This is a genomic window from Brevibacillus sp. NPDC003359, assembly GCF_042878995.1.
Lineage (GTDB): Bacteria > Bacillota > Bacilli > Brevibacillales > Brevibacillaceae > Brevibacillus.
Genome location: NZ_JBIAOR010000002.1, coordinates 288,358 through 346,028 on the forward strand (window position 1 = coordinate 288,358; position 57,671 = coordinate 346,028).

Sequence of the window (57,671 nt, forward strand, 5' to 3'; positions counted from 1 at the left end):
TCTTGCGTCTTTTTGCGTCCCTCCCCCGTCTAACCCATGTAAACTTCATGAAGCTACAACAATAAAACAATCAATCATTACGACAATAAGCCATATAAGGGAGAGACATACCACCATGAATAAAAAAACCATCACAGTATTCGCTGCTTCTATTTTGACTTGCTCTGTTTTTGCAGGAGCTCTTGGCACCACTTGGGCTAACCAGGCCGCTACCCCAGTCACCACGCAGCAAGAGACAAAAGCAAATGATTCAGCCAAGCAAAATATGTTTCGCAATATTAAACTGACAGAGCCAGCACTGCTGTACACGCTAAAAGGCGAAGCCAGCGTTTTTGAGGGTACGTACCAATACGCAGTAAAACAAGGCAAGCACGTATTGGCAAAAGGATTCGGAACAGCTTCACAAGGCGGGCCAGAATGGGGAACTTTTGCACAAACGGTGAAAATACCCATAAGTGAGTTGATTGAAAACGAGCCATTGACGCTCGAAATGTTTGAAGTCAATCAAGAGAACGGCGAGATCATCAACAAGCTTTCCATTCCTTTAAATAGCTCCGATAAAGTAAAAAACAACAACGTATTTCGTAACCTGAAGCTTGCCGCACCGTCTGTCGTGTACACAGTATCCGGCGAAGCTAGCGTTTTCGAAGGCACGTATCAATATGCCGTGAAGCAAGGCGAACAAATAGTTGCCAAAGGCTTTGGAACAGCATCGAAAGGCGGCCCGGAATGGGGTGAATTCTCACAGGAGATTGTCATCCCACTGAAAAATCTGTCCCAAAATAAGCCAAGCACCCTCGAACTGTTTGAAATCGATCAAGAAAGCGGCCAAATGAAAAATAAAATGGTGCTTCTATTGAAGTAAGGATAGTAGAATCTACGCTCCCGCAGTGTCTCTAGCGCTGCGGGATTATTTTCGATCAGAAAGGAAGAACCTAACGTAATCAGCAAGGAGGGTGTGCAGCATCGTGAATCAAACTGAACTGGCACAAAGAGCCATTTCCGGTGATGAAGACAGCTTTACGCTTCTGATCCAAGAGAGTAGAGAAAAAATATATCGCATGGCTTTTACATATGTACGAAACAAAGAGGATGCGCTGGAAATCGTGCAGGAGACTGTCTACCGTGCTTTTATCTCCATACACAAATTGAAGCAGCCGCAATATTTCCAAACATGGCTGACCAAAATCGCCGTCAACTGCGCCTTGGATCATATTCGCAAAACCAAAAAAGTCGTTTACATGGATAAAGAGCATGAAGGCAGCTACGAGCAGAAACCGCGGGAAGATGTCATCGACTTGCATGATGCGCTAGATCAACTCGACGAAAAATCCCGAACGGTCATTATGCTGCGATACTTTGAAGACATGCCCATCAAGGACATTGCCGATGTGCTAGATATACCCCTCAGTTCCGTTAAGTCGATCATTTACCGCGGACTGGAGAAATTGAAAGTGAACATTGGGGAGCGTGAATCTCTTGGATAAAAAGCTGGACGATTATAAACAAGCCTATCACGATATTGAAATTCCAGAAGAGTTGGCGGCAGTCACTCAGCAGGCCATCGAACGTGGAAAGCTTCATCGAAAACGTGCAAAAGCAAAAACGCGTTGGTTAAAGCAAGCTGGCGTAAGCGTGGCTGCTGTCTTTGTTCTTTTCACGGTAAGCATAAACACGATGCCTGCCTTTGCAAGTGCTTTGGAAAACGTGCCTGGTCTAGGCAATCTGGTGAAAATTTTGCAGTTCAATAAAGGCAGTGCAGGCGGCGGTACTCCTCAGGATGCCGTAGATGTTAGCTTCATAACGGTGCAGAAGCAAGGAAACCGGGAAAACATCATCTTAAACTTTACCCAAGATAATGAGGTACAGCAGAACGCTAGCTCCTTCCACGTGAGTTTTACGGAATATCCGAATACGATGACGTTTGCTGTTGGTGGTGCGAGAAGATTTTCGGCTGTCAAAGATTTCGAGACATTGAAGCAAAGCCCGTATATTGAAGATGCCTATGAGATCATTTCGTTGGACGATTCGCTTGTGCGGTTTAATGTGACCTTTAAGGAAGCGATTGCTTATGAGGTGAAGGAGTATAAGCAGCCAGCGCAAGTTGTGATTACGATTTCTCCAAAAGAAGTGACGCCAGAAGAGCAGCAGCCTGTTTACTCGGTGCGCACTGCTTCCGTGCCGTATGGGGAGACACTTGGGGCTATGGAGGAATCTCTACTGGTCGCCGACAATATGCGGGTTTTGAAGGATAAACAAGGTGGATACTTTGTCGAGGCCGGGTATTATCGTACGGAAGCTGAGGCTCAGGAGAAAATGAAGCAGTTGAAGGAAGAGTTTGGGATTATCGAGCCGTTGTTTGTGGAGAAGAGAGAGTATTTGGAGGTGCCTGGGGGGATTGTGGCGAGGTAGGGTTCCCCCCTTCTCCTCTATCAATCGTCAGATTATTCTGGGAGGATAGAAAAGCTGTGAACATGGTAGGAAAGTTCCTAGCGACTCTATATAATAAACTCTCAAGAGCGCTCTTTTCATTTTTTTAGTTTGAATCGGGAGGTTTCATGATGAATACCAAAACTGTTGTTTATGAAGCCAGCTATCGTGATCAATTGGTAGATATTTGGTATCATGCTGTTTGCCGTACTCACCATTTTTTGACGAAAGAAGATATTGAGTTTTATAAAAACATGGTAAAAAATGAAGCACTATCTGCCGTTGAGGTATGGATGGAAATAAACGAAAAGAAAGAGCCTGTAGGCTTTATTGGCCTAGATGGAACGAAAATCGAAATGCTGTTTGTTGATCCAGAATACCACGGAAAAGGGATTGGCAGCAGATTACTCGAACATGCAGAACGTAAGTATGGCCCTCATTTGAAAGTAGATGTCAACGAGCAAAACGAAGGAGCTCACGCCTTCTACAAACGGTATGGGTTTGTGCAAACAGGACGCTCTGAACTGGATGGTTCGGGAAAGCCGTTTCCTTTGCTTCATTTAGATTTACAACGTTAATTCTTGGTTTTTCAAAAAACAAGACTGTCTCCGGTAGTAGATTCTCTACTTGCGAGACAGTCTTGCTCTACTTATGTGTCTTGAAAACTACCAAGGGCATTCACACAGAGGGCCATTTCTTATGCATCCTTTTTGGCATCCTGCAAATGCACTTGCTCCGAGCTTTTGGAGTAATTTCTTGAACATGCTTATCACCTCTTATTTTGGTATAAATTGTATTTACAGGGATATAATATAATATTTATACGAGAATTGAAAGCGTTTTCTAAAATTTCAAGAATTCATATTTTTGTCGCTCCTCCTACCATTCTCCTCAGCTGCTTCCATTTTGTTAATGAACGTCCCGACCACCTTTAATACTTGAAACAAGACGACCAAAATCGCGATTACTGTCAACCATAATACCCCAAACCCAATCATCCAGCCTGTAGACATGTTCATCCCTGCCTTTTTCGCATAATATGTTGGAACGTACTGATTTCTCCGCCAATAGCCATGAGCAGTGAGATGCACACACTCGAAAAGACGATAGCAATTACCCAATTGGCGATTTCGAAACTGCCAGACGATAGATAATGGTCAACACTCGCCCAGCCCCCGCTCCACTGCCCCACATAGACGGCCAGACTGATGAATACGAGGTTACGCAAAACAAGCTTCCACGATAAAAAATGGTTTCCCGCCATTCCGCCGCACCCGCAAGATATCTTTCTCCTGCCTTTTATTAGATTGATGCCTATCGCAACTGCGTACATCGCCAGCAACCAAATCGCTAGGCCCAGCCCCAGCGTTGTAAAAAGACCAAGCAGCAAGGAAATCGCTACGGTGGCTTGCAGCCCCAGATCAAGATACGTAAAGCTCTTTGACCATGAATAGGGTATGATCTGATAGGCCCGCACAATGGACAAATGCGTGGCAATATCGCTTATTTTTGAGACAAACGTACTGAGAAATAAAAATGCGAGAATCAGCCGAAACAGCAAACCAAGCTCCTCCATAACACCCCTCCTTCGTTATGCGAACCATTTCGCTTGCATGCCGTACATGCGCGAATATTCGCCATTTGCATCCATTAGCTCATCATGATGCCCCACCTCTATCAGCTGACCCTGCTTCATGACAAAAATCCGATCCGCCATTCTTGCCGCTGCCATCCGATGGGAAATAAAAATCGCCGTCTTGTTCTGTGTGAGAGAATCAAACTGCTGAAATACTTCCAGTTCTGCTTGCGGATCAAGTGCAGCCGTAGGCTCGTCCAGAATAAAAATCTCGCCTCTTCTGTACAAAGCCCGCGCCAACGCGATCTTCTGCCACTGCCCGCCTGACAGGTCTTCGCCATCCTGTAGCGTCCGACCCAAAATCGTATCGTAGCCACTGGGGAGTTTGCGGATAAAGGTATCTGCCCCTGTTTCTACGGCTACTTGCCTCATCTGCGCGGGATTAATTTCCTGCGTCACTCGCCCAATGGTGATATTCTCTCCAGCAGTGAAGTTGTACCGAATGAAGTCTTGGAAAATGACCGTGATATTTCGTTGCAGGTCGGTAATATCGAGCTCATGAATCGACTGATTATCAAACAGGATATTCCCAGAATGGATCGGATAAAGCCCCATCAAGCATTTGATGAGCGTCGTTTTTCCAGAGCCATTATCGCCAACAATCGCAATACGCTCCCCAGGCTTGATCGTAAAGGAAACTTCATGAATGACATTGCGCTCCATTTTGGGATAGCAAAACGAAACCCGCTCAAACGTAATACCAGATTGCAGCTTGGTAGGAAACTCAGCTTTGCCAGTGAGCTGCGGAATCGTCTTATCCTCGTATTCCAGAAAGTCAAACAGATCAGCGATGTACAAGCATCTGTTGACGATATGTGCGAGGTTAAAGGTCATGAGCGAAAGTATCTGTTGTGTATTTTGTACCGCTTGTGCAATCGCTACAAAGTCCCCTACCTTCAGGGCGCTCGCACGAAGCAGCGATACGACCAATCCCAAGCAGCCAATATACATCGAGGAGGTGAAGATTCCCGAGAAAATCAGTGCTTTTTCTCTGCGGTGGAGTAGACGAAGTACCTCTTTCATATTTTTCAAATACAGTCGAGACCATCTACCTAGCAAAAAGTCCTTTAGCTGAAACAGTCGGACCTCTTTGGAGCTGTCGCGCTCATTTAGGATCGAGCTGATATAAGAGGCTTCGCGAATCTCTGGCGTCTGCAACCTTGCGAGAAAGTATTCCGACATCCCAAATTTGATTTGGACGATTAACAGCGGGATCACGGCTAGCAAGCTCATCACTGCCAGTCCCCAGTGAATGCTAAGCAGAAAAACCGCATAGGAAATCAGAGTAATCAGATTTTTACCTAGATCTAATACCCTTTCCACAGGGTCCAGAAAGCGTTCCCCCATTGCCTCTGCCCGGATACGATGATGATGATTGTAAAATTCCGGATCATCGAAATAAGAGAGCGGAACAGATGCTGCTTTCTTTGCTACCATATGCTCCAAATGATATTCCAATCGTTGCTCCGTATGGGCATTGAGAATACGCAAGACCGTTTCCAACGCATTGGTCACCAGCGTCACGGAAAACAATCCCGCCAGCAGCCAAATCAATGGCTGGTAATCATCCGTCTGATCCAGCGCAATGGCCGTAACCTCGTTCACCATTTCTTTCATGATCCAGATCGAAGCCAACGGGGAAAATGCCAGGATGATTCTAAGAGCAATGGAACAAATGAGCCATACCTTGCCATGCTCCCAAATCAAGCGAACCGTTTTTGCAAAATAGGAGCGTATCATGCTCGTTCACCTGCTAGCGCTAGGAGCTTCTTTTTGGTTTCCTCTGCGGTTATTGGTTTGGCACGAATGACGTCCTGCTCATCGATTACGAAAATGCTTGGGAAATGATTGATCTTGTAGGCTTCCAGCATGGGTTCGTTGCCGATCAATACAGGGATGCCGGCAATGTTGTTTTCTTGTAGCCATTTGGAAGTGGAAATCTGTTCGGATTCGGTTGAGATGATAACGGATGCATCTGTTAGTACCCTTCCCTCGGACAATAGTTCGTGTACATGATCGGCACAGTGCCCACAGCCTGTATGGGTGAAGTTTACGATCAGTGGACGGGGGAGATGACTTAGTTGTTGCTCTTGACCGTTTAGTGTAAGGAAAGGTAGTGCTTGTAGTTTGGTGCCGATTGCTGGTCCGGTTTCCGGGATGAATGGGTGGAAGTTGTGGACCTGTCTCTGGGTTTGTTTTAATAGGGTGAGAACTTTTGCCAGTATGAAGGCAAAGATAAGTAGAAAGATCAGGTTTATGGCTATGAGCAAATCTATCGATCCCCTTTCGTGCGACTCGAGATAAGACGAGAGGCGTAACATATTTTTACAGAGAAAATACCATAATATTCTAGTTTTGTCATTGTTTTATGTTTCAAATGAGTTTGTTGGTAGAAAAAAATTGGTGGGCTAATGCTTCTCAGTTATCTACACCCTTAACATTAGATGTATACGTTCGAAAACGTTGTTATTTGTTCAAGTTATGTGACTTAAAACACGCTATTCAAGATCATTTGAACAAATTCGCGTTCTTCACGATACAAAAATCTTCTCTATCTTTTGATATGGTGGGAAGGTCAAAAAAGAACCCCAAACGAGCCTTGATTGCTCGTTGGGGTCCAACAAGAAGAACATAAAGAAAATCTTGAAAAATTAAATCATCTATCCTTGTTCACATGTTTATCAATCATTTCGAAGAATTCATCTTTATTCAAATGAATAGAATCAGTATACTCCCAAAGAAAATATGGACTCAGAGATTCGGCTACTTCGTTCCAAGTTTCCCCCTCATGCCTTGATAGGATTTCATTAATAGTTTCAGTTATCAACTCAAAGTCTAATTTATTTACAATAAAATACCTCATACCCAGAATTATTTTAGTATCACTTTTTAATTTTCTTTCTAAAGATTTTGGAGTAATAATTGCAAAATCAAAATTATCCTCCCCAATAGAATCTTCTGTACCGATACATGCTGTACCCGATAAATGAAAATCATCACCAATGTCTTCCGTTTTTAAAAATTGTAATTTGCCGTAAATCTTAGGGTCTCCAGTAATAATAAGATCTTTCAAAATTGGCTTAACCAAGTTTACCACCTCCACCTCATTGTATCTGATATTATTATCCTTCACTTTATATCAACGTAAAAAGCCTTGATCTATTTCTTTCCTAACTTCAAACAAACCCTGTGCGCGTCGTTCCCCTATAATCTGGATATACTTTATAAAAAATACACCTCTTAAAGTTCATCGGCAAACCACGGGGTTATACCAATACTTACTTTAAGAGGTGCATTTCAGACTGCATGTTTTAATTTATGCCCATTTAATGTGATGCACATTATTCTTTCGTTGCTGCTACTTCTGACGAAGACATTGCTACTCCTCTTTCGTTCACCCATTTCATGTCAAACTTCTCGTTTTCCTCACTAAAATTAATACAATATTGCACTGCTTTTACCGCCGGTATCTGTTGGTCTGTTATATCCCAAGTCTGAACAAGCCTGTAAGCAGATAATGGTTTACCTAAACTTGCATTGTGCTGATAATCATGGGCGGATTCAAAGTTTCTCTCCATGATAAACCTTCTAGCTGCAGAAGGTGACACTTTATTAAATTCCTGCATTTCAATGTATATTTTCTCATTTATAGTCCAAGCGGCATTTATATTTCTGTTTTTATCATACATATCATCTAAATCATGTATAACAAAGTATTGAATGTTAAAGTGTCTCAATACTTTTTGAAAAGATGGGATATTCATTTTAGAGCCACAATTGACAACTAGCGGAACTGATTTAAGTTCCAATTTCCCCTCCTGAACCATTCTATCAAATAACTCTCTGTATATTACTGTTTCAGTATCCCCTTCTACAAGAATAACATGATCAGCAAAAAAGGCTTCGCAAACATAAGGGTTAAAGGAATTAAGCATCTTTATTTTTTCTTTCTCCTCCCCTTCAAACAAATTATATTTCACTTGATGTGCTACAGATTCATTCTGTTGATTCATGTCACAACGGACAATTGTAGTGTGATCTCTTGATAAATCTACTACTACCGGTGAATGTGTCGCAGCCATTATTTGAAATTCAGAATTCTCAGCTAGCCTGTACAATATATCCGAGAACATCCGCACAGACTGAGGATGTAAAAACAATTCTGGTTCTTCGATTAACAACATTTTCGTTTTATTCCGATTATCTAAGTTATCAATAAGACTTTCATCCCTACTTTTTTTCGCCTTAGATAACTCAGAGAACACATCACTCAAAGTTCGCAATGTATTAAATAAAAACTGTCGTCTGATTCCATGACCATTGTTATTCATATCTACATCAAAGTCACTATTCTTATTGGAAACATTTATATCAGTATTTATGAAACCTGCAACCTCTTTTGAGAACTCTTTTTTCTCGCTCCCGAACAATGTTACTTTTAAATCTGGAAACGTATCCTCCATTAATTCTGTTAGTTTACTTTCAATTCTCTTTGTAAAATCATCGTTTATAATATCATGTCGTAAACTCGCTATATCTTTCTCAATTTCTTTGAATCTGGGGAGTTCAGTCACCCTCGAAAGTACTTTCTCTTTAACCATTTTTTGAACATTTTCAAAAATAATGTCAACAGAATCTAATCCTTTTAACCAAACTGGTTCAGGACAAGCATTTTGTAATATTGAATCAAACCCGCCTGCTCCCCCCTCTTCCCAAGCCAATGTTGCGTGGTTGTAAGTTAACTTCTTTGCCTTTTCGCCTTGGACTTTCCACACTTTTCTGAACTTTGCTATTTTGGTGTTAGAGTCCATCGATTTCATCGCCTGATGATTTTCGTCTTCGGCAGTTTCAGCTTTAATCCAGCCTTCAATTACGATCTCTTTAGTAGAAACTTTCTTGTGAAAATCACTAATTTTACTTTCAATATTGCTTGATACGAAGTATTCATACGAAGCTAAGACATTGGATTTACCTACATTGTTTTGACCAACTAAGAACACGATATTTATATCTTCTAAATCAACTACAACCCCTGGCTTGTCCTGATCTCCACCGATAGAGCGAAAATTTGAGATTAACATTTTTACTAATTTCATTGAAAATCATCTCCCTTTTATTGGATAGTAATATTTTACCAAAAAAGGTGATAACCTCCATATTAAGCTTCGATTTATTACAACAAGTTTTTACTTATGAAGATGAAAATACAAGTAAATTGCTCCCAAGCGAGATAACCAAATTCTATCCTCCAATTTAAACCACCCCATCTTCGGATTATAATACCGTGCACCCAGGTATTAATACCCAATCACGAAAGAAACCCCGGACGAGTTCTTGATTTCTCGTTTGGGGTTTCTTTCCTTTTAGCAAAGAGCGTAATATGATTGGCTTATAATTTTAAGCTTCTTCTGTAATTTCCTCTGGTGTTTGCTCCTTCTCGTTCAAAAAAATTAATCACTTATCTTAGGATGAATATGTGAAATATCCTCAAGTAAGTTAATCCTTTCATCCATTTCTCTCTCTGTACCCACTGCTCTAAAAATAAATTCATCCCGTTCTTTTTTACTAAATTCTATATTACGATTCTCATCCCAATAAGCGGGTCGGATTACTTCCATTATCTCCCCTCTTGAGATAAATCTACCAAGACATTACTCCAGAGATGAACGCTTAATATTTGTAAGTTCAGACCATAAACCCCTATATCCAAATTTATTCATAAACGCTTTGAAATTTATGCAATTCTCCTCCTGAAAATCTTGAGTTTGCCACATCATATCACACTCGTCACAAATATAGATATTAATATCATGATTTACTACTTTCGCTTCATAAATTATTCCATTCCCCTCACAAAATGGGCAAATGATCATATAATATCCCTCCAACATTTTTACTACCTTACAGGAAATGCATATACTATATTCGATGTTCCTGGTTCCACTACGATCCTAATTTTTTGTTCGCCATTAGTACCAACAATTCTCCCCATAGGAATGTTATATACTTCTCTTCCATTACTTTGAATAATTAAGGAAATACTTCCTCTCAAGGACCACGCTTCATCTACTAACGATATTATGTTGTCTCTCGAACCATTAAGAAACCCCAGACGAGTAGTTGGTTACTCGAATGGGGTATTAAATTAATCGATGGTGTGTATTGTTATTTCTTCAATAGCCTACGACAAATTACTACTTCATGCTGAAACTGTTGTTATATCTACTATTTTTTTTAGTTTAGGTAAAACATGCTGTAACAAATCCACTTCATTTTTCGCTATTATTACAAGTGCGCTTCCCTCTTCAGTCTCAACACAGCCCAAAGAATAATGATAACTATCAAAATCACTTTCTTCTTTTAATACAATACAATGAAACTCCTGATTCAACCGTAACGCTCGAATTATTTCTTCTTTAGTTCTAGGTCTATACCATATTGTATCCTTCACTTCATTGTTTGGCGCTGTCCAAGGAAGTTCCCACTTGTCGTTAATGAAAACTGTTCTATCATCAATAAACTTTTTGTTTTCAGCGTTCTCCCGCTTTGCTACTTCTTCATCAACTAAAAACGCTGACAAATTTGACAATACTTCTTTCAACTTTTCATCTATTACTTCGTTTTCCAATTGGCTAAAGTCAAGCTCCTTCCATTTACACCCAAATAATAGTTGCATATTTTCTCCGCAAAAGGACATAAGAAATTCAGGAATTACTTTAATTTCCAATTGATCGAAATCGTATAATGTAAAATAGCCTGTTTCTCTTCTAAAAATCATTTTATCCTCCAATTTAAATCAGTCTAAGAACCATAAATGGTGATCTTGATCAGTAGACCCATTTTTATCCTAAAACATTCCTTACCTGCTCTATACAAACTGGCACGTTACCAGATTAATCTTTGAGCCTTATACTATAAATAATCGGGACATCCCCTCATTTTGTTGCGATAAATACTTTTTGACCGTCTCACACCCAATGCATTGTTTTATATAGGGGATAAAAGAAAGGCCTTGAAGGTATTCCCCTAAGGCCTAGAATTGTTGTCTATATTCACTTGCTTAATTGGACAGCAGGATTCCAATTTTCAGGAGGTTTCCTGCCTTCTGAAAACCAAATACAACCATTTCTTATCCAATCATCTCTCCACTTTCGATAGGAATCCTCATTATTGCAAAAACCATCATCATCAAAACCATATTGAAATCCGCAGCAAGGACATATTTCGTCAGATGGTACACCTCTATGGTCATATGGTGCTTCATACAGGTCCTGATAATTACACACTAAACAAATACGCTCCATAAAATCCCCCCATCAATTTCCTGGTTGCCCATTCCAGTAAGCCTGTCTACGAGTCGGTTTATAGAATGTTCTCGTAGTCCCATCAGCGTTAAATGAGCCGAATGTATTAGTTGCCTGATCATACACTCTAATAGTACCATCTGTATCTGTTTTAACTTGATATTGACTTCTATTATTATAAAAGTCGTTAGCCTTCTGTGCATAATCATTCGCATCTGTCGCCCCAAAATCTCTACCATGCCGATTATAATGGTCCCGTAATGTCCTATTATTACCCCAGTTACAAGGTCCAGTATTATGCACCCAAATCCCAAGGTCGCTAACAAAGTAGGTATGGAAGTTATCGACCGTCATGTTATAAACCGTGACATGCTTCTTCACGATTTCGATGCTCTCTACCTTGAGTGTAGTCCCATCGCTCCGAACAAGCAAGTTGCCAACTTCGATGTCTTTTACGAACGTCCAACCTTTTCCATATACCCAGAACGGATGATTGTACGTCGCTTCAATGGTTTGATCGCCCACATGAATCTTGTAAATCTCATCCGTTTCATGATTGAACGTTGCCGTAACCTCTTTGTATGCTACCTCGCCAGTCGTTCCATCCTTTGAAAGAACCTTATCTCCGACTTTAATGTCTTCGATATTCTTCTCCCCTTCGTCTGTTTTAACCTTTGTACCCGTTGTAAAGCAATTGCAATTCGCAATATTAGTTTTTGATTTGATAGGTGTGCTTTTTGTAGTGCTTTTTACAGTAACCTTTGCTAAACGGGCTCCTGCGTATGATCCTCCCACCGCGGAGAAATCTCCTGATTCTCTGGCCCATTTTGCAGCTCCTACCCAACCTACAATTGTTTTAACTTCTGCCTTATATTCCGCTGGGACAACTATGTCTACAGCATCATAGGGAACCATTCCTCCATGAGCATCTGCCCAATTAACTGTTCTTGCTGCCCAATACAACGCGGAATCTTCAAATGAAGAACCTGCAGGAGGACCACCATATGCAAACCCCCCTGTCATTTCCTCTAAGTGTCCACTTGGATCAACATATCTCAAAGGATTATTACTAACATACGTATACCGATTCAACGTCAACGGATTATCCACTTGCCCTTTATACGTATCCTCCGAGATAAACCGCCCGATCTTCGGATCATAATACCGGGCACGCAGGTAGTAAAACCCGCTCTCTTTGTCAAACATCTCCCCCGCATACATAAACGGGTTGGAAATCGTCTCCTTGACCTTATCCGCAATCAGATTACCCCAGATGTCGTAATCATACGTGTTCAGGACGTTGCCGTTCGGGGCTTTGATCTTAACAACATCACCGTGGCTGTTGTAGTAGTAATTGCCTTCAAGATTCGACGCGTAGTCTTTTCGCCAAATCAACTGGTTACCAAACACATTCCGCGCCTTGACCCTACCATCCTGCGTCAGCTCTTCAATGACTTGCCCATTCAAATAGACATAGTGAGTCGTATCCGTCACGCTGCCAGTCTGTTGCTTCGTCGCCCGCAGTCCACCTGGGTAATACGTGTAAGTCGTTGTCGTTGTCCCTTTCTCATCCTTATACTCCTGCAAACGATTAAACAAATCGTGTTTCATTTCATAGGAGCGCAGGATATCTGTCGGAGCGTTTGCATACACTTGGCGGTTGCCGCGCTTATCATAAGCGTATTGCTTGACATTGCCTTCAACCGATTCTTCCTTGATTCGGGAAAGCTTGTCGTATACAAACAATCCATAATTCGTACCGGAGCGCTTTTGACTGGTGATATTGCCAAACAGATCGTAGCCATTTGTCTCGTTCCAGCCGTCTGCGTGATTCAAGGCTGTTTTTTCACCAAATGAGCTGACCGATTGCTGCATCGCTGTCGGTTGTCCCGGATACGAAACAGCATTGGTTTCTCCTGAGTTACTGATATCGTACGTGTACGTGGTCGTTCCGACTCCCGGGATCGCCACCGAATTTAAGCGGTTTGCGTTGTCATAGGTGTATTCGACACTTAGAGATGGGGCTGAACCAGATACCGCTCCCCTTGCTGGGTATACGAGTGTATCTATCGTATCGTCGTTGTCAGAATACAGAAGCTGGTAATCCTTGCCCATCATCGTTTGGCGATTCTTCCGGTGGAATCCATCGTAGCCATAGCTGATGGCGTTTCCGGTGTGATTATTTTCGCTCAATAGCAGACCAGATTGTGGATCGTACACCCGGTCTTCATAGAAAGAAGCTCCGGAAGAAACTTTCTTTAACTCATGGAAAGGCGTGTAGTCGTAGTTGAAAGTGACTCCGTTTTTGTCCTTGTAACTCTTCACGAGACCGCTTTTTTCGTAGGAGTACGTCTCCGCTTTTGTCTCTGGATTCTTCTCCGAGAGCTTCCACGACAAACTATTGTAGGTATACTCTGCCGTAGTCGTGCCATTCTCCAATACACTGGTGAGATTGCCTAGCGTATCGTAGCCATATACGTTTACGTTATTTTCAGGGTCCTGCAAATATACGAGATTGTCGTTATGGTCGAAGCGCATACTCCACGCTTGGGAAGTTTTGCCGTCGGAGATTTCTTTATTGGTTACTTTCCCGAATCGATCCGTCTGGTAGTTCGTCACGCGATGGTGACTGCCGCTTTGGGTCGTCTCCTCTGTGCTCTCCACTTTTCCATACAAATCGCGGTATGTGGTCGCGATAAAGCCATTCGGAGAGAGCGTTTGTTCCGTCAGGCGGGGTAAGTATCTTGTTCCATCCGAGTAGGCATTGTTTCGATGGTTCTTAGTGGTTCCTAAGGAAGTCGTCGTTTGGTACACAAAACCGTCCCAGTCATACAGGTACGAGGTACTTTGCTCCTGCTTCCCGTAAGGAACCGTGCGGCTAATCTCCATGCCATCCGGCGTAAACTCGTTTTCTACCAATGAACGCTTCGCACCTGTCGTGCCCACCTGTTCTTGATAGGCGGGATCTCCATATGGGGTGTAATAAGTGATGAGCTTCGATTGATCCGGGGCAATTTTCTCCACGATGCCCGGTCCCTCTGTACTCGATCCAGAGGCTTCGCCGTCCCGATACACATACGTAATGGTTCGTTTTGCGCCTTGATTGTGAAAAGTCTCCGATAACGGTCGGCCTAACTCATCGTAATCGTATGTAGCTTTGCTTCCGTTCGGATAGGTCTGGCTTTTGATTTGGCCTTTGTCATCGATTTCGTAGGAAAAATTCAATACATCCGATTTGCCGCTTTCTAGCTCAACACCTGCGAGTGCGATTTGTGTTGGCTGAACGCCATATTGATCATAAGCGGTAAAGGTCTGCGTCCGTGTCTTTCCTGCGCCAAAGTTCTCCGTAATCGAATAGAGCTGGTTATTGGTGTACTCATATGTCCGTTCGATCGATTGGCTCTTGTGATTATTGATCAAATTGGCTGGGAACGAGTTGATCTCTGTTTCCTTCCGAAGCAAATATTGATTGTTATACTCGAATGTCGTATTCGAATAATACGGATCGCCCGAAGCGGAGGTTGATTGCGTTCTGGCTGCCTTCAATACGGAGAAGGTCCGGAAGCCCCATGGATTTACACCTTCTGCATCATATGTCCATGTACTCACGATCCCATCCGGTGCAATCTGCTTGATCAGCTGTCCGTAATCGTTATATTCGAAGTACGATTCTTGCGCGTAATTGTTGATCTTGGCCGCATACCGTGAGCGATTGGAAAGATTCGGGTCTTTCAAGTAGGAATTGTAAACATCCAGATCGCTCACTGCCGATGTCGGTTCCAGGAAAACGTATTGATACGTCGGCTTTGTATTTCGGCCGGAATAGGCAAAGGTTGTGTACGTAGTTGGATTGTACTCGACCCGATACTTCGCGCCAGATACATTCGTTCCGCCTTTGCTCACGCCTGTTGTCTTCTCGCTTCGCAGCAATGTATTTCCGTCTTGATTGACCTTGTAGATTGCATTCTTCGTGTAACGGGATGCCTCAGATTCTGTGACTTGGATGGTATCCCCATGGCGTTCCGCAAAATTCTTTAATCTGGGCAGTTGTTCCTTTGGTACCTTCCATATCTCGCGGAGGTTGTCGTTATTGGCATAGTTCTTTTCCAGCTTATACGTATTGGTTCCTTTTGGCGTTTTCTGCGTATAGCTGTACGATACTTTATTAACAGGATGATAGGCTACATAGCTTAGTGCATACTTGTCTTGAAAAATCCGTACGAGACCGTCATTGAACGTATTTTGACCTAGTTGATAGGGACGATATTCGTAGTTGATTTTTAATCCTTGCAACGGATAGGAAACTTCTTGCATGAGCAAGTAATCGATTTCCTTACGCTTCTTTGTATCCGATTCCCAATACTTTGCTGAATCTTGAAGAGTTTGATCAGTTGGGATCTTTTCCAGCGTGTATTCTTTGTTTAAATTGAAATAAGCAATGCCCTTGGTAGTAGGATTATGATAGGAATAATTTGCTACTGTATAAGGACCGCTTCCACTGCCTGCTGTCGGCAGGACTTCTACTCGAACAAGCTGAAAGTAACCGCTCAATGCTAGCTTTCTCTCAAAATGGTAGCGAATGTGCTTGAGCACGGTAGTCTCGGTTTTATCTTTATAAACAATCAAGTCTTGCGTGGTGTCGTTTTGCTTTCGTTTTAGCACCACATAGCGGCCGACACTGTCTTCAATGCTGACCGGCTCTCCGTCACTATTCAGGTTGTACTTGATCGTATCCCCATAAATATTGGATTTGACGACCGTTCCTAGCTTTACATCAAATTCATACTTCAGATTACGGTAATGCAGCGTGTACTTCCGATTCACGTCGTCCGTGATGAACATGATGTCTTTATATGGATAATTCACGAACTTGTTGAATCGATATTCTAAAGATGTCCCGTCCTCTAAGCTAATGTAATAACGATTCGCCGTTGGACTCTTGTCTACGTTGGTGGAGTAGATTTGCTGGCCCGGATTTTTAGGGTCGTCCCTTACTATTGCCGCCTGCTCCCGCGTGACGATATCCAATCTCGGCATATTGAAATCCCAGCCGGTTGCAAATTTCTCATTGGCCTTTAGGGCTTCATTCTTGTCTAGATCATCATCCCAGCTTGGTGCACTGATTTTACTGCTCAGGGAGTGGTATCTGCGTTTTATATCCAGATCCAGTCCATGCTTTCCTGGCAAGTAGAGATCTTGCTCCACTAGGTTGGCAGCGCGATATACATCATCTACGGATTGCTCTGTTTTTGAACGAGCAAAGCGAAACTCCTGATCCTTTTCCGAGTAGAGAACTTCTGGAGGAGTTGTATTCACTGCTTGAATGTCGAACGTTTCTTCCAGACTCTTGATTTCATTTACTTTCGATGCTACGAGGGGTGTAAGGCGATTTAAGAGGTCCTTATTTTCCTGAGTGAAACGATCGAATTGAGAAATGAGCTGGTCACTGGAAAAAGATTTGACTTCTGCTTGTTCGGCAGTTGAAAGCAGCTGCAATAGATCTGGGTAGAAATAGGCAGCGTACTTTAGTAAGGATCGGTCGAATGTTTGGTGGATTTCGATTGCTGTGTCAGCATCCAGCTGGGTCCATGTTAGTGAAGCGATGTCCTCTGCGTTATATGATGCGGGATTTTTTGCTTCTGTTTTTTCTGGTAGAGGGGTGAGATTTTGCTCTAAGATGGATTGCTGGATTTCATCTATTGTCTGGTTTGGAGTTGATGATTCTATATTTTGAGTGTTTGATAAGTCTCGGGTTGACGGTTCATTTGCCAGGGTACTCACTGGTGGTATCATCGTCGTTAATAGTGAAAGACATAATATAAAAATCAGGGTTGATTTTGTCGACAGGAGTTTCATAGTGCCTCCAAAAGAAATGTTGTCCCCCTTGGTTAGAAGGGGGATTTACTAGTAAATATTATGGTGTAATTTTGACTTTTACAGGTTTGTTACTGTCTTTAGTTGTTCCATCTCCTAGTTGACCTCGATTGTTTCTTCCCCATGCATATACTGTGCCGTCTCTCTTTAAAGCTAAACTATGAAACGCAGAGGATCCACTTGCAATTTCGTCAATTTCTATTAATTCTTGTATCTTCACAGGAACTGCTTGTATTGAATTAGAATTACCATCACCAAGTTGTCCATAGCCCCCATTCCCCCACGCATACACATTCCCATTTATATCAAGAGCCAAGTTATGATAGTATCCTGCAGCAACAGAAACAATATTAGAAAGTTCATATATTTTAGTTGGAGATTGAGTCCCTGTTGTATTGTTAATACCTAATTGACCATTAGAGTTGTCCCCCCATCCCCATACTGTTCCGTCTTTTTTAACAGCAAGACTGTGATGGCCCCCAGCAGCAATCGACCTTACGTCTGCAAGACGCTCTACTTTGTATGGTGTATTTGTTTCGCTAGAATACGTATCTCCCCACATCCACACCGTACCATCTTTCTTGAGGGCCATTCCATAAAATCGTCCAGCAGCAATCTCAATGACATCTGTAAGGCCTACTGCTTGTACTGGTGTGGCACTATGTGTATTTGTGCTGTCACCTAATTGACCGTTACTATTAGACCCCCAACTCCACACTGTACCATCAGCTTTTAAAGCTACGCTATGGTACGCTCCCACAGCTATACGCGAAATGTTTGTAATACCTTTTACTTGAACAGGAACATCTTTTTGAACTTTTGTACCATCTCCCAATTGACCGTAATAATTATCACCCCATGCCCAAACTGTACCATCACTCTTCAGGATGAGAGAGTGCCCAAAACCTGCTGCACTACTTACTGCATTAGCCGCTGCAAAAGCCGTCTCTTTTGATAGAAAAAGAACTGCAAGCATTATCAGTAAAATATTGCTTATTAATTTTGACCTCATTAGATTTTTTTCCACTTAGGCTCACTCCGTTTTATTGTCGTTCGTTACTACTGGAACTGTGCTATTTTGTAGACTATTATTTCCTAGCTGCCCCATATCATTTTGACCCCACGCCCAGACACTTCCGTCTTCCTTCACCATTAACGTATGTGCTCCACCTGCGGACAAGCGATTGACTTTCACTTCTTTTTCCCTAACTTCCACAGGAACCGTAATCGTTTTGTTATAGTAGCGCACTGTGATGTTCGCTTTTCCTATCGATACCGCTTTAATCAGACCTGCCGCATCTACCGATGCTACCGCTGGGTCACTGCTTTCATACGTCGACTGCGTCGTGACATCTTGGGTACTGTTATTGGCATAAGTTGCCGTGATTCGCAATGGCTTGCTGTGCGAAATTGACAGCAACACCGTACTTGGACTCGCTACTAGTTGCTGAGCAGAGACCACCAATATGCTTTCTACCGGAGTCGTCCGAATTTGTATTGTTCCATCTCCTAGCTGCCCGTTCTCATTTTGCCCCCATGCCCATACACTTCCGTCTTCTTTCACCATTAACGTATGTGCTCCACCTGCGGACAAGCGATTGACTTTGCCCCCTGTCTCCTTGACTACCACAGGGACTGTGATCGTTTTACCATAGTGGTTGACTGTAATGGTCGTTGTCCCTACCGATACAGCGGTTATCACGCCTCCTGCATCTACCGATGCTACCGCTGGGTCACTGCTTTCATACGTCGACTGCGTTGTGACATCTTGGGTGCTGTTATTGGCATAAGTCGCTGTGATTCGCAATGGCTTACTTTGCGAAGTCGGCAGCAGCACCGTACTCGGACTCGCTACTAGTTGCTGAGCAGAGATCACCAACATGCTTTCTACTGGAGTCATCCGAATTTGTATTGTTCCATCTCCTAGTTGCCCGTTCTCATTTTGACCCCATGCCCATACACTTCCGTCTTCTTTCACCATCAACGTATGTGATCCACCTGCTGATAAGCGATTGACTTTGACCCCTGTCTCCTTGACTTCCACAGGGACTGTGATCGTTTTGTCATAGTAGCTAACTGTAATGGTCGTTGTCCCTACCGATACAGCGGTTATCACGCCTCCTGCATCTACCGATGCTACCGCAGGGTCACTGCTTTCATACGTCGACTGCATCGTAACATCTTGGGTGCTGTTATTGGCATAAGTCGCTGTGATTCGCAATGGCTTACTTTGCGACGTTGGCAGCAACACCGTACTTGGACTCACTACTAGTTGCTGAGCAGCAATCACCAACATGCTTTCTACTGGAGTCGTCCGAATTTGTATTGTTCCATCTCCTAGCTGCCCGTTCTCATTTTGACCCCATGCCCATACACCACTTCCGTCTTCTTTCACCATCAACGTGTGTGCTCCACCTGCAGATAAGCGTGCTACCTTACTTTCAACGCTAACTACATGCACCATAGTATTTATGTTTTTTCCTAAATGCCCAATTGTTATAGAGGTACTTCCCACTCTTAAACCTGTTAACAGTCCATCGGTAGTAGCAGAAGCAATCGTTTGATCTTCCAATATATACGAAGCTTTATTTGTTATATCTACTTCCGTACCGTCCATAAAAACTGCATTTACAAGTAACTGCTTTGTTCCATTCTCTAGCATTGTTATCTTTTCTGGTATAACTTTGATGCTTTGAATTACGTTCTCAGCAGTAACAACAGGCACAGCCACACTCGCTCCCCCAAAGGAAACAGTGATGTTCGTACTACCTGCCTTAACAGCCGTAGCCACCCCGCTTGAATCAACAGTTACCACTGTGGCATCTCCTGACAAGTAGACTGCTTGCCCCGAAACATCCGTGTTTTTGCCATCCTTATAGGCCGCTTTTACTTGTAGCTGCTGAGTCTTCCCAACTAACATGTTCAGGCTGACTGGTGTAACGGACAATCTCTGCACAGGCTCTTGTGTCTCTGTAACCTGAACAGGAACGGTAACGACTTTCCCACCAAAAGATATGGTAATAGTAGATGACCCCACTGCCACCCCAGTAACGGACCCACTTGCTCCAACATTGGCAATAGCAGGTTGCGAACTCTGATAAGTCGCCTGATTCGTTACAATCGTTTGGCTGTTATCACTGTAGGTCGCCTTCACTTCCAACTGTTGGTTGGCTCCTTTGCCAATGCTTACTGTCGCTGGCGTAACTGCCAAAGACACAAGAGTGATGGCATTTCCTGAAACCGTGACCGGAATGATCGTACTTTGCCCGCCGTAGCTTACCGTGACTTGCGTAGCTCCTGGCGAAAGTGCTGTTATTAATCCACCACTATCTACTGATGCAACATTGGAATTACTACTTGAATACACGGCTTGTTTTGAAATATTTTCTTCGGCCCCGTTTGAATAAGTGGCCGTGACACTAAGCTGTTGAGTACCACCTGCAACCATCGTCACTTGCGCTGGGGTTCCTTTTATTTCCTGGATGGTAGCCCCTTGAACAGTTACTTGGCTGGATGCGTTTTTACCATCATAAGAAACGGTAATCGTCGCTGTTCCTGCTTTGATACCCGTTACGACACCCTGGCTGCTCACTTGAGCAACGGATGAATTCGAGGTGTCAAAGCTGGCAACGCTGCTGATATCTTTGCTGTTACCGTCTGAGTAATAAGCGGATGCGTACAAGCGTTGGATCTGTCCTTCCGTTATTGTGGACTGCCCTGGTGCAAGACTGATCGATGTCAAATGAACAGAAGGTGCATCAACCGTAATGGTAAACGCCTTCGACTGACCTCCGAAAAACAATTTGGCTCGCGTCGTCCCGCCGTTCACCGCATACACTATCCCTTTATTGATAGAGGCAACCGAGGGATCCTCCACGACATATACAGCCTGCGCGCTTACATCCACCTGACTCCCGTTGTCCAACGTTGCCATGACCTTAATCGATTTGGAGTTACCAGGTGATACATCCACCTTCTCCATATCAAGACTCAAGGCTTTGGCCTTCGGTGGTGTAGATGCGTTTTGCTTTACGCTTTTTGTGATATTTCCGTTCTCGTCATGATAGAAAATGACGCTTTCGACTCCATTTTCTTTGATCGCCTTAATTCGATTGTTCTGATCGTATACATACTCGTAAACCGTTCCCCCAGCCGCTGGAGCAAAAACTGTAAATAATACATTGACTGGATTACTTTCTGTATTGGTCAACTTAATCGTATAGGCGCCTGCCGCCAAATCATAAATGACCTCCGCTGCACTTGGCTTCTCCCTTGGTGACACTTGAATCCCATTGGAATAGACCGTTACAGCAGGATACTTCTGAATTGGATTTTTCAATTGCGTAACCATGCGATACTTTCCAGGAATGGTAACATTCATGGCAATTTCTACAGTCTGTCCACCTGGAATCGTGATATCGTTTGGCTGATTAAAAATAAAGGCTTCGCCTCCTGGCTTTGCCAGAAGCGTAGCGTAAAACGCACTTTTTCCTACAATCTTCACATAATACGTTTTTCCGGCAGCAAATACTGGATTCACTCTACCATTACTTCCTGAGGAGATCTCCTCATGATCCAGCAAGCCCGCCCCTTTATAAACGGATATATTTGCATCTGCCGCTAAACCCGAGTCGTTATTTAACGTGAACTGATAAACTCCGCTCGTTTTCGCTGTGATTTTAAAGTATTTTGCCTGATCGGCAGGAAAATGCATCCGTACCGGGTTATACTCTACCAACAGATTAAAATTGCTTTCTGCTGGTTTCGTTCGGACAGTGTAGGGGCTGCTGCTATAGCTGCTAGTACCGGATGAATTGTACGCCCAAAGTATGATTGTATAAGCGCGATCCGGTTGTAGGCCCGTGATGGTATGATTGGACACGTTGCCTACCCGCTTAATCCCGCCGCCATCTACTTGAATGCCGTAGTCTGTTGCACCTGCGACAGGACTCCAAAATACTTTAAGGGAATTCGTTTCTGCCTCTACTTTAATAATATTAGGGGCATCTGGTTTCTTCTCGATAGTCAAGCTTCCGGGATAAACCGCTACAAAACCGCCGCGATTGGATACTTCGATGTTCGGATAGGTGCCTTCTCCAAGATCCCTGCCCCTCCAGCTAAGGCTCCACTGACCTGAGCTACCAGTAGTAGTAAATTGCTTCGGATCTTTAAGACGATTCATTCTCCCAGAGATGATATCTCCTGATTCCAGATGGGTATAGACACCTTCCAAGGTAAAGGTCTCATCAATATCGATGACCCTCTTTGCCCCAGGGGTATAAATGACGATCTTCGGGAGAGCATCTACCAATCGGGATGAGTAATTCGTTGGTGTAGTCCATGCCCCGCGATTATCCTGAGCTTGAACCGTCCAGTAAACGGTTTGATATAACATTTCTTTTGTGATGGGGAAAAAATATCTGCCGGACGCATTCCCATTTTGGCTCGCTTCGGAAATCGTCTCTTCTTTCTCACCCAGCTCGTTTCCGCCTGGAGTCAATCCCACTCTTAATTTTGTTGATACGATTTTGTCTGAAACATCATTATCTCTAAGCGAATAATTAATTAACCCTGTACGGCCACTATCCATGATGAGAAGCTCTGTATTTACGACTACAGGTGCTTGATTGGTGGCTAATAGATAGAACTCCAATTTAGCGGTACTGCCTTCAAGGATTTTCGGGGCATCGCTCTTCATTACCGCTTTTAGGCGCACATCAATGAGTGCGTTTTTTTGTATAAAGTTTGTATCAAATACATAAGAACGGGCTGTACCTGTTAATTTCTCCTGTTTTGTAGAAGTGACATGCCCGCCCTCGCTGATATAAATGATTAATTCTTGCGAGGCTATATAACTTGGATATCCTTTACCGTTGTAGTAGTCCCAATTCAACGTAATCGACTGCCCTTTTGGTATTTCTTGTCGATCTCTCGGATATTTCCAATCGGCAGCAATTGTTATCGGGTCCTTTTCAGCTTGAGCTCTCATATCCAAGCTAATATCGACTTTTTCGACGAGAGATTTACTGGATTTCTGATCGACTGCCCAGACACGAAGTGAGTATAGATGATCTGGCTTCAAATTGCGGATGGGCAAGTTGTACGAAAATTCATTTGCGCTCTCAGACGCCGTAAAACGAGTCAATTCATGAGGATCTTCTTCATCTAGCTGATACCAAATATGAACTTGGTCTCCGATGTTCGGATCCATCGCAATGCCTGATATGACGATAACATCCTCTGAATTAACAGTAGTGACAGCCTTCCCTACCATTGGTGAGGTCAAATAGACTTGGGGAGCAGAATTATCGTTCACCTCGCTCGTTATGTAGGTGATTTCAGGTGTCCATTTGAGAAGATCCCCAACACTGTTTTCTTTCTGATTCACTTGAAAAATCAGTGCGTCTCCTTCTTCAATGGAAAGCTCCTCCTGAAGTTCCACACCAATCTCATCGTTAAAGTCAATCGATTGCCAGCCTGAGGAAGGCCAAATTTGAGCATCGTTTTTCAGTAATCGGACGTTGACTCCGTCTCCCTCTTCCACTTGGATTTTGGAAATCCAACCGCTAACGTGAATTTGTCCTGAACGCGGCGCCTTCCATTTCAGGATAGGATCTGAGCTCCCGACTTTTATCCACGTATTTCCGATCGCGGTCTCGTTTTGATTACTCTTCCATTCCTCGGCAGCTTTGTCCCACTCCAAGTCCGTGAAGCGATCTCCGCTTACCTCCTGATAGGACCAGTTGTTCTGTCCTTGCTGATTAGAAAATTGCAGCCAAAAAGCATACGTGTCATGTATGGGTTCCACAATCGTGATTGTTTTCTCCATACTGGTTTGCTTCCCGTCTTTTTCTGTGACCAGCACCTGTAACTGGTGTTCCCCTACTTGCATCTGGTCAACTTCCAACAGATAGGAGAAACCTGGCTTTAGATGAGGTGCGTCTGGGTATTTGCGTTTCATATCTGGTCGTTCAAGCCCATATTTCGCCTCGCCCAGCTTATCTCCATCCATCAACACTTCGATTTTCTCCACTTCACCAATAGAAACGAACCATCCCGTCATGTTGTAATTCCTACTGATCAGTTCGTTATCTTGCGGGGTGTCAATGGCGCCCCCTGTTACCAAGACGTCGCCTTTTACAGTGACAGGGTATTGCTTCACGATGCCAGCATAAGAAACGGTAAGAACCGTACTTCCTGATGAGAGACCTGTTAGTAGTCCTGTTGCATCTATTTTGGTAATAGCTGGGTTATCGATCGTATAGGTCACTTCTCCTGTTACATCCTTGGTACTCTTATCTCGATAAGATGCAACGACAGTGAATGCTACGCTCTTGTCTTTTTCTAAAGTAACTTCGGAATAATTGGCTGTGATTCCCGTAACAGGTCCAATGATGATGTTACTTTCAAGCACGAGACTCTCCGCGCCCGCTTTATCCGTTACTTTTATGGTCAGTTTGTGGTTCCCTTCCGTAAACAAGGATGTATCCAGTAGATATTGAAAACCAGCATTTGCATTCTGGTAGTGTGGATACATGGCGAAAATATCTGGACGAGGTCCGCCATAAACGGCGGTTCCCTGTAATTGTCCATCCACCAAAACCTCGATTTTGGACACACCGCTTGGGTTCAGAATCCATCCCTGTATGGTTGTGGTTCCACCAATAACTGTGCCTTCTTTAGGGATGTCCATTTGCCCTTTGGCAACAAGCGAGCCTGATTCTGATTCTGTGACAACAACAGGAATCACCAATGACTGATTACCGTAATTCACGTGAATCTTGGTCATTCCCACCTTCAGCCCTGTTACGATTCCCAGTGGACTGACATAAACGACATTCGGATCCTCTACTGTATAAACAGCTTCCCCCGTAATGTCCTTCTGTTGTTGACCTTCAAAACTGGCCGTAATCTGCAGTTTCTGCATAGCGTCTTTTGCTACGCTCATGTTGGGTTCTGCATTTTGCAGACTGATCGCTGGAGCAATATTTCCAATCACAAAATTTCTTTCTGGTAGTGGATATTGCTTTCCTTCGCTATCCGTTGCGATCACAGAAACGGTATGATTACCTGGTTGCAATTCGTTCAGGTCGACGTTGTAGCTATACCCTGCTTGCGTATTTTTATATTCGGAATGAAGCAGTGCAATATCAGGTCGCGCAATGCCCGATTTTGCTTTTCCATGTTCGATCCCGTCAATGACAACCCGATAGTCAGAGATAGCAGAAGGATGTAAAAACCAGCCTGAAATCGTATAAGTACCATTGACAATAGCACCATTTACAGGCGTTTCTATCTCTCCCAAAGTTTTAAGTGCTTCCGCTTCCGTAACGGTAATCGGGATTTTGATACTTTGGTCCCCATATTTTATAGTGAGACTCGTACTTCCTTGGGCTAGAGCCGTGACCAAGCCATCTGTGCTCACCTTTGCCACAGAAGAATTCTCTATGTTGTATAAGGCTAGCTTGGTTACATCATGACTGCTCTGATCCTCCAGTACCGCCATGACAGCAAATTGATGCGTTTTTCCTTGAGGAACGATTAACTCTGTAACGTTTGCCCTCAATCCTATTGCTGGTAGCAAGGTAACGACTTGAATCGTTCTGTTCCCCAGCATCACCTGATTTCCACCCTTGCCTGTTCCTCTAACAGAAAGAGTATGTGTGCCTTCCCGCAATTTTCCTGTATCGAGATTATAGTGGAACCCTACGTTTCCATCAGGTTTAGAAGCGTCCATAATTTCGATTTCCGGACGAGAAATGCCATAGGTTGCTTCACCACTTACGGCTCCATCGACCAGTACTTCAATCTTTTCAACCCCATTGGAGTCAATAAACCAGCCTGTGACAGGGTAAACACCACTGATTAATGCATGGTCTGCGGGACTGTCAATGCCTCCCCGAGCCAGACCCGCTGCTGCTTTGACCCAGACAGGTATCGTAAGCGTTTGTTCCTGGTATTTCACGGTGATGTTTGTTTGACCTATCTCAATTCCCGTAACGATACCTTTATCTGAAATGCTAATGATCGCAGGATTCTCAACCGTGTATTGAGCCTCTCTCGTCACATCTTTCGTTTGTTGATTCAGTAAAACAGCAGAAATGGATAATTGCTGTGTATTCCCTTGTATTACATCTACTTTGCTTATATTTGCAACAATACCTGTGGCCGGTTCTGCACGACCAATGAAAACAGCTCGCTCTGCTAGAATTTGCTCGGCGCCTTCTTTATTAACGGCTGTTACCTTAATGGTATGTTGACCTTCCGTTATCTGCGTTGTGTCTAGAAGGTACTCAAATCCGGCTGTAGCATTCTTGTAGTGTGGATACAAGGATTCAATATCAGGCCGGTTATGTCCATAAGTAGCTTCCCCCACTACTGTTCCATCCAAATGAACCTCTATCTTTGAAACGCCTACTGGCTCTAAATACCAGCCTTTGATGAGTGTGGCGCCTGTCATCATGGAATTACTTGTCGGCGCCTCTAACTCCCAACGCGGTATCAGTGGCTCATCCTTATTAATCGTAACGGGGATCATGATTGATTGACCTTCATATCGAATGGTCACAATCGCCGTTCCATCCCCCATTACTTTTACAAGCCCAGTAGAATCTACTGTAGCGATACTCTCATCTGATGAAGCATATTCTGCAAGACTTGTCACGTCTATCAGGGTGTTATCTTCTAAAACCGTAGATACCACCAACTGATGTGAGCCTTCATTCGTTAATTCCAGCTTGGTGACATCGGCATGCAAACCATTCAGAGGCTCCATGTTACCAATGTAAAATGTCGTTCCTTCTATTATGGTTTGTTGACCATTGGTATCTTGAACTTCCACAGTAATGATATGAGTGCCTGCGGTTAAATTCCCAGTATCCAGTTGATAGTGAAATCCAGCATTGCTATTCTGATAAGCTGGATATTTCGCTTCAATATCTGGTCTCGGGTCGCCATAGGATGCCTCTCCAACTTTCATCCCATCAATCAGGATATTGATTTGCGATACTCCGTCTGGATTGAGGTGCCATCCTTTGATGGTATACGTACCACTGATTAACTCGCCTTTTTCAGGGGTGTCGAGTCCACCTCTTGGTATCAGGGGCGCTCGCTCCGTCACCACTATCGGAATCTCAATCGTTTTGTCACCCAACGTGGCGATCAGTTGTGTATCTCCCATTCCACTTCCGGTGACTAAACCTGTAGGTGTAACCGTAGCAATTTTTTCATCCTTGCTCTTATAAATAACTTCCTTACTAACATCTCTGGTGTTGCCATCTGTCATGTTCGCCGTAATTTTCAGTTGATAATTCTCGCCTTCGGAAAGTCGCAATTCGTTAGGTTTCGATTCCAATGAGATAATCTCAGCGGAGTCCTCATCCCCTAGTCCCAACGCTTTCTCTAGGTTTACAAGCCCTTTTCCGTAAAACCGCGATTCCCCTAAAGGTGTTGCATGATCGACTAAACTATCACGCACTTCGCGATTGGTAGCATTACCCTTTTTTGACCAAATAACAGCTGCTGCACCGGCTACGTGAGGAGCTGCTAAAGAAGTGCCTGAACGTTGCTCATAGTCTCCATGGAGTGACGTACTTAGAATATCAACCCCAGGAGCCATCAGGTCTAACCCACTACCAACACTTGAAAAGTCAGCCCGTTGATTGTCTTGATCAATGGCACCAATGGACAATGTCTCTGCATATTTCGCAGGATATAACTGGGTATCCTCACCCATTCCCCTATTTCCTGCTGATGCAATAACCAGTATCCCTTGTTGATTCGCTCTTTTAATCTGGTCGTGTAAAGCTTGACTGTCAATTTTACCACCAGCACTAATGGAAACGATGTTCATGTCATTCTGAATCGCCCATTCAATACCCTGAATCATGCTGGAATAAGTACCGTGACCTTTTTCATCAAGTACTCTAATTGCATAGATTTCAGCTTCTGGCGCAACACCAACAATCCCAACATCATTATCTTTACCAGCGATAACGCCAGCCACTGCAGTCCCATGCCCGTGCTCATCATCAAAATCTGATTTTCCTTCTACATAGGAAATACCTCCTTTTACTCGGAGGTCTTCATGATTGGATATACCTGTATCTATAATTCCAATTTTGATGTTTTGGCCTTTAAAATTCTTTTCGTGAGCTTGATTTGCCCTTATGTGCGCAATCCCCCACGGAACTTCCTGTTTTTCTGTTAGGTTTGTTTCTGCTAACTCTATTTCACTATCTTCCTCAATATAGGCTACATTTTCATCCTGAGACATTACCTCCATTTCACTCTCTGTTAATTGAGCAACCATAACTTTCGTGCTAAGTTGCTGTACCGATGATCTTTGAATCGCCCTTACTTTTGCTTTCTTGTTTTCTTTAAAACCAATTAAATACGTCTTACTATTAGCGCTTGCGATAGCGTGCTCAGGGACAAGTTGTAAAAACAGTAAAGCAAGCAGTAGGAATAGATTGAAACTACTGATTGAACGGATGAATCTAGGGTTCATTCCTGTAACTCCTTGTCATAATTGTGATGAACTTTGGTATCATTCCTTTTGAAAAAATAATTCAATGCCAGCCAGTTACTTTTCATCTCCTTTCCAAAAATAAGTACAGATAAAAAATGTAAATTTTACCTAAACAGCATTTAGAATTATAGTGAATTCCTTATATTGGATCAATAGGAACTTTCCAATTAGTTTCGACTAACAAATAACTAGTCATCCAATATTGCTGATTTTCAGAAGTGATTTCCAAGTTAGAATTTGTTTCCCTTGCTTGTAGGTCAGCCTTGCTCTCTCAAAAGCAGATTGTTTCTGAAGTTTCCTTCTTCAGACAAAAAAGAACCCCAAACGAGCGTAGATTACTCGTTTGGGGGATAGAGGTAGTTCTATTGATTGTTTATTTTTACTGCTGTTTTCTCCAGTATATTAATTTCATATTTCTCATTTGGAAAAGGAAACTCCTCGGTAGTGTTAAGAATGTAAATATTTGAGTTAGTAGTTGGTTCGAGCTTAACAAAGTAATTTACATCACCCCAAGATACACCTGTGATCTCCTTTGTAGGAAACTCTAGATGAATTCTTATTTCCTCCAATGTCTCGGTATTTTTTAAATATAAGCGAGCTGAACTATTTTTCTGAAACAAATTAATCAGTTCCATGCAGTATTCAAATCGACCATCCGGAGTCTGCTGTATGGAATCAGTTCTTATTTTTTCTGTTAACCACCCACTCGTCTCTACGTTTTTATACAAATGTGGTGTCAGTAAAAGCAAGGAAATAACGATAATTAAAACCCCAATGAACTCCCACCACCTAGATGGACTCCACTTTTTCAGTAATAGAAAACTAGAAACGACTACCAATATTATTGAAGGTATACCTAAATATAAAAGCAGTACTGTGGAAATCAAGTCCATACCACGCTGAAAGTTTGCAGTCGAGCCAAGTACAAACCAGATAACACCTGATAAATTAACCAATACAGTGATGATCCACATTAACCTCAACAACAATTGCATTGGGCATTCCCCCTCTTGCCAATTAATCAGGTTTCGCAGTAAGATTATTTCTTACTTTATGGTTTCACATAAAAATCTGCGAGATATGGTGTTATATATTTTTTCCACATTTCAACACTAGAGTGCATTGCAGAATGAGCCGCAATTGGGTCATACTCCTCCCCTACTTCAATTTTTATATTTGCTGCATTTGTAAACTCCCGTTTGGCTTCGCCAAGTAGCCATACGCTTCCCCCATTTACTTGTACACCATCTCGTTCATTGTAATCATGTAGATGCTGTCCCACTGGATACTCTAAATAATATTCAAGTTCCCTTACAGGAGTAGCAATAGTAACAAGCGTTTCCACCTGAATTCCTTCATGTTCCAAAACATTTGCTGTTAAAATTGCTACATTTCCGCCATGACTATGACCAATTAGCCGAATTGGTTTCTTCTCATTACCTTTAATACTTCGCCAATTCATAATCTCGCTTGCCAAAGATGAAAATTACATCATCTATCTTTGTACACATGTTTATCGATCATTTCCAAGAATTTATCTTTATTCAAATGAGTAGAATCAGTATACTCCCAAATGGCATGAGAGATTAACTTTTGTAGCCCCTTTTTAACCGAACCTGATCGGAGAACGCTAAGAACCCCAAACGAGTAGTTGATTACTTGTCTGGGGTTAATTGCATTTCGTACACCTAACCTCAATTCCCTTTGTACGTAAATTTTTCTGGATTCTTTACATAGGCGGTAGATATTACAAAATCATTTGTTTCAAATGACACTCTCACTGTTCCAGTTGCATTAATACCAAGTTGACAATAGCCACTTGGCCAGTCTAATACTCCACCTAGATGATATTGATACTCCTCATACTCTAAAGGTTCTCCCCAGCTTTTTGTTAATTTTAAATTTATGCCATTTCGGATCTTAATAAAGTCATTTTTTTCTGGATGGTATACGGAAACATCTAATAAACCAGATGTCACACCTTCAAAGCTGATGGTCGAAATTCCAGATACATAGTAATCCTCATTTTTTTGTGTTTCGCTTAATGATAGACCCCACACTTCAATTTCTATTGACCCAGGTAATTCTCTATAGCAGTGAAAGAATATCGTCGATTCTGTAAAATCCAATTGATTAAATGATGTACCTGTAACATCAAGTATTTTTCTAATTTTACTCACTCATTTCTTAATCAAAATGTAATTTATATAATGTAATCTGTTTCAACGTTTCAGGATCGATAGCTTTACCACTCGTTGTAAAACTAGTTAGTAAATCATCCGCCGGCTTTCCTTTATACATTAGACCAAAACCAGCATTCCTAAGTTCTTGCTCTGTTGCATTAAAGACTTTTTTAAAATCCTTATTACCATAGTTACCCACAATAGTAAATGTTCCACCTTCTTTTAAAACTCTAAACGCATCAGATGTTAACGGATCAAATCCAAAAGGGCTAACAGACACAATTGCATCAAAAGAAGAGTTCTGAAAGGGTAATTTATTTGCATCTGCAATAACATTTACTCCTTTGCCTGCTTTTATGTCCACATTAATTGCTCCAACAATTGGGTTATTACCTGATGCTAAATTCAATAGTTTAAACGTTGACGTGGAAGGTACTCTTGAATATTTCATTATACTCGATAACGTTGAAGCTCCACCTTTATCAGGAGCAAAAACACTTCGACCCATGCCGTACAAAGCCTGAACTATTTGCTTATCAGTACTTTCTGGATTACTTAGAACCCACATAGCTTCACTTGGTGTTAAATCTCTTGAGTCTTTCCAATTTCCATTGCTAGGTGCCACACCTAGACCTTGTTCAGGTGCATGCCCACTAGGATCAACAAACCTCAATGGATTATTATGCGTATACGTATACCGATTCAACGTCAACGGATTATCCACTTGCCCTTTATAAGTATCCTCCGATATAAACCGCCCTATCTTCGGATCGTAATACCGGGCACGCAGGTAGTAAAACCCGCTCTCTTTGTCAAACATCTCCCCCGCATACATAAACGGGTTGGAAATCGTCTCCTTGACCTTATCCGCGATCACGTTACCCCAAATGTCATAGTCATACGTATTCAAGACGTTACCGCTCGAATCCTTGATCTTAACAACATCCCCGTGGCTGTTGTAATAGTAGGTACCTTCAAGATTCGACGCATAGTCTTTTCGCCAGATCAACTGGTTACCAAACACATTCCTTGCCTTCACTCTACCATCCTGCGTCAGCTCTTCAATCACTTGCCCATTCAGATAGACGTAGTTGGTCGTGTCCGTCACGCTGCCAGTCTGTTGCTTCGTCGCCCGCAATCCACCTGGATAATACGTGTACGTCGCTGTTCCCTTATCATCCTTATACTCCTGCAAACGATTAAACAAATCATGTTTCATTTCATAGGAGCTCAAGATGTTACCAGGAGCATTGGCATACACTTGGCGGTTGCCACGCTTGTCATAGGCGTATTGCTTGACATTGCCTTCGACCGATTCTTCCTTGATCCGGGAAAGCTTGTCGTACACAAACAATCCATAATTCGTACCGGAGCGCTTTTGGCTGGTGATATTGCCAAACAAGTCGTAGCCATTTGTCTCGTTCCAGCCGTCGGCATGCTTCAAGTCTGTTTTTTCACCAAACGAGCTGATCGATTGTTGCATCGCCGTCGGTTGTCCCGGATACGATATAGCATTGGTTTCACCTGTGTTGCTGATATCGTACGTGTACGTGGTCGTTCCGACTCCGGGGATCGCCACCGAATTCAATCTGTTCGCGTTGTCATAGGTGTATTCGACTCTCATCGATGGAGCAGAACCAGATACGGCACTTCTAGCTGGGTATACCAGCGTATCTACCGTATCGTCGCTATCAGAATATAGAAGCTGGTAGTCCTTGCCCATCAGCGTCTGGCGATTCTTTCGATGGAATCCATCGTACCCATAGCTGATGGCGTTTCCTGCGTTATTATTTTCGCTCAAAAGCAGACCAGACTGTGGATCGTACACGCGCTCTTCATAGAAGGCAGCGCCGGAAGAAACTTTTGTCAGTTCATGGAACGGCGAATAATCGTAGTTGAACATGACGCCGTTTTTGTCCTTGTAACTCTTCACAAGGCCGCTTTTATCGTAGGTGTACGTCTCTGCTCTTGTCTCCGGATTCTTCTCCGAGAGCTTCCATGCCAAACTATTGTAGGTATACTCTGCCGTAGTCGTCCCATTTTCCAGTACACTGGTGAGATTGCCTAACGTATCGTAGCCATATACGTTTACGTTATTTTCCGGGTCCTGCAAATATACTAGATTGTCGTTATGGTCGAAGCGCATACTCCACGCTTGGGAAGTCTTGCCGTCCGAGATTTCCTTATTGGTTACTTTCCCGAATCGATCCGTCTGGTAGTTCGTAACTCGATGGTGACTACCACTTTGGGTCGTCTCTTCTGTGCTCTCTACTCTTCCATACAAATCGCGGTAGGTGGTTACGATGAAACCATTTGGAGAGAGAGTTTGTTCCGTCAATCGTGGCAAATATTTCGATCCATCTGAGTAGGCATTGTTTCGATGATTCTTAGTGGTTCCGAGTGCATTCCTCGTTTGATACAAAAAGCCATCCCAGTCATACAGGTACGAGGTGCTTTGCTCCCGCTTCCCGTAAGGAACTGTGCGGTTGATCTCCAATCCATCCGCCGTGAACTCGTTTTCTACCAAGGTACGTTTCGCACCTGTTGTGCCCACCTGCTCTTGATAGGCGGTATCACCATATGGCGTGTAGTAGGTGATGAGTCTCGATGAATCCGGTGCAATTTTCTCGACGATTCCCGGTCCATCTGTCGTCACCCCAGAACCTTCACCGTCCCGATAGACATACGTGATCGTTCGCTTTGCGCCTTGATTGTGAAAAGTCTCCGATAACGGTCGGCCTAATTCATCGTACTCATACGTAGCCTTGCTTCCATTCGGATAGGTCTGGCTTTTGATTTGACCTTTGTCATCGATTTCGTAGGAAAAATTCAGCACATCCGATTTTCCGCTTTCTAGCTCAACACCGGCGAGTGCGATCTGCGTGGGCTGAATTCCGTATTGATCGTACGCGGTAAAGGTCTGCGTTCGTGTTTTTCCTGTGCCAAAGTTCTCCGTAATCGAATAAAGCTGTTTGTTTGTGTACTCGTAGGTCCGTTCAACCGATTGACTCTTGGGTGTATTGATCAAATTGGCAGGGAACGAGTTGATCTCCGTTTCTTTCCGGAGCAAATATTGATCGTTGTACTCAAAGGTCGTATTCGAATAATACGGATCACCGGATGCTGTCGTTGATTGTGTTCTGGCTGCCTTCAAAACGGAGAAGGTCCGGAAGCCCCATGGATTCAGCGCCACCTCATCATATGTCCATGTGCTCATAATCCCGTCTGGCGCAATCTGCTTGATCAGTTGTCCATAATGGTTATATTCCAGGTATGTCTCTTGTGCGTAATTGTTGATCTTGGCAGCATACTGTGTGCGATTGGAAAGATTCGGGTCTTTCAAGTAGTGATTGTAGACATCCAAATCGCTAACGGCCGATGACGGTTCGAGAAAAACGTATTGATATGTCGGCTTTGTATTCCGACCTGAGTAGGCGTAAGTCGTGTAGGTAGTTGGATTGTAATCGACCCGATACTTTGCGCCAGTTACATTCGTCCCACCTTTACTAATGCCTGTCGTCTTCTCACTTCTCAGCAAAGGATTTCCGTCTTGATTGACCTTGTACCGTTTATTTGTCGTGTAACGGGATGCCTCTGATTCGGTGACATGAATGGTATCACCATGTCGATCCGCAAAATTCTTCAATCTGGGCAGCTGTTCCTTTGGCACCTTCCATATCTCACGGAAATTGCCGTTATCTGTATAGGTCTTTTCCAGCTTATACGTATTCGTACCGCTCGGCGTTTTCTGTGTATAGCTGTACGATACTTTATTGACAGGATGGTAGGAAACATAGCTCAAAGCATACTTGTCTTGAAAAATCCGTACGAGTCCGTCATTGAAGGTAGTCTGACCTAATTGATAGGGACGGTAATCGTAATTGATTTTTAAACCTTGCAAGGGATAAAACACTTCTTGCATGAGCAAGTAATCGATTTCCGAGCGTTTAGCTACATCGGACTCCCAAAACTTCGCTGAATCCTGTAGGGTTTGATCTGTAGGCAGCTTTTCCAGCGTATAGTTTTTGTTTAAATTGAAATAGGCAATGCCCTTCGTTTTGGGATCATGATAGGCATACCGGGCCACTGTATATGTACTGCTTCCGCTCCCTGCTGTCGGCAGGACTTCTACGCGAACAAGCTGATGGTACCCGCTTAATGCCAGCTTTCTTTCAAAGTGGTAGCGAATGTGCTTGAGCACAGTGGTCTCTGTCTTGTCTTTGTAGACAATCAAATCCTGCGTGGTGTCGTTTTGCTTTCGTTTCATCACCACATAGCGGCCGACACTGTCTTCAATGCTAACTGGCTCGCCGTCACTATTCAGGTTGTACTTGATCGTGTCCCCATAAATATTGGATTTGACGACCGTTCCCAACGTGACATCAAACTCGTACTTCAAATTTCGATAATGGAGTGTGTACTTCCGATTCACATCGTCGATCGAGAAGAAAATGTCTTTATACGGATAATTCACAAACTTGTTGAATCGATATTCTAAAGATGTGCCGTCTTCTAAGGTAATGTAATACCGATTACTCGATGGATCCTTATCTACTTTGGTGGAGTAGATTTGTTGACCTGGATTTTTGGGATCGTCCCTTACCGTTACGGCCTGCTCCCGCGTGACGATATCCAATCTCGGCATATTAAAATCCCAGCCGGTTGCAAATTTCTCATTGGCCTTCAGTGATTCGTTCTTGGAAAAGTCCTCATCCCAGCTTGGCACACTGATCTTACTGCTCAGGGAGTGGTATCTGCGTTTTACGTCCAGATCCAGTCCATGCTTCCCTGGCAAATAGAGATCTTGCTCTACTAGGTTCGCAGCGCGATACAGATCGTCGACGGATTGCTCTGTTTTTGAACGAGCAAATCGAAACTCCTGATCCTTTTCGGTGTATTTTACCGGAGGAGGCGTAGTGGATTGGACCTCCATCTGTTCTTCCAGTTGTTTAAGTTCATTGATTTTAGATAAAACAAGAGGAGTTAACCTCTGCAAGAGATCTTTGCTTTCCTGACTCAGATTCACGAATTGAGAGATGATCTGCTCAGAGGAAAGGCGTTTGATTTCCTCTTGTTCTTCTGTGGTTAGTAATTGTAGCAGCTCGGAATAGAAATAGGCTGCGAATTTTAACAATGCTCTGTCAAAACTGCGATGAATTTCAATAACAGTGCCAGTGTCTAACTGCGTCCATGTAAGAGAAGAAATATCCGTTTCTGTGAACTCGGTCGGATTTTTTGCTTCTCCTTTGTCATTGGTGATTGGCTCGCCCATGGATTGTTGAATCTCTTCGATTGCCGCGCCAGGGGTTGCTGCTTCCACACCTGACGTTACATGAGAGATGGACACGGGGGAGGTTTCATTTGCGAACGTCGCTCCAATCGGCAGCATCGTCGTGCATAATGCAAGACATAGCACATAAATCATGAGTGATTTTATGGAAAAATGTTTCATAATGCCTCCGTTAGAGATATTCGTCCCCCCATGTTGCAAAGGGGGGACTGTATGAACATGGATTATGGTACAACCGTAATCGTTATCGTTTTAGTCTGTCCGGCGTAATACACCCTGGCCTCTGTTGTTCCAGGGTTCATCCCATGCACAACGCCTTTCACGATAAATCCAACCCTAGAATCTACCACCGAGTAAAGGCCTTGTGCTGTTACATCCAGCGTACTGCCGTCCTCCATTGTTGCTGTGACCTTAATTGGTCGCGTGCTGCCAGCTCGTACCTCCACCTTTTCCAAATCCACATGTAATACGGTTCCTTTCGGTGGAAGCGTCACTGCATGCTTGACACTTTTTAAAATGTTTCCGTTCTCATCATGAATGAAGGTGACGGATTCTACGCCATTTTCTTTAATCGCCTTAATCCGATTGTTTTGATCGTAAACGTACTCATAAAGAGTCCCACCAGGGAGGGGAGCAAAAACAGTAAAGGAAACACTCACCGGATAACTCTCGGTATTGGTCAATTTGATCGTGTAATTCCCCATCCCCAGCTCATAATTGATTTCTGAAGGAGTTGGCGCCTCCTTTGGTGTTACGGCATTTCCATTGGACAGTACCGTGACAACCGGATATTTATTTGTCTGATTTTTCAATTGTGTCACCATGCGATACTTGCCAGGAATGGTTGTATTCATGGTCATCTCTACCGTTTGACCAGGCTGAAGCGTAATTTCCTTTGGTTGGTTAAAGGTAAAAGCCTCTCCCCCTGGCTTTACCAGAAGCGTACCGTATAAGGAATCGTTTGCGACAATCTTTACATAATAGGTTTTTCCTGCAACAAATACGGGGTTGACTCTTCCATTCGCTCCCGCGGCAATCTCCTCATGTGGCTGCAAGTTAGCTGCTTTATAGACGGATATGGTTGCATTTGCAGGTGAACCCGAATCATTGTTTAACGTGAATGAATAGGTTCCATTTATTCCAGCAACGATTTTCATGTATTTCGCCTCTTTTGCAGGGAAATACATCCGCACTGGGCTATTCTCGACCATTCCATTAAAATTGCCTTCTGCTGGTTTCGTTTCAACCGTAATCGAGCTGCTGTAGCTGCTAATACCGGCTGAAGTATACGCCCAAAGTCTTATGGTATACACACGCGCAGGCTGAAGACCCGTGATCGTATGGTTGGTAACGTCGCCCACTTTTTTGATTCCGCCGCCATCGACTTGGACTCCGTAGTCAATGGCACCGACAGATGGGCTCCAATAGATTTTGAGTGAATTCGTTTCGGCCTCTGCGTTCACGATACTCGGTGCATCTGGCTTATCTTCTACTGTTAAGCTACCGCCGTAATAGGCCACAATCGGCTCTGTCACTTGGATATTTTCATACGTACCTGATCCGATTTCCCGCCCTGTCCAGTTCAGCTCCCACTGACCGGAAGTTCCTGTTGTCGTGAATTTTTTAGCAGGATCAAATGGGACCACTTTGGCCGCAATCATTTCTCCAGAGGTAAGCTGCGTGTATGTTCCATCCAATGTAAAGGTGTCATCAAGGTCCATGACTCTTTTGGCAACCGGTGTATAGATCACGATCTTCGGAAGTGCCTCTACCAGTCGAACTGAATAGTTAACAGCTGGTGTCCAAGCTCCCCGGTTATCCTGCGCCTGCACTGTCCAGTAAATGGTTTGTTGCAGCATATCTTTTGAAAGGGGGAAGGAATATCTGCTAACCACTTGTCTGTTTTGGGAGGCCTCCGGGATTAACTCTTCCTTTTCACCAAGCTCGTTTCCGCCTGGTGTGATGCCTACTCGTAATTTTGTCGCAACGATTTTGTCCGTGACATCATTTTCATTGAGTGTATAGTTGATGACCCCTGAAAGTCCTCTGTCCAATGTGACAAACTCTGTACTTTGTACGACAGGAGCTTGATTGGCAGCCAGAACACTGAAATTCAACTTCGCAGTGCCACCATAAACATAAACAGGCGTCTTCGGCATAATCGAGCGAATTCGTGCTTCCACTCGGGCATTTTTCTCGATCACACTTGTATCAAACACGTAGGAACGTGCTGTGCCCGTCAATTTTTCGCGGATCGTTGAAGTGACATGCCCACCTTCGCTAATGTAAATGATCAATTCTTGCGATTCAATTTTACTGGAGTGCCCACCGTAGCTTGCGTAATCCCAGGTCAGGGAAACCTTTTCTCCTTTTGAAATTTCGGTTCCATCGCTCGGAGATTTCCACTTAGCGACAACCACAATGTCTTCCTTTTCGGCTTGCGCTCTCATGTCCAAGGTGAAGTCTACTTTTTCACTGAGTGATCTTCCGGACTTTTGGTCGACTGCCCAGACACGAAGCGAGTACAATACATCCGGTTTCAGATGATGGGTAGGCAGGTTGTACAAAAATGGTTGGTTCTTTTCCGAAGCCGTAAATCTCGTCAACTCTTGTGGATCTTCTTCATCCAGCTGATACCAAATGTTTACTTGATCTCCCCTATTCGGGTCCATGGCAAAACCTGATATCGCAACAACATCTTTGCCATCAACGGTAGAGACCGCTGCTCCCACAGCGGGAGAGGTCAAATAGATTTGGGGAGCCGCATTATCGTTAACAGCGTTACTCATGTAGGTAATTTCAGGTGTCCATTTTAGCAAGTCGCCGATGCTGCTTTCTTTTTGATCCACTTGAAACAAGAGCGCATCTCCTTGCTCTACCTCAAGTTCTTCTTGGATTTCCACGCCAATCTCATCGTTGAATTCGATGGATTGCCAGCCAGTGGACGGCCAAATTTGTTCATCGTTTTTCAGCAGTCGGACGTTTACCCCATCGCCCTCATCGACTTGAATTTTGGATATCCAACCGCTGACCTGGATCTTGCCTGATCGTGGTGCTTCCCATTTGATGACAGGATTTGAGCTGCCAACTCTTATCCATGTATTCCCGATGGCCGTGTCGTGATTACTCTTCCATTCTTCTGTTTGCTTGTTCCACGTCAAATCAGTATGACGATCCCCTGACACCTCTTGATAGGACCAATTGTCCTTGCCTTGCAGATCAGAAAATTGCAGCCAATAGGTGTACTTGTCATGAATCGGTTTCACTATCGTGATTGTCTTTTCCATGCTGGTCTGGTTCCCGTCTTTTTCCGTTACCAACACAGTCAGCTGATGTTGTCCCAAGTCCAAATCGCCCACTACTAATAGGTACGAAAAACCCGGTTTTACAGGGGGTGCCTCTGGGTACATTCGCAAAATATCCGGTCGTTCCAGTCCATACTTCGCCTCACCCAATGCAACGCCATCCATCAACACTTCGATTTTTTCCACTTCACTGGCAGTAATGAACCAGCCTGTTAGGTTATAGCTTCCACTAATCTGTTCATTCTCTCCTGGAGCATCAATCGCACCTGTCGTCATGAAAGGGCCGCCCTTCACATGAACAGGCACTTGCTGGACGATGCCAGCAAAGGTGACAGACAGAACGGTATTCCCTGGCGCTAGGCCCGTTAGCACACCAGTTGCGTCTATTTTTGCAATAGCTGGGTCTTGAATCGCGTAGGTAACTTCGCTCGTTACGTCCTTCGTACTCTTGTCCCGATAAGCGGCAACAACAGTGAGAGCAGCAGTCTTTTCTTTCTCCAGATCAATTTTGGAGAGATTGGTAGTGATCCCTGTTACGGGGCCAATTGTTACTTCATTATCGAAGACGAGACTTTCTACTCCCTTTTTGTTGGTGACTCGTACGGTTATTTTGTGCCCGCCTTCAGTGAAGCGCATTGTATCGAGAAGATACTGAAATCCTGCATTTGCATTTTCATAGCGCGGATACAGGGCGAAAATGTCAGGGCGAGGCCCGCCATATACTGCCGTTCCCTGCAACTGTCCGTCTAACAGCACTTCCATTTTGGCTACACCGTCCGGATCAAGCAGCCACCCCTGAATGGTAGTGGTTCCTCCAATTTCTGCTTTGTCCACCGGAATATCGATCTGTCCTTTTGCAACGAGTGGGCCAGATTCTGTTTCCGTCACAACCACTGGAATGATTAGGGTCTGACTTCCATAACTGACTACTATCTTGGTCATTCCCACTTCGAGTCCTGTGACGATCCCCAGCGGACTCACGTGGATCACATTGGAATTCTCGTACGAATATACAGCTTGCGCGGTAACATCTCTTGGATTTTGCCCAGCTGAAGTTGCGGTAATCTGTAGCTTCTGCATTGACGATTTTGCTAAGCTGATGCCTGACTCCGTATGCTTCAAACTATCCGCCGGAGCGACTTCTCCCACCACAAAGCGTTTCTCTGGCAATGGGTATTGTTTTCCTTCGCTATCCGTCACCACGACAGAGACTGTATGATGGCCTGATTGCAAATCGGACAGATTCAACGTATAGCTGAATCCAGCATTCGTATTCTTATAGTCTGGATGCAGCAGGGCAATGTCAGGTCGTACTATACCCGTACTGGCTTGTCCAACTTCTTTTCCATCAAGGAAGACGTGATAACTGGTAGGCGTAGAAGGATGCAAGAACCAGCCCGCTATCGTGTACGTACCATTGATAGTCGCGTCATTTACTGGCGTTTCTATTTCGCCGATTGCTTGTAGTACTTCTGCTGCTGTAATGACGAGCGGTATCTTGATACTCTGATTTCCGTACTTGATCGTAATGCTCGTATTGCCTTGCGCAAGAGCCGTAACCAAGCCGTCTGGACTCACTTTTGCAACGGATGGATCTTCTACTGTGTAAAGGGCTAGCTTCGTCACATCCTGCTTGCTCTGATCCTCCAGCTCTGCTATGACAGTGAGTTGATGTGTCTTTCCTTGAGAAAGCTGCAACTCGGCAATATCTACGTGCAATCCGATTGCCGGTAGCAATTCGACCACCTGAACAGTTCTTGACCCCAGTATCGTTTGATTTCCATCCTTGGCTGTTCCGCGAACAGAAATGGTATGCTTTCCTTTCTGGAAAAGACTCGTGTCGAGGCTATAATGAAATCCCACGTTGTTACCCGGTAAAGAAATATCGGTAATCTCTATTTCAGGACGTGGAACACCATATGTGGCTTCACCGATTACAACGCCATCCACCAACACTTCAACGCTCGAGACGCCGCTTGAAGCGATAAACCAGCCTGTTACAGGGTAGACTCCGCTAATCGTCGCATTGTCTAGAGGACTGTCCAATCCCCCTTGGGACAAACCAGCAGCCGCTTTTACTAAGATCGGTATCGTCAATGTTTGTCCCTGATAGTCGACAATGAGCGTGGTTTGTCCAATCTGGAGACCTGTGATGATTCCGTGATCGGAAATACTGGCAACCGTAGAATCTTCAAGGGTGTACTTCACTTCTCTTGTTACATCTCTTATTTGGTCATTTTGCAAAACAGCCGAAATGATAATTTGCTGTGTATTCCCTTGTGTTAGTTCGACCTTGCTTACATTTGCAGCTATACTCTTGGCTGGTTGTGCACGCTCGAAGGACACGAGGCGCTCTGCCAGGACTTGCTCTTTGCCTTCCTGATTCACAGCCATCACCGTAATGGTGTGCTGTCCTTCCGTTATTTGGGCCGTATCTAAAAAATACTGAAATCCAGAAGTAGCATTTTGATAAGCTGGATAAGCCTGCGCAATATCAGGTCGCGGTTGCCCATAAAGAGCTTCCCCTACTTTTTGCCCATCTACATGGATCTCTATCTTTGATACACCTGCTGGATCTAAATACCAGCCTTTTATGAGAGAGGCTCCCGTCATTGTAGAATGATCCGCTGGACTCTCTACTTCCCAACGCGGTATGAGCGAGATTTTTTCCTGGATTGTGACAGGAATCGTGATGGCTTGTCCTTCATAGCGAATCGTAACAATCGCTGTTCCCATTCCTGTTCCTTTTACGAAACCAGTCGGAGTGACCGTTACGATACTTTCATCCGAAGTAGTGTATTCAGCCAACGTCGTGACATCTTTTAACGTTTTATCTTCGAGAATCGTAGAGACAACGAGTTGATGCGTACTCTCCGCGGTGAGTTCCAGCTTGGAAACATCAGCATGAAGGCCCTCTACTGGCTGCTTACTGCCGATATAGAACGTATTCCCTTCGATAACCGTCTGCTCTCCATTCGTGTTCTGAATGGCAAGCGTAATCGTATGCAATCCTACGGCCATTTCTCTGGTGTCTAGATTATAATGAAAACCTGCGTTTCCATTTTGATACGCTGGATACTTGGCCTCGATATCGGGTCTAGGGTCACCATAGGTTGCTTCTCCAACCTTTCTGCCATCAATCATGATACTGATTTGGGAGACGCCTGCTGGATCTAGGTACCATCCCTTCATCTCATAGGTACCGACAATTAATTCACCATTTTCCGGGGTATCAAGACCACCACGCGGGGTCAAAGGCACCTTTTCACTCACTACTACTGGAATTTCGATCGTCTTGTTTTCAAACTTTACGATCAATCGCGTCTCACCAATACCAGTCGCAGTCACCAGTCCTGATGGGTTTACTGTTGCGATTTTTTCATCGTTGCTGGCATATTTCGCTTCCTCGGTAATGTCTTTGGTCGTGTCATCTGTCATCTTCGCCTTGATCTTCAATAGATAGCTTTGCCCTACGGAAATAGCCAGTTCGTTACGAGAAGATTCAATCGACTGAACCCCGAGAGACTCGGTGCTTCCTATCTCCAGAGCTTTTTCCAGGTTCACCAGCCCTTTGCCATAATAACGTGGCTCTCCTAGAGGTGTTGCACTCTCGACCAAAATATCCCGAATTTCATCGTTGGTTGCCTTTCCCTTTTTCGACCAAATGACTGCTGCGGCACCTGCCACGTGAGGAGTAGCCAAAGAAGTACCAGAGTGCAATTCATATCCTTGGTGAAGGGAAGTACTTAAAATGTCCACGCCCGGAGCCATCAGATCCAACCCCGTGCCTACACTGGAGGTATCCGCACGTTGGTTATCCCGATCAATGGAACCTACCGACATCGTTTCCGGATATTGTGCCGGGAATAATCGGGTATCCTCCCCGAGACCTCGATTTCCCGCTGCTGCAATGACCAGAATCCCCTGTTCATTCGCCCTTTTTATTTGGTCATGCAACGCGCGACTGTCCACGGCCCCACCCGCACTGATCGAGATGATATTCATGTCATTCTGGATGGCCCATTCTATTCCCTGAATCATACTCGAATACTTGCCATGACCTTTTTCATCCAGAACTTTGATCGAATAGACTTCCGCTTCTGGCGCGACTCCTACAATTCCAAGATGATTGTCTTTACCAGCGATCACCCCAGCCACAGCGGTACCATGACCATGGGCATCATCATAATCAGCTTCACCTTCAACATAGGAAATGCCGTCACTCACTTTCAAATCTTCATGACGAGAGATTCCTGTATCCAAAATTCCTATTTTCACATTATTACCTAAGTAATTTTTGCGATGTGCCTGATCAGCACCTATATGCTCGACTCCCCATGGGATCTTCTGTTTGTCTGACAAGTCGATCTCTGCTAACTCTGTGTCACTGTCTTCCTCTATGTACGCTACATTTCGATCTTGAGCTAATTCTTCCATTTCGCTTTCAGTTAAGGTAGCCACCATAATTTTGGAACTGAGTTGTTGCACAGTCGTCCCTTGGATGGCGCTCCTTTTTGTTCGTTTACTGTCCTTGAAACCAATCAAGTATGTTTTGGTTTTTTCAGATGCACGCACCTGCTCAGGAATCGTTTGCAAAAACAGTAAAGAGAGCAATATAAATACGTTACAAATACTGATGGAACGGATGAATTTACTGTTCATCTCTAAAACTCCCTCCCCAATGCCGGTTCAAAACCGAAAGAAAATAAGTACAAGTAAAATTATTGAAATATTCCTTAAACACACAATTCGAATTATAATGAATTCCTTATATTGGATCAACAGGAAATAAAGACAAAAAAAGACGTTCTTAGACAAGAACGCCTTTCTCCTTTCATTATTTATCCCCTCATCTGCCCCGCAATCGTTAAATGCGCCTCACCTGCTACGCGAATAACAGGCTCCTCTTCGGATCGATCGACCGTTACATACAATGTTCCTGGCCGATCAATCGCATGTCCTTGCCCTACGACGAGCTGCGTCACTTTGCCAGCAGGCACCAACTCTTCCAACGCCAGATAGCCAGCCAGTGCCCCGTTTGCAGCACCTGTTACCGGATCTTCCGCAATTCCAATCGCAGGCGCAAAATCCCTCGTATACAAGTCATAGCCTTCAGGGGCATCCCACGTAAACAAATGGGTGGTGGTGATGCTGTGTTTCCTGTTCATTTCTGCGAGCGTTGAGAACAATGGCTGTGCTGCATCGATCGCCTGACGGGTGCGGACTGGAACGAGAAGATGCATATTGCCAGTGGAAGCGAGCTTCATCGGATAGCGATCGTCGAGATCAGCCGGTGCTATGCCAACCAGCCTCGCTACCTCTTCTCTGTCTAAATCAATCTCCTTCACAGAAGGCTTGATTTGGGTCATTTCCACGCGCTGTAACTGACCATCCTCGATCACCAATTGAACAGGAATCAACCCGACGTTTGTCTCAAATACGATACGGCTCCCCTTTTCCAACCATCCGTGTTCTGTTGCCAATAGCCAAGCAGAACCCACTGTCGCATGTCCACAGAAATCGATCTCAACCGTAGGAGAAAAGTAGCGAATCCGAAAATCTGCTTCTGGATGGTCGGTTGGCATCAAAAAGGCAGACTCAGGAAGATTCAACTCATTGGCAATTTTCTGCATTTGTTGTAAAGTCAAAGTACCTGCTTCTGGGATGACTCCTGCAGGATTGCCTGCAAATGGCTCTCTCGTAAAGGCGTCCACATGGTATACGCTCACATGATTCATGGTTCATTCTCTCCTTTTGTTAAACGAATGCTTCTCTTGCTTTTCATCTTAAAGTGAGGCAACTGCGCTGTAAAATGAAGCTTTCGCATACCAACCATGATAGAAACTTCATGAAAGGAGGAGCTCCATGACTTTATTTCAAATGGAAGTCCTTATGGCTGTCACGAATACTGGTAACTTCACGCGAGCAGGAGAACAAATCGGATTGAGCCAGTCGGGTGTGAGTCATACCATCGGCGCACTGGAGAAAGAGCTCGGCATCTCCTTGTTCACCCGCAATCGCAGCGGGGTTAAGCTAACCGAAGCTGGCGAAAAAATCGTCGCCTCTGCCCGGACCATATTGGAAAACGTCTCGCTGATTAAACAGGTGGCTGCCGAATCAAGCGGGCTTTTGGAGGCAACGATCCGGATCGCTTCTTTTCCCAGCGTGACCTCACAGCTCCTGCCAAAATTGCTGAAGTCGATGCAGAGTCACTATCCACAAATGCAAACAAAGCTATATGAAGGAAGCTATCAAGAAATAAAAGAATGGATTCGCTCAGGAGTTGTCGATGTCGGTTTTCATGTGTGGCCCGATGACGAGCTGGAGGGAGTCCTACTGACGACAGACGCCCTGCATGCTGTCGTGCCAGCCAATCATCCTCTGGCAAAAGAACCCGCTCTTACCTTGGAGCAATTAGCCCGCGAATCGTTTCTCATGCCCATGGCGGGTTGTCACTTGTTGATAGGCGCGGAGTTTGCCCAGGCTGGGCTTACGCCGAATGTTTCCTATGAAATCGCTGATAATACAACGATTCTGGCAATGGTAGAAAGCGGTGTAGGGGTGACAGTCGTTCCGTCGCTGACTCTACCAGCGCAACTACCCGAGGTCGCTGTCATAGAAATCACACCGCCTCTCTCTCGGCAAATCGGCTTGGTTGTACGCTCGCTTCGTGAAGCCCCACCTGCCGTTCAAGCTTTTTTGCGGGAAGCAGAGCGCATTGCACCCACACTATAAAAAGGACGTGCTTCTTCGTTGAAAAAATGGCTCATTCTACTACTCGCTCTCTCCGTGATCAGCAGTGTCATTTTAGGGATTACCATTCAAGCCGGTACGTTGGTGCCATTGATTAACCAGAGCTTTTTAATCGGTCTTTTCCTGTTGATCGTTGGGAGTATTGCCGTCGTGACACGCTCTGGATTTTTCTCTTTATTTCTACGTGGATTCAAGCAGTTGAAAGGGATGTTCTTTCGCAAGCCGCGCATGATGGACAGTGACATCGTTCAGGCAAACGACCCTGCTTTCGAGGAAAAGAAGGAGTCATTCGTGCGAATCGGAACCTCGCTTTTTCTCACGTCGGGCACTGGACTGATTGTCTTCTCGAGCATTCTTACCTGTTTCTACTATTTTTAATCTCACAAGAAAGGGCTGTCCCACCGATCGGGAACAGCCCTTCTTCCTCTCTTACGACTCTATCAAATGACAAGCCACCCAATGCCCCGGATCTGCCTCCTGCCACTTCGGCACTTCTTCCGCACAACGAGGTTGTACGAGTGGGCAACGTGTGCGAAAACCGCAACCACTTGGCTTGTTGGCTGGACTCGGCAAATCTCCCTGCAAAACGATTCGCTCTCGCTTCACCGTCGGATCAGGCACTGGCACAGAGGAAAGCAACGCCTGCGTATAGGGGTGCAGCGGACGCGCGTACAGCTCATGGCTCGATGCAAGCTCGACCATTTTTCCCAAATACATGACGCCAATCCGGTTGGAAATATGCTTGACCATGGACAGATCATGTGCGATGAACAAATAGGTCAATCCGCGATCATGCTGCAAATCCTCCAATAAATTGACGACTTGCGCCTGAATCGAGACGTCGAGTGCGGAGATCGGCTCATCGGCAATGATAAATTCCGGCTCCACTGCCAACGCCCGCGCGATTCCGATCCGTTGGCGCTGTCCCCCGCTGAATTCATGCGGAAACCGCTGCGCATGATCCTTATGCAAGCCCACTAGATGGAGCAGCTCCGCTACACGCTCTCGTCTCATTCCGCGATTCAAATGGTGGATGTCCAAGCCCTCTGCAATGATATCCTCCACGGTCATACGCGGGTTCAGACTGGCTTGCGGGTCCTGAAAAATCATCTGGGCATCTCGATTGAACTGCCCCGCTTCTTTTCCGCGAAGCTGATGAACATTCTTCCCTTTAAACAGCACTTCGCCATCTGTATGGTCATACAGGCGAATGATGGTCCGACCTAGTGTAGACTTTCCGCAGCCACTTTCACCGACCAGTCCGAACGTCTCCCCTTTGTTGATCGAAAAAGAAACACCATCGACTGCTTTCAAATCAAATCCCGTTCCAAGCGAAAAATACTTCTTCAAATCACGAACATCAAGCAAAGCTTCTGTCATACTCCCTGCCTCCCTGCAGCCACCAGTTCTTCGATTCGCGGTGCCCGTGGATCATGGAGCCAGCATGCTGCCTGATGTCCACGACCGAATTCGCTCGTCATAGGCATCTGCTGTTCGCATATTTCCATCGCAAAATCACAGCGGGCAGCAAACGGACAGCCAACTGGCGGATTGAACAAATCCGGAGGACTGCCTTCGATAGGAATCAGCCGTTGCTTTTCGCCTTCATCCAGACGAGGGAGGGATCGCATCAGCCCCCATGTATACGGGTGACGAGGATTCGCAAAAACGTCCTCGACCGTCCCAGTCTCTACCACCATCCCCGCATACATGACAACCATGCGATGAGCGATCTCGGCTACCACTCCCAAATCATGGGTAATAATCACGACCGATAACTCCTGTTCCTCTTGCAGTCGTTTGAGCAAATCCAAAATCTGCGCCTGAATCGTCACATCCAGTGCTGTCGTCGGCTCATCAGCAATCACCAGCTTGGGTTGGCAAGCAAGCGCAATCGCAATGACCACACGCTGACGCATCCCACCGCTGAATTGGTGTGGGTACTGATCGATTCGCTTTTCCGGATCGGGAATACCTACGAGCGAAAGCATCTCGATTGCTCTCTTTCGTGCTTCCTCTCTCGATACTTGGTGACTGCGAACGAACCCCTCTACGATTTGTGTCCCTACCTTCATCGTTGGATTGAGCGCGGTCATCGGGTCTTGAAACACCATGCCGATCTGCGTGCCGCGAATACCCAGCAGCTCTTTTTTGCGCAGGTGACTGATTTCGGCCCCTTCAAAAACAACCTTTCCCCCGACGATTTTTCCAGGTGGATTAGGGATTAGACCCATAATCGCTTGGGCCGTAACGCTCTTACCGCATCCACTCTCGCCTACGATGGCAACCGTCTCCCCTTTGTCCACATAAAAGGACACTCCCCGCACGGCTTGCACCTCGCCACCATACGTCTTGAAATTCACTCGCAAGTTATCGATTGTCAGCAAATGCTGATTCATCCTCATTCCCCCTGTCGTCTCTAATCGCGTAGACGCGGATCAAGAGCATCCTGCAAACCGTCGCCGAATACGTTGAAGGCGAACATCGTCAGCGAGATCATCAACGCTGGGAAAAACAGTCGCCACCAATCGCCCGTCAAAATAACGCCCAAGCCATCGTTTGTCATCGTCCCCCAACTGGCGACGGGAGCTTGTACACCGAGTCCAAGAAAACTGAGAAAGGATTCTGCAAAAATCGCCGATGGAATCGTAAAGGTCAAATTGACGATAATGACGCCAAATGTGTTGGGAATCAGATGCTTTAGCAAAATGCGTGAAAACTTCGCTCCCAGAACTTGCGCAGCCAGAATGAACTCTTGGTTTTTCAATTGCAGGATCTGTCCACGCACCAACCGCGCCATGCCGACCCAACCAGTAGCAGACAGGGCAATAATAATCGTCAGCATTCCCGGCTCCATCACGACCATGAGCAAAATGACGACCAGCAAATAAGGCAGCCCATACAAAACTTCGATAATGCGCATGATGAGCGTATCGATGCGATCCCCTCGTTTGCCTCGTCCTGCCATATAGCCTGCAATTCCCCCGACTGTCACTCCGATGACCAGGTCGATGAGTGCCGCGACGATTCCAATCGTCAAAGAAATCCTCGCCCCATACCACGTACGGGCAAACATGTCACGGCCCAGCTCATCCGTACCGAACCAATGCTCTGCGGAGATTTCCTGATTTTTGGTCAGCAAGCTCTGGTCCGAATAGCTATACGGCACGAGATTCGGTCCAATGATCGCCATGCCAACCAAAGCGAGTATAATGAACAGCCCGAGCATGGCCAGCTTGTTTTTCAGCAGCTTCCGAATGACCTGCTGCCCATTGCTAAGACTCGGTCGTGCAATGACATTCGCCTGTGTATTTTTCGTCAACGGGCGAAATAACGGGTCCACTTTGTGCTCCATCGCCACAGTTTATCTCTCCTTGTTGGTCAGCTTGATCCGCGGGTCAATCAGGGTGTATGCGATATCAATCAGGAAAATGGTAAAAATCAGAATCGCACTGTAAAAAATGGTCGTACCCAAAATGACCGGATAGTCACGGTTGAAAATACCGTCTACGAAATACTTGCCAATGCCGGGAATCGCAAAGATTTTCTCCACGACAAAGGTCCCCGTTATCAAGCTGGCAATCAAAGGTCCGAGAAAGGTGACAACTGGCAGAATCGCATTGCGAATTCCATGTCTGACAACGATGATAAACATGGGAATGCCTTTTGCCTCTGCTGTACGGATGTAGTTCTGGTTCATGACTTCAATCATGCTGGCACGCATGTAGCGGGTAATGATCGCAACCGGACCAAAAGCGAGCGCCAGTGACGGCAGTATCGTATGCATCCAGGTACCCCATGTCGCAACGGGAAAGAGCGGCAGCTTGATCGCGAAAAAATTGATCAGAAGCGGTGCCATAATGAAGCTCGGGATCGCTATCCCCATTACTGCAAGCGCCATGGCAACGTAGTCCAGCCATTTGTTGCGATTGAGCGCTGCGATGATGCCCAATGAAATTCCGAAAAGGAGTGCGATCCCGATCGCTTGCGCCCCCAACCAGGCAGATGCACCAAAGCCATCGGATATCATGTCATTGACTCCACGCGAGTCTGATTTGATGGATGGACCCAAGTCGAGCATTAACAGATTTTTCAGATATAAAATGTATTGAACAGGCAACGGCTCGTCCAGGTTGTATTTGGCACGTAAATTATTGAGAATTTGCTCTGGCAGCTGATCCGACTCGGAGGCAAACGGGTTCCCCGGAATGGCATGCATCAAGGCAAACGTCAGCGTCACGATAATCCACAGGGTGACGAACATCATCAAAATACGTTTTACCAGATAGTTTGACATGGAAGTCCTCCTCGTTTACTTAGCCAGCGCGTAAATGGCATGCGCGTAAATCGCCATGGCACGCAGCAGGTCGTCAATCTCGGCATATTCATCAGCCAGATGGGCCATGGATTCCTTGCCTGGAAAGAGCGGGCCGAAAGCAACACCATACGGCATGATTTTGGCGTAGGTAGCTCCCCCTGAGGAAAGAAGGGTTGCTGGCTCTCCTGTGTGCTCCTCGTACACCCGCGACAAGGTTTGGATCACAGGATGATCTTTGGGTACATAATGCGACTTGGATGTCCGCAAAGCAGAAATCGTCCAGCCCAGTTCTACTGTCCTTTGCTTCAATTTCTCAACGTATTCCTCACAGGAAACCGTAGCTGGATAACGTATATTGAGCCGAACTGTCCCCCCCTCGCTGGAATCGTAATGCAAAATCCCCGCGTTAACCGTCAGCTTGCCGGATACCTCATCCTCGCAGACCATATGTAGGTGGTGCGCAAAATAATCCTCATGCAGCACATCAGACAACATCGCAAGAAAGGACGAACAGGAGCCACCAAACGGGTACGAGCGCAAGAAAGTGGCCAATAAGGTTCCTGCGTTCACGCCTTGGAATGGTGCCATCCCATGAGCCGGCTTTCCTGCGAGCGTGAATTGCAATTGTCCCAGCCCTACCATTTCCATCCGACCCGTTGTGTGCTGTTCATTCAGAAACATTTCCCACTCTTCCGCCAAGCGAGAAAGGATGACCTCCTGACGTGCCTGTGAACCTAGGCGCACAAGAGCGACTGCTTTTTCCGGAACACTGTTGCCTTGATCACCGGAGACAAATGACGCTAACTGCCAGGCTCCATTTTGTTCGATTGGTTCCATCGCTGGAATCGTCAATGTTGGATTGATCTGTCCCTTCTCGGCATGAGTCATCGGGAAGGAGGAATCCGGTGAGAAGCCAATCGGCGGGATGCGATCATGCCGGGCAAAATGCTTCATGCACAGCCAGCCGCTCTCTTCATCCGTTCCGATGATCATTCGTACGCGTTTTGTCAGTGGCAAGCCTGAATCCTTGACTAGCTTCAACGCATAGTACGCAGCCATCGCTGGGCCTTTATCGTCAATCGCTCCCCGCGCATAGATGCGACCGTCGCGAATGCTCGGCTCAAAAGGCGGGGTCGTCCAACCTTCTCCCACCGTGACGACATCGATATGAACGAGGACACCGACCTCTTCTTCCCCGTCGCCGAACTCGATTGTCCCTGCGTACCCTTCTAGGTTTTTGGTCTGGAAGCCATCCAACTCACCGCGTGCAAGCATCGCTTCAAGCGCAGCGGCAACGCCTTCGCCAAACGGCTTTCCTTCTTTTGCCGTCGCCATATCTTCTATGCTGTTAATGGAAAGAAAGGCTTTTAAATCATCCAGATACTGCTCTTTTTGCAGAAGTGCTTGCTTCTTCCAGTAATCGCTCATGAGCGTTCCCCTGCTTTCATCCGATGTAGAAAGGCAAGAAACGATTCTCCTTTCGAGGAAATCTGACTCCCCTGTCTCCCTTTTCCTACTTGAATCAGCTCATCCTGCTGCAAAAGCTTCAGGCGATAGCGCAGCTGTTGCAAGGTAACCGCGTGACCTCTTTCTTGCAACTGCGCAAGAAGCGTATAGCGTCCACCGCTTCCTTGCCCCAGCTCCTGCAAAATAGCCGTGATTTCATCCAGAAATCCTCGTTTTTTATATTCGGTAACGATGATTTCACATTCGTTGTTTAGACCATCTACAGGCAATAGCGCTTCCGGTATTTCCCGCAGAAACGGCAAATGATACGGATACGCTTCATCCTCCACGACATGCGCTAAATACTCGATTACATTTTCGAGCTCGCGAATATTTCCAGGCCAATCGTACTCATGGAGAGCCCGCATCGCTTCATTAGTCAACGTAAACGGCGGGCGGCGCAAATCATAGGAATATTTCTTCATAAATTGATGGGCCAACCATGGGATATCCTCTCGTCTGTTCCGAAGCGGCGGCAAATGTATCGGCAGGATATTCAGGCGATAGTACAAATCCGCACGGAAGTCCCCTTCCGCAATCATCCGCTGCAAATCTTGATTCGTTGCGGCGATGACGCGAATATCTGTCGGGATGATCTTACTGCCGCCAACACGCATAATCTGGCGCTCTTGCAAGACACGCAGCAGTCGGTTTTGAATGACCGCGCTGGCATCTCCGATCTCATCTAGAAAAATCGTCCCTTTGTGGGCCAATTCAAACCAGCCGATATGTCCACCTTTACGCGCTCCGGTAAAAGCCCCTTCTTCATAGCCGAACAGCTCGCTTTCCAAAAGAGATTCCGATATGGCAGCGAAGTTAACCCCAACAAACGGCTCTCTTCTGCGTGGCGAAGCATTGTGGATAGCCTGGGCGAGCAATTCCTTCCCTGTCCCTGTTTCTCCCAACAACAGCACGGTGGAGTTGCTTCTTGCGATTTTGCGGGCAATCTGAATCACTTTTTGTACAGGCGCGCTCTCCCCATAGAAATCATCAAATTGGTACTTGGCTACCAATCCTTTGCTGTAAAGGCGCATGCGATAATCATGCTCCAGCTTTTCAATTTCTGCAGCCTGGCGAAACAAGAGCAGACTCCCGAGAAAGCTTCCTTCCATGACGATGTGCATTTTGCGGAAAAAGTAGGTTTTGTTCGCCCAATCTACCAAAACGTCTTTGTTCTCTTCACACTGCCGGATCAATTGATAAAAATTCGCAGGCAAGCAATTGGAGGCCCGCTCACCGACGACTTCATTCCCTTCCATCTGCAACGTATCGATTGCTTTCTGATTCACAAAACGGATGTTTTCTTTTTCATCCATGGCAATCACCGCGTCCTCGATCCGATTGACGATGGCCTCCAAATATTTGCTCAACAGATGCGCATGCTGAATCTCGTTGTTCAGCTCTTTGGTAATATCGACCAACGATTGCATGGCGCGTGCGGTGACCTTTTGAAAATTGCCGTTTTTAAAATGAGAGTAGATGGCAAGCCACGTAGATAAATCGATGATCCGATACCCGATATCGACAACTTTGCGAATATGCGGGGGGACATGCTCTGCCTCTCCTGGCGTTACAGCAATCTCGATGTCAGGTGGATAGTCGGCACCTGGATAATAGGGATACAGTTCAAAATCCATTCCAGAGGCACGCAGCAATTCCACATTTTCTTCAGCAGTCTCCTTAGTATCACTGACGAGAAGCACTTTCACGCCTTTCGGAATTTCCAGCATGCCGCGCAAATTATGATATGGTAGCATTCGCTTGGCAATAATGATGCTGTTTTCTTTTGGCACATATGGTTGTACAAGTGGGACGATGCTTTTGGTGGATACAATGACGAGGGCACCAGGCGTGATCGGGCGTAACGGAAGCTGGTCGACTCGCATCGCCTCGACATGGATATCATCGCCGATTCCCAATTCATGATATTGACTAACGACAGATTGCAGAAACTCATCCATTCTCGCAATAAATATGATCGATTTTTTGTCCATATCAGCCGCTCCAAGATGAAAAGTGAAGACAAGAACGTTTGGAATATTCGATCTTGTCTTCGGATTATTGTACTATTTATTGCCGACTTCTACCCATTTGTAGTCGATCGTGCCGACTGGGTGACGAACGATGCCTTTCACGTTTGGTTGCTCCATAAATACTTTTGTGCCGAAATAGATAGGTACGAGCGGCATATCATCCATGAAAATTTTCTCGGCGTCATGCATGAGCTTGAAGCGCTCTGTTTCGTCGGCAGTGTTGCGAATCTTCTCAACCAGTGCGTCATACTCTTTGTTGCTGTAGTTGACACGGTTTCCTGGATGGTCAGTCACGAACAGCTCAAGGTAATTGACCGGGTCCCCGTAGTCGGCCGGAATTGTCGAGCGGGAGAATTGAAGACTGCGGGCACGCTGTTCTGCCAGGAATACTTTCCACTCTTTGTTTTCCAGCTTCACATCTACTCCGAGATTTTTCTTGTACATTTCCTGCAAAACTTGCGCGATGGCCTTGTGCGCATCACTGGTGTTATACGTCATGGTGACAGGCGGGAGGGTTGTCCAGCCTTCTTCTTCCATCCCTTTTTTCAGCAGTGCTTTTGCTTGCTCTACATCGTTATCCTGGAAGAAATCCCCGCCCTTTGTGCGGAAGTCCGCTCCGTCTGGCTCAGGGAAGCCCAATGGCACGTGGGCCATGGCAGGCGTCTGTTTCCCCTGCACCACATTGTCGATCAGGGTCTTGCGATCGATGGCCAGCGCAAATGCTTTACGAATATTGGCGTTGGTGAATGGAGGCATTTTCGTGTTCATCCGGTAGTAGTAGATGGACGCTTCCGTTTCTACCTTTGCTTCTCCAGAATCGATCAACTGTTTCTTCATATCGTTTGGAACGGTCTGGATCATGTCGAGCTGACCTGTTTTATACATTTGGAATTGCGTATTTTCATCGTTGACCATGACAAATTCGATTCCCGCATATTTGATCGAATCACGGTCCCAGTAGCCCTCGTTTTTCGCCAGCTTCACTGATTGGTCATGAACCCAATCTTCCATTTTAAAAGGTCCATTTGTCACGATGCTTGCAGCGCCTTCCGCCCATTTCGGATTGCTCTCCACGACCTTTTTATTCACCGGGAAGAAGGTTGGCTGTGTCAGGATGTGGAGGAAATAACCTGTTGGCGCCTTCAGCTTCACTTCAAACGTCTTCTCGTCTACGGCTTTTACCTTCACACCGTCTGCATTTCCTATTCCTTTGTTGTACGCTTCGGCTCCATCGATGTAATAGGCGAGAAAAGCAGACGGGAATGCGTTGTTCGGATCGACAATGCGCTTAAACGCAAACTCGAAATCCTGCGCTGTCACTAGTTCGCCATTCGACCATTTGCTATCGCGCAAGGTAAAGGTATACGTTTTTCCATCCTCACTCACTGCCCATTTCTCAGCCATGGCTGCTTGCGGCTTGTGATCCTTGTCTAGTCGAACCAAGCCTTCCATTGTGGCATTCAAGACTTCATTGGAGGTACTGTCAAAGCCTTTTGGCGGATCGAGCGAAGGCGGCTCTGTTTTCAGGTTGAGCTTGAGTTTTGCAGCGACATTCGCTTGTCCACCTGTTTCTGTGGACGTTTGACCTGCTGTACCTCCCCCTACTGGCTGTGTCGGCGATGTCGACTGACTACAACCTGTAATGGCTAGGACAGTGACGAGTGCAGCGGTACTAAGCAGCTTCCATCCTTTTCGCATGTTCATTGCATGTGACCCCCTTTTCTTTTTGAACAACGTTTAGCCTGTGTTGCTTTATGAATAAACGGCACTGCTGGGAATGCCATTTATACACGTAAAGAAAAATCCGTCTTGGCGAGACGAAAGGAGGTCTCGATCCTTCCAACAATGTTGCCACTCATGTTTGTAATAGGCGGGTTGGTATATTCGGTGAGTGTTTCCAAACGACCGTCCATGCCGATTCCCAGTTGACGCAGCACTTCATTGACGACCGGATTAATCGCTCGTGGTCCACCATCCTCGATTTTGATGGCTATGCCCAGTCCTGTTTCTCTATCACCCAGGCAATACACCGACTCTGCGCCTGCCTTCCCTACGATACGGCCGCCAAAGGCTGACATGAGGTCTGTGCAATATCGATTCTCGCCTCCGACCATTTCGGGATGAGCGGTCATGGCATCCGTAATTCGCTGAACGGCTTTTCGTCGCTCTGGATTCGCGATCACCTCAGGTCTCGCCAGCTTGGCGAATGCCCACGCGTAATGTGCGAGCGGTAATTGATGGACGGGAACACCACATCCATCTGTCCCGAGCTTGATTTTGTCTTTGGGGTAGCCTGTTAAGTCCTCGACTACTTCGAGAATCCGCTGTTGAACCGGATGCAGAGGCAAATGATAAGTAGTCACGTCCTCCCCCATATGTGTCGCGGTGGCGATCATGCCGGAGTGCTTACCGGAGCAATTCGAGAAGACGGGCGTAAGTGGCTTGCCCTCCCGGATCAGCTGTTTGTAGCTCTCCTCATGGCGTGGCACATGTGTCCCGCATTGCAATGCCACTTCTGGCTGACCTGCTCGCGCAAGCATAGAGAGCGCCCGCGTGCGATGGCGTGGCTCTCCACTATGAGAAGCGCAACAGAGCGACAGATCAGCCGGCTCAAAACCATACCGATCAGCCGCCCCCGTCTCGACAACCGGAATCGTCTGCAACGGCTTCATACTGGAGCGTGCATATGTAAGGCGATGGGGATCACCATACGAATAAAGCAATGTCCCCTGCGAATCAACGACTGCGATATGTCCAAGATGAGAGCTCTCTACCTGTTCTCCCCGGTATACGTTGGCAACGACGTTCATAGCAAGTCTCCTTTGAGTGTGAATAGTAGAATGATTGTACTTTTCTACAGTAAGCAATTAGCGTGCCAACGCAAATATATGACAGTTAATATTGAATTTTCTGCTATTTTAACCAGAAGTAACGGGACAAAAATAACGATTAGCACAATGAATAAGTCACCCTATTTGCATTAATGGGTTGTCCTTTTTGGCGATTAGGCTAGCTTTATGATCGAATAAAAGAAAAACACCCCTTTTTATCCCGCATTCGGAAATAGGGTGTCCTGAATAGCCTTCCTTTTATTGTTTAGCAACGCGCTGCATATCCGCTTCGACCATCATGTGAATGAGCTCTTCCAACTTCGTTTTCGGTGTCCAGCCGAGTTCTCTTTTCGCTTTTTCCGAATTGCCCAACAAAATATCTACTTCTGCTGGCCGATACAATTCCGGGTCAATCACGACGTAATCAAGGTAGTTTAACCCAACATAATCGAAGGCGATTTTGCACATGTCTTCCACTGTCGAAGTTTTTCCTGTCGCAATGACATAGTCATCCGGCTTATCCTGCTGAAGCATCAGCCACATCGCTTCCACGAAATCGCCAGCAAAGCCCCAATCCCGCTTCGCCTGAATATTCCCCAGCCGCAGTTCCTTTTGCTTGTTCGCGGCAATCTTTGCGACTGCATGCGTCACTTTCCTCGTAACGAATTCCAGCCCACG

At 45.2% G+C, this 57,671-nt stretch carries 32 protein-coding genes (1 of these 32 running past the window's edge); 6 read left to right on the forward strand and 26 right to left on the reverse strand.

Annotated features, from left to right (window positions below; translation table 11 throughout):
• The first annotated feature begins 115 nt into the window (after window positions 1–115).
• The 4 genes from ACFYU8_RS10985 (at window position 116) to ACFYU8_RS11000 (ending at window position 3,008) form a co-directional block, all read left to right on the forward strand.
• Entirely contained in the window at window positions 116–865 is a 750-nt protein-coding gene (locus ACFYU8_RS10985; RefSeq protein ID WP_390298156.1) for a Gmad2 immunoglobulin-like domain-containing protein, read from the forward strand.
• 103 nt (window positions 866–968) lie between these two features.
• The gene (locus ACFYU8_RS10990) at window positions 969–1,487 is read left to right on the forward strand and encodes a sigma-70 family RNA polymerase sigma factor (RefSeq protein ID WP_390298158.1); all 519 of its coding nucleotides are present in this window, start codon (window positions 969–971) and stop codon (window positions 1,485–1,487) included.
• The gene (locus ACFYU8_RS10995) at window positions 1,471–2,412 is read left to right on the forward strand and encodes a DUF4179 domain-containing protein (protein ID WP_390298161.1); all 942 of its coding nucleotides are present in this window, start codon (window positions 1,471–1,473) and stop codon (window positions 2,410–2,412) included. Before ACFYU8_RS10990 ends, ACFYU8_RS10995 begins: the two co-directional genes overlap by 17 nt.
• Before the next feature lie 149 nt (window positions 2,413–2,561).
• Window positions 2,562–3,008: an acetyltransferase gene (locus tag ACFYU8_RS11000; RefSeq protein WP_390298618.1), complete on the forward strand. Its 447-nt coding sequence runs from the start codon at window positions 2,562–2,564 to the stop codon at window positions 3,006–3,008.
• 273 nt (window positions 3,009–3,281) lie between these two features.
• Here the strand turns inward: ACFYU8_RS11000 and ACFYU8_RS11005 are convergent, their stop codons facing one another.
• The 17 genes from ACFYU8_RS11005 to ACFYU8_RS11085 form a co-directional block, all read right to left on the reverse strand.
• Entirely contained in the window at window positions 3,282–3,443 is a 162-nt protein-coding gene (locus tag ACFYU8_RS11005; RefSeq protein ID WP_390298164.1) for a hypothetical protein, read from the reverse strand.
• A 2-nt stretch (window positions 3,444–3,445) separates the two neighbouring features.
• The gene (locus ACFYU8_RS11010; protein ID WP_390298167.1) at window positions 3,446–4,006 is read right to left on the reverse strand and encodes a MauE/DoxX family redox-associated membrane protein; all 561 of its coding nucleotides are present in this window, start codon (window positions 4,004–4,006) and stop codon (window positions 3,446–3,448) included.
• 15 nt (window positions 4,007–4,021) lie between these two features.
• The gene (locus ACFYU8_RS11015) at window positions 4,022–5,806 is read right to left on the reverse strand and encodes an ABC transporter ATP-binding protein (protein ID WP_390298170.1); all 1,785 of its coding nucleotides are present in this window, start codon (window positions 5,804–5,806) and stop codon (window positions 4,022–4,024) included.
• Window positions 5,803–6,336, reverse strand: coding sequence for a TlpA family protein disulfide reductase (locus ACFYU8_RS11020; protein WP_390298173.1), 534 nt, complete (start codon window positions 6,334–6,336; stop codon window positions 5,803–5,805). Before ACFYU8_RS11020 ends, ACFYU8_RS11015 begins: the two co-directional genes overlap by 4 nt.
• Window positions 6,337–6,722: 386 nt before the next feature.
• Window positions 6,723–7,154 carry an Imm8 family immunity protein gene (locus tag ACFYU8_RS11025; RefSeq protein WP_390298176.1) on the reverse strand — a complete coding sequence of 144 codons (432 nt, stop codon included), beginning with the start codon at window positions 7,152–7,154 and terminating at the stop codon, window positions 6,723–6,725.
• A 253-nt stretch (window positions 7,155–7,407) separates the two neighbouring features.
• Window positions 7,408–9,162: an ATP-dependent nuclease gene (locus tag ACFYU8_RS11030; RefSeq protein ID WP_390298180.1), complete on the reverse strand. Its 1,755-nt coding sequence runs from the start codon at window positions 9,160–9,162 to the stop codon at window positions 7,408–7,410.
• 354 nt (window positions 9,163–9,516) lie between these two features.
• Window positions 9,517–9,684, reverse strand: coding sequence for a hypothetical protein (locus ACFYU8_RS11035; RefSeq protein ID WP_390298183.1), 168 nt, complete (start codon window positions 9,682–9,684; stop codon window positions 9,517–9,519).
• A gap of 581 nt (window positions 9,685–10,265) precedes the next feature.
• The gene (locus ACFYU8_RS11040; RefSeq protein ID WP_390298186.1) at window positions 10,266–10,844 is read right to left on the reverse strand and encodes a hypothetical protein; all 579 of its coding nucleotides are present in this window, start codon (window positions 10,842–10,844) and stop codon (window positions 10,266–10,268) included.
• 538 nt (window positions 10,845–11,382) lie between these two features.
• Window positions 11,383–17,226 (reverse strand): polymorphic toxin-type HINT domain-containing protein, encoded by a 5,844-nt coding sequence (locus ACFYU8_RS11045; RefSeq protein ID WP_390298189.1) that lies wholly within the window; start codon window positions 17,224–17,226, stop codon window positions 11,383–11,385.
• Between the two features lie 58 nt (window positions 17,227–17,284).
• A complete protein-coding gene (locus tag ACFYU8_RS11050) occupies window positions 17,285–18,271 on the reverse strand; it encodes an RCC1 domain-containing protein (RefSeq protein ID WP_390298192.1) in 987 nt (328 codons plus the stop codon).
• A 6-nt stretch (window positions 18,272–18,277) separates the two neighbouring features.
• Window positions 18,278–28,753, reverse strand: coding sequence for an Ig-like domain-containing protein (locus ACFYU8_RS11055; protein ID WP_390298195.1), 10,476 nt, complete (start codon window positions 28,751–28,753; stop codon window positions 18,278–18,280).
• Between the two features lie 383 nt (window positions 28,754–29,136).
• A complete protein-coding gene (locus tag ACFYU8_RS11060) occupies window positions 29,137–29,769 on the reverse strand; it encodes a hypothetical protein (protein ID WP_390298198.1) in 633 nt (210 codons plus the stop codon).
• A gap of 56 nt (window positions 29,770–29,825) precedes the next feature.
• Window positions 29,826–30,236: a PGAP1-like alpha/beta domain-containing protein gene (locus tag ACFYU8_RS11065; RefSeq protein ID WP_390298201.1), complete on the reverse strand. Its 411-nt coding sequence runs from the start codon at window positions 30,234–30,236 to the stop codon at window positions 29,826–29,828.
• A 232-nt stretch (window positions 30,237–30,468) separates the two neighbouring features.
• Entirely contained in the window at window positions 30,469–30,954 is a 486-nt protein-coding gene (locus tag ACFYU8_RS11070; RefSeq protein WP_390298204.1) for a hypothetical protein, read from the reverse strand.
• Window positions 30,955–30,961: 7 nt separating this feature from the next.
• Window positions 30,962–36,409, reverse strand: a complete 5,448-nt coding sequence (locus tag ACFYU8_RS11075) for an RHS repeat-associated core domain-containing protein (protein WP_390298207.1) — start codon at window positions 36,407–36,409, stop codon at window positions 30,962–30,964.
• 62 nt (window positions 36,410–36,471) lie between these two features.
• Entirely contained in the window at window positions 36,472–44,214 is a 7,743-nt protein-coding gene (locus ACFYU8_RS11080; RefSeq protein ID WP_390298210.1) for a S8 family serine peptidase, read from the reverse strand.
• 179 nt (window positions 44,215–44,393) lie between these two features.
• Window positions 44,394–45,290, reverse strand: a complete 897-nt coding sequence (locus tag ACFYU8_RS11085; protein WP_390298213.1) for a PhzF family phenazine biosynthesis protein — start codon at window positions 45,288–45,290, stop codon at window positions 44,394–44,396.
• Window positions 45,291–45,417: 127 nt separating this feature from the next.
• Here ACFYU8_RS11085 and ACFYU8_RS11090 point away from each other — a divergent pair, with 127 nt between their 5' ends.
• Both ACFYU8_RS11090 and ACFYU8_RS11095 read left to right on the forward strand, forming a co-directional pair.
• Window positions 45,418–46,287, forward strand: a complete 870-nt coding sequence (locus ACFYU8_RS11090) for a LysR family transcriptional regulator (protein WP_390298216.1) — start codon at window positions 45,418–45,420, stop codon at window positions 46,285–46,287.
• Between the two features lie 18 nt (window positions 46,288–46,305).
• Window positions 46,306–46,683, forward strand: a complete 378-nt coding sequence (locus ACFYU8_RS11095; RefSeq protein ID WP_390298219.1) for a DUF3899 domain-containing protein — start codon at window positions 46,306–46,308, stop codon at window positions 46,681–46,683.
• Between the two features lie 51 nt (window positions 46,684–46,734).
• On the opposite strand, the gene ACFYU8_RS11100 is transcribed toward ACFYU8_RS11095, so the two are convergent.
• From ACFYU8_RS11100 to gmd, 9 genes are all read right to left on the reverse strand, one after another.
• Window positions 46,735–47,685, reverse strand: a complete 951-nt coding sequence (locus ACFYU8_RS11100) for an ABC transporter ATP-binding protein (protein ID WP_390298221.1) — start codon at window positions 47,683–47,685, stop codon at window positions 46,735–46,737.
• Window positions 47,682–48,704 (reverse strand): ABC transporter ATP-binding protein, encoded by a 1,023-nt coding sequence (locus ACFYU8_RS11105; protein ID WP_390298224.1) that lies wholly within the window; start codon window positions 48,702–48,704, stop codon window positions 47,682–47,684. The genes ACFYU8_RS11100 and ACFYU8_RS11105 overlap by 4 nt, the downstream gene beginning before the upstream one ends.
• 20 nt (window positions 48,705–48,724) lie before the next feature.
• Window positions 48,725–49,660: an ABC transporter permease gene (locus ACFYU8_RS11110; RefSeq protein WP_390298621.1), complete on the reverse strand. Its 936-nt coding sequence runs from the start codon at window positions 49,658–49,660 to the stop codon at window positions 48,725–48,727.
• A gap of 9 nt (window positions 49,661–49,669) precedes the next feature.
• The gene (locus ACFYU8_RS11115; RefSeq protein WP_390298227.1) at window positions 49,670–50,602 is read right to left on the reverse strand and encodes an ABC transporter permease; all 933 of its coding nucleotides are present in this window, start codon (window positions 50,600–50,602) and stop codon (window positions 49,670–49,672) included.
• Window positions 50,603–50,617: 15 nt separating this feature from the next.
• Entirely contained in the window at window positions 50,618–52,051 is a 1,434-nt protein-coding gene (gene pepV, locus ACFYU8_RS11120; protein WP_390298229.1) for a dipeptidase PepV, read from the reverse strand.
• Window positions 52,048–54,123: a sigma-54 interaction domain-containing protein gene (locus tag ACFYU8_RS11125; RefSeq protein ID WP_390298232.1), complete on the reverse strand. Its 2,076-nt coding sequence runs from the start codon at window positions 54,121–54,123 to the stop codon at window positions 52,048–52,050. Before ACFYU8_RS11125 ends, pepV begins: the two co-directional genes overlap by 4 nt.
• A gap of 72 nt (window positions 54,124–54,195) precedes the next feature.
• Window positions 54,196–55,866 carry a peptide ABC transporter substrate-binding protein gene (locus ACFYU8_RS11130; RefSeq protein WP_390298235.1) on the reverse strand — a complete coding sequence of 557 codons (1,671 nt, stop codon included), beginning with the start codon at window positions 55,864–55,866 and terminating at the stop codon, window positions 54,196–54,198.
• An 80-nt stretch (window positions 55,867–55,946) separates the two neighbouring features.
• Window positions 55,947–56,972, reverse strand: coding sequence for an asparaginase (locus tag ACFYU8_RS11135; RefSeq protein ID WP_390298238.1), 1,026 nt, complete (start codon window positions 56,970–56,972; stop codon window positions 55,947–55,949).
• Window positions 56,973–57,251: 279 nt separating this feature from the next.
• Window positions 57,252–57,671: the end of a GDP-mannose 4,6-dehydratase gene (gene gmd / locus ACFYU8_RS11140; protein WP_390298241.1), read on the reverse strand. It continues 549 nt past the right edge of the window; the window shows 420 of its 969 coding nt (coding positions 550–969); its start codon lies off the right edge, out of view — the gene reads right to left on this strand; the stop codon is at window positions 57,252–57,254.

Coding starts and splice junctions, on each gene's coding strand:
- ACFYU8_RS10985 (WP_390298156.1), top strand. CDS start 116: ATGAATAAAAAAACCATCACAGTATTCGCTGCTTCTATTTTGACTTGC.
- ACFYU8_RS11000 (WP_390298618.1), top strand. CDS start 2,562: ATGAATACCAAAACTGTTGTTTATGAAGCCAGCTATCGTGATCAATTG.
- ACFYU8_RS11005 (WP_390298164.1), bottom strand. CDS start 3,443: ATGTCTACAGGCTGGATGATTGGGTTTGGGGTATTATGGTTGACAGTA.
- ACFYU8_RS11010 (WP_390298167.1), bottom strand. CDS start 4,006: ATGGAGGAGCTTGGTTTGCTGTTTCGGCTGATTCTCGCATTTTTATTT.
- ACFYU8_RS11015 (WP_390298170.1), bottom strand. CDS start 5,806: ATGATACGCTCCTATTTTGCAAAAACGGTTCGCTTGATTTGGGAGCAT.
- ACFYU8_RS11030 (WP_390298180.1), bottom strand. CDS start 9,162: ATGAAATTAGTAAAAATGTTAATCTCAAATTTTCGCTCTATCGGTGGA.
- ACFYU8_RS11035 (WP_390298183.1), bottom strand. CDS start 9,684: ATGGAAGTAATCCGACCCGCTTATTGGGATGAGAATCGTAATATAGAA.
- ACFYU8_RS11040 (WP_390298186.1), bottom strand. CDS start 10,844: ATGATTTTTAGAAGAGAAACAGGCTATTTTACATTATACGATTTCGAT.
- ACFYU8_RS11045 (WP_390298189.1), bottom strand. CDS start 17,226: ATGAAACTCCTGTCGACAAAATCAACCCTGATTTTTATATTATGTCTT.
- ACFYU8_RS11055 (WP_390298195.1), bottom strand. CDS start 28,753: ATGAACCCTAGATTCATCCGTTCAATCAGTAGTTTCAATCTATTCCTA.
- ACFYU8_RS11060 (WP_390298198.1), bottom strand. CDS start 29,769: ATGCAATTGTTGTTGAGGTTAATGTGGATCATCACTGTATTGGTTAAT.
- ACFYU8_RS11065 (WP_390298201.1), bottom strand. CDS start 30,236: ATGAATTGGCGAAGTATTAAAGGTAATGAGAAGAAACCAATTCGGCTA.
- ACFYU8_RS11075 (WP_390298207.1), bottom strand. CDS start 36,409: ATGAAACATTTTTCCATAAAATCACTCATGATTTATGTGCTATGTCTT.
- ACFYU8_RS11080 (WP_390298210.1), bottom strand. CDS start 44,214: ATGAACAGTAAATTCATCCGTTCCATCAGTATTTGTAACGTATTTATA.
- ACFYU8_RS11085 (WP_390298213.1), bottom strand. CDS start 45,290: ATGAATCATGTGAGCGTATACCATGTGGACGCCTTTACGAGAGAGCCA.
- ACFYU8_RS11090 (WP_390298216.1), top strand. CDS start 45,418: ATGACTTTATTTCAAATGGAAGTCCTTATGGCTGTCACGAATACTGGT.
- ACFYU8_RS11100 (WP_390298221.1), bottom strand. CDS start 47,685: ATGACAGAAGCTTTGCTTGATGTTCGTGATTTGAAGAAGTATTTTTCG.
- ACFYU8_RS11105 (WP_390298224.1), bottom strand. CDS start 48,704: ATGAATCAGCATTTGCTGACAATCGATAACTTGCGAGTGAATTTCAAG.
- ACFYU8_RS11110 (WP_390298621.1), bottom strand. CDS start 49,660: ATGGAGCACAAAGTGGACCCGTTATTTCGCCCGTTGACGAAAAATACA.
- ACFYU8_RS11115 (WP_390298227.1), bottom strand. CDS start 50,602: ATGTCAAACTATCTGGTAAAACGTATTTTGATGATGTTCGTCACCCTG.
- pepV (WP_390298229.1), bottom strand. CDS start 52,051: ATGAGCGATTACTGGAAGAAGCAAGCACTTCTGCAAAAAGAGCAGTAT.
- ACFYU8_RS11125 (WP_390298232.1), bottom strand. CDS start 54,123: ATGGACAAAAAATCGATCATATTTATTGCGAGAATGGATGAGTTTCTG.
- ACFYU8_RS11130 (WP_390298235.1), bottom strand. CDS start 55,866: ATGAACATGCGAAAAGGATGGAAGCTGCTTAGTACCGCTGCACTCGTC.
- ACFYU8_RS11135 (WP_390298238.1), bottom strand. CDS start 56,972: ATGAACGTCGTTGCCAACGTATACCGGGGAGAACAGGTAGAGAGCTCT.